Annotated in this window: 40 protein-coding genes, 1 tRNA gene and 1 other RNA gene; 39 read left to right on the top strand and 3 right to left on the bottom strand. The window is 33.9% G+C overall.

The genetic code is table 11. The features are described 5' to 3' along the window. Positions 1-148: 148 nt before the first annotated feature. The 14 genes from M663_RS0110365 to M663_RS0110300 all read left to right on the top strand — a co-directional run bounded on the left by M663_RS0110365 (position 149) and on the right by M663_RS0110300 (position 13,642). On the top strand, positions 149-1,267 hold the full coding sequence (locus M663_RS0110365) for a glycosyltransferase family 4 protein (RefSeq protein WP_029688855.1): 1,119 nt from the start codon (positions 149-151) through the stop codon (positions 1,265-1,267). A gap of 3 nt (positions 1,268-1,270) precedes the next feature. After that, positions 1,271-1,540: a hypothetical protein gene (locus M663_RS0110360; protein ID WP_003868082.1), complete on the top strand. Its 270-nt coding sequence runs from the start codon at positions 1,271-1,273 to the stop codon at positions 1,538-1,540. A gap of 33 nt (positions 1,541-1,573) precedes the next feature. Continuing rightward, a complete protein-coding gene (gene lepA / locus M663_RS0110355; protein WP_029688854.1) occupies positions 1,574-3,385 on the top strand; it encodes a translation elongation factor 4 in 1,812 nt (603 codons plus the stop codon). Beyond that, positions 3,382-4,509, top strand: a complete 1,128-nt coding sequence (gene hemW / locus M663_RS0110350) for a radical SAM family heme chaperone HemW (RefSeq protein ID WP_004405168.1) — start codon at positions 3,382-3,384, stop codon at positions 4,507-4,509. Before lepA ends, hemW begins: the two co-directional genes overlap by 4 nt. 94 nt (positions 4,510-4,603) lie before the next feature. Continuing rightward, positions 4,604-5,635 carry a heat-inducible transcriptional repressor HrcA gene (hrcA, locus tag M663_RS0110345; RefSeq protein WP_029688852.1) on the top strand — a complete coding sequence of 344 codons (1,032 nt, stop codon included), beginning with the start codon at positions 4,604-4,606 and terminating at the stop codon, positions 5,633-5,635. A gap of 13 nt (positions 5,636-5,648) precedes the next feature. Further along, positions 5,649-6,239: a nucleotide exchange factor GrpE gene (grpE, locus tag M663_RS0110340; protein WP_003868078.1), complete on the top strand. Its 591-nt coding sequence runs from the start codon at positions 5,649-5,651 to the stop codon at positions 6,237-6,239. Between the two features lie 17 nt (positions 6,240-6,256). Next, positions 6,257-8,095: a molecular chaperone DnaK gene (dnaK, locus tag M663_RS0110335; protein ID WP_003868077.1), complete on the top strand. Its 1,839-nt coding sequence runs from the start codon at positions 6,257-6,259 to the stop codon at positions 8,093-8,095. A gap of 55 nt (positions 8,096-8,150) precedes the next feature. Next, entirely contained in the window at positions 8,151-9,311 is a 1,161-nt protein-coding gene (gene dnaJ / locus M663_RS0110330; protein WP_029688851.1) for a molecular chaperone DnaJ, read from the top strand. A 27-nt stretch (positions 9,312-9,338) separates the two neighbouring features. Beyond that, on the top strand, positions 9,339-10,265 hold the full coding sequence (gene prmA, locus M663_RS0110325) for a 50S ribosomal protein L11 methyltransferase (RefSeq protein ID WP_029688849.1): 927 nt from the start codon (positions 9,339-9,341) through the stop codon (positions 10,263-10,265). Positions 10,266-10,271: 6 nt separating this feature from the next. Next, positions 10,272-11,009 (top strand): 16S rRNA (uracil(1498)-N(3))-methyltransferase, encoded by a 738-nt coding sequence (locus tag M663_RS0110320; protein ID WP_029688848.1) that lies wholly within the window; start codon positions 10,272-10,274, stop codon positions 11,007-11,009. Positions 11,010-11,138: 129 nt separating this feature from the next. Further along, positions 11,139-12,506, top strand: coding sequence for a tRNA (N(6)-L-threonylcarbamoyladenosine(37)-C(2))-methylthiotransferase MtaB (gene mtaB, locus M663_RS0110315; protein WP_029688847.1), 1,368 nt, complete (start codon positions 11,139-11,141; stop codon positions 12,504-12,506). Between the two features lie 36 nt (positions 12,507-12,542). Next, a complete protein-coding gene (locus tag M663_RS0110310; protein ID WP_029688846.1) occupies positions 12,543-12,887 on the top strand; it encodes a histidine triad nucleotide-binding protein in 345 nt (114 codons plus the stop codon). Positions 12,888-12,998: 111 nt separating this feature from the next. After that, positions 12,999-13,184 carry a 30S ribosomal protein S21 gene (rpsU, locus tag M663_RS0110305; RefSeq protein WP_003867924.1) on the top strand — a complete coding sequence of 62 codons (186 nt, stop codon included), beginning with the start codon at positions 12,999-13,001 and terminating at the stop codon, positions 13,182-13,184. Between the two features lie 14 nt (positions 13,185-13,198). Beyond that, the gene (locus tag M663_RS0110300) at positions 13,199-13,642 is read left to right on the top strand and encodes a GatB/YqeY domain-containing protein (RefSeq protein WP_029688845.1); all 444 of its coding nucleotides are present in this window, start codon (positions 13,199-13,201) and stop codon (positions 13,640-13,642) included. Between the two features lie 320 nt (positions 13,643-13,962). On the opposite strand, the gene M663_RS0110290 is transcribed toward M663_RS0110300, so the two are convergent. Continuing rightward, positions 13,963-14,946 carry an asparaginase gene (locus M663_RS0110290; RefSeq protein WP_029688844.1) on the bottom strand — a complete coding sequence of 328 codons (984 nt, stop codon included), beginning with the start codon at positions 14,944-14,946 and terminating at the stop codon, positions 13,963-13,965. A 167-nt stretch (positions 14,947-15,113) separates the two neighbouring features. Between M663_RS0110290 and yqfC the strand changes: the two genes are divergently transcribed. The 20 genes from yqfC to M663_RS0110175 all read left to right on the top strand — a co-directional run bounded on the left by yqfC (position 15,114) and on the right by M663_RS0110175 (position 36,709). Continuing rightward, positions 15,114-15,383, top strand: a complete 270-nt coding sequence (yqfC, locus tag M663_RS0110285; RefSeq protein WP_029688843.1) for a sporulation protein YqfC — start codon at positions 15,114-15,116, stop codon at positions 15,381-15,383. Between the two features lie 11 nt (positions 15,384-15,394). Further along, entirely contained in the window at positions 15,395-16,582 is a 1,188-nt protein-coding gene (gene yqfD, locus M663_RS0110280; RefSeq protein WP_029688842.1) for a sporulation protein YqfD, read from the top strand. Continuing rightward, on the top strand, positions 16,579-17,565 hold the full coding sequence (locus M663_RS0110275; RefSeq protein ID WP_003867919.1) for a PhoH family protein: 987 nt from the start codon (positions 16,579-16,581) through the stop codon (positions 17,563-17,565). Before yqfD ends, M663_RS0110275 begins: the two co-directional genes overlap by 4 nt. A gap of 13 nt (positions 17,566-17,578) precedes the next feature. Continuing rightward, positions 17,579-19,645, top strand: a complete 2,067-nt coding sequence (locus M663_RS0110270; protein WP_029688841.1) for an HDIG domain-containing metalloprotein — start codon at positions 17,579-17,581, stop codon at positions 19,643-19,645. Beyond that, a complete protein-coding gene (gene ybeY / locus M663_RS0110265; protein ID WP_029688840.1) occupies positions 19,642-20,121 on the top strand; it encodes an rRNA maturation RNase YbeY in 480 nt (159 codons plus the stop codon). Before M663_RS0110270 ends, ybeY begins: the two co-directional genes overlap by 4 nt. 4 nt (positions 20,122-20,125) lie before the next feature. Then, positions 20,126-20,824 (top strand): diacylglycerol kinase, encoded by a 699-nt coding sequence (locus tag M663_RS0110260; protein ID WP_029688839.1) that lies wholly within the window; start codon positions 20,126-20,128, stop codon positions 20,822-20,824. 11 nt (positions 20,825-20,835) lie between these two features. Continuing rightward, the gene (gene era / locus M663_RS0110255) at positions 20,836-21,744 is read left to right on the top strand and encodes a GTPase Era (RefSeq protein WP_029688838.1); all 909 of its coding nucleotides are present in this window, start codon (positions 20,836-20,838) and stop codon (positions 21,742-21,744) included. A gap of 35 nt (positions 21,745-21,779) precedes the next feature. Further along, a complete protein-coding gene (gene deoC, locus M663_RS0110250) occupies positions 21,780-22,451 on the top strand; it encodes a deoxyribose-phosphate aldolase (protein WP_029688837.1) in 672 nt (223 codons plus the stop codon). A 6-nt stretch (positions 22,452-22,457) separates the two neighbouring features. Next, a complete protein-coding gene (gene recO / locus M663_RS0110245) occupies positions 22,458-23,204 on the top strand; it encodes a DNA repair protein RecO (protein ID WP_029688836.1) in 747 nt (248 codons plus the stop codon). Between the two features lie 14 nt (positions 23,205-23,218). Beyond that, entirely contained in the window at positions 23,219-23,629 is a 411-nt protein-coding gene (locus tag M663_RS0110240; RefSeq protein ID WP_003867912.1) for a DUF4342 domain-containing protein, read from the top strand. A 109-nt stretch (positions 23,630-23,738) separates the two neighbouring features. Further along, complete coding sequence (locus M663_RS0110235; protein WP_029688835.1) at positions 23,739-25,127, top strand: glycine--tRNA ligase; 1,389 nt, start codon at positions 23,739-23,741, stop codon at positions 25,125-25,127. Between the two features lie 190 nt (positions 25,128-25,317). Beyond that, positions 25,318-25,959 carry a helix-turn-helix transcriptional regulator gene (locus M663_RS0110230; RefSeq protein ID WP_029688833.1) on the top strand — a complete coding sequence of 214 codons (642 nt, stop codon included), beginning with the start codon at positions 25,318-25,320 and terminating at the stop codon, positions 25,957-25,959. Positions 25,960-25,972: 13 nt separating this feature from the next. Continuing rightward, positions 25,973-26,785, top strand: a complete 813-nt coding sequence (locus M663_RS0110225) for a pyruvate, water dikinase regulatory protein (protein ID WP_029688832.1) — start codon at positions 25,973-25,975, stop codon at positions 26,783-26,785. Beyond that, entirely contained in the window at positions 26,782-29,415 is a 2,634-nt protein-coding gene (gene ppdK / locus M663_RS0110220; protein ID WP_029688831.1) for a pyruvate, phosphate dikinase, read from the top strand. The genes M663_RS0110225 and ppdK overlap by 4 nt, the downstream gene beginning before the upstream one ends. Positions 29,416-29,841: 426 nt before the next feature. Further along, the gene (locus M663_RS0110210; RefSeq protein WP_029688830.1) at positions 29,842-30,393 is read left to right on the top strand and encodes an HD domain-containing protein; all 552 of its coding nucleotides are present in this window, start codon (positions 29,842-29,844) and stop codon (positions 30,391-30,393) included. Between the two features lie 9 nt (positions 30,394-30,402). Further along, entirely contained in the window at positions 30,403-32,589 is a 2,187-nt protein-coding gene (gene rnr, locus M663_RS0110205) for a ribonuclease R (RefSeq protein WP_029688829.1), read from the top strand. Positions 32,590-32,677: 88 nt separating this feature from the next. Continuing rightward, positions 32,678-33,148, top strand: a complete 471-nt coding sequence (gene smpB / locus M663_RS0110200) for an SsrA-binding protein SmpB (protein WP_003867905.1) — start codon at positions 32,678-32,680, stop codon at positions 33,146-33,148. Positions 33,149-33,151: 3 nt separating this feature from the next. After that, positions 33,152-33,503: a transfer-messenger RNA gene (gene ssrA / locus M663_RS15555) on the top strand. A gap of 11 nt (positions 33,504-33,514) precedes the next feature. Next, positions 33,515-33,590, top strand: a tRNA-Ala gene (locus M663_RS0110195). Between the two features lie 1,388 nt (positions 33,591-34,978). Then, positions 34,979-36,709 carry an ABC transporter ATP-binding protein gene (locus M663_RS0110175; RefSeq protein WP_029688826.1) on the top strand — a complete coding sequence of 577 codons (1,731 nt, stop codon included), beginning with the start codon at positions 34,979-34,981 and terminating at the stop codon, positions 36,707-36,709. Between the two features lie 206 nt (positions 36,710-36,915). Here M663_RS0110175 and M663_RS0110170 read toward each other — a convergent pair whose 3' ends face one another. After that, positions 36,916-37,881, bottom strand: coding sequence for a helix-turn-helix transcriptional regulator (locus M663_RS0110170; RefSeq protein ID WP_009052250.1), 966 nt, complete (start codon positions 37,879-37,881; stop codon positions 36,916-36,918). 484 nt (positions 37,882-38,365) lie between these two features. Between M663_RS0110170 and M663_RS0110160 the strand changes: the two genes are divergently transcribed. From M663_RS0110160 to M663_RS0110135, 5 genes are all read left to right on the top strand, one after another. After that, positions 38,366-38,803, top strand: a complete 438-nt coding sequence (locus M663_RS0110160) for a hypothetical protein (protein WP_003867901.1) — start codon at positions 38,366-38,368, stop codon at positions 38,801-38,803. A gap of 131 nt (positions 38,804-38,934) precedes the next feature. Beyond that, positions 38,935-39,999 carry a hypothetical protein gene (locus M663_RS0110155; RefSeq protein WP_003867900.1) on the top strand — a complete coding sequence of 355 codons (1,065 nt, stop codon included), beginning with the start codon at positions 38,935-38,937 and terminating at the stop codon, positions 39,997-39,999. Then, positions 39,983-41,110 (top strand): hypothetical protein, encoded by a 1,128-nt coding sequence (locus M663_RS0110150; protein ID WP_029688825.1) that lies wholly within the window; start codon positions 39,983-39,985, stop codon positions 41,108-41,110. Before M663_RS0110155 ends, M663_RS0110150 begins: the two co-directional genes overlap by 17 nt. 2 nt (positions 41,111-41,112) lie before the next feature. Next, the gene (locus M663_RS0110145; RefSeq protein WP_012269246.1) at positions 41,113-41,790 is read left to right on the top strand and encodes an ABC transporter ATP-binding protein; all 678 of its coding nucleotides are present in this window, start codon (positions 41,113-41,115) and stop codon (positions 41,788-41,790) included. A gap of 225 nt (positions 41,791-42,015) precedes the next feature. Further along, positions 42,016-42,219, top strand: a complete 204-nt coding sequence (locus tag M663_RS0110135; RefSeq protein ID WP_009052252.1) for a hypothetical protein — start codon at positions 42,016-42,018, stop codon at positions 42,217-42,219. 36 nt (positions 42,220-42,255) lie between these two features. Here M663_RS0110135 and M663_RS15550 read toward each other — a convergent pair whose 3' ends face one another. Then, positions 42,256-42,360, bottom strand: a complete 105-nt coding sequence (locus M663_RS15550) for a hypothetical protein (protein ID WP_273702693.1) — start codon at positions 42,358-42,360, stop codon at positions 42,256-42,258. Between the last annotated feature and the right edge of the window lie 57 nt (positions 42,361-42,417).

Genomic DNA, 42,417 nt, shown 5'->3' with positions numbered 1-42,417 from the left:
GAATATGCTTTGTTGCGACGATTATAGGAAGCATTCTTGCATTGGTTTTTAATGATTCAGGAATTGTAGCGGCAGCTACAATGATGGTGTTTGTAGGACCTATGCTAATACATCTTGTTATTGATGAAATCTCTTAAAAGGTGGTTTTATGGTAAAAATGAAGGTATTGCAAATTGTAAGAAAATCAGAAGGAGGAATGAAAAAGCATTTATTATCACTGGTTAGATTGTTAGACAAAGATAAGTATGAAATTGCTGTTTTGTGCTCTTTTGACAAAAAAACTCAAGAATATCTCAAAAAATTAGGGATTGCAGTATATGACATTGACATTGGGGACGGAATTAGTTTAAAAAAAGATTACAGGACAATTAAGTTTATACGAAAGGTAGTAAATGAGTTTAAGCCAGATATTGTTCACATGCATGGGGCAAAAGCTTCATTGGTAGGAAGAGTCGCATGTTTTGCTATGCCTGTAAAAACAGTAGTGACAGTCCACAACTTTGCAAATTACAATAATATGAGTTTTTACAAAAAGAAACTTTTATTGAGTTTAACAAAAATTCTAGACAAAAAAACCCATCAGTTTATTGCTGTCTCTCAAGCATTAAAAGATGATTTAGTTCTAAATCAAAATGTAAAAGAAAATAAAATAAAAGTGGTGTACAATTGTATTGATACCTCTTTCTACGAGGAAACAACTCTTAATTTAAAAGAAGAATTCAATTTGCCACAAGATTCTTTTATTGTAGGAAGTGTAGCAAGGCTTATACCTGCTAAAGGTGTTCAAGATTTAATAAAAGCGGCTTCAATTTTAAAAAATGTAAATGCCTACTTTTTTGTAGCAGGAGATGGCCCTTTTAGAGAAGAATTACAAAAAATGATTGATAGTTTAAATTTAAAGGACAGATTCTTTTTATTGGGGTATAGAAATGACATCCCTTCTTTCTTGAGAAATCTCAATGTATTTGTGCTTCCCTCACATGAAGAAGGATTTGGAATTTCTGTAATTGAAGCTTTAAGTGAAGGAGTCCCTGTCGTAGCTACAAAAGTAGGAGGTATTCCAGAAATTATACAAGATGGCGTTGAAGGAATTTTGGTAGAAAAAGAAAGTCCTGAAGAGTTAGCAAAAGCTATAGAGAAATTTTTGAAAGATGAGGAATTGAGAAAAAATATAAGCTTAAGAGGAAAAGAAAGTGTGGGAAAATATAGTTGCAATAAAATGATTGAAGAAATATACAAGATTTACGATACCTTGAAGGGAAGATAAAAGATGAGGCTTACAAGGACAAGAGAGAGAAAGAAACAGATTCAAAGAAAGAGACTTGTAATCTTTGCTCTTTTATTGTACATTGTTATTATGGTAGTAGGACTTGTAATAGCTGATTCTTCCTTTAATGAAATTACTACTGGAGTGAGGAAAGTAAATATATTTGGTGTATATTCAAATAGCGAAAAGGTGATCGTTAAAATTTTTGGTAAGGAGTCAGTTATTGACATAGGAGGGTTAAGCCAATACTTTAAAGGGCGATTTTGGAAATGAGGTCTAAGTCTTTAATTTTTGAGGAGGTACAAAATGTCAGAGAGGATGCAGTATATTAGAAATTTTTGCATTATTGCTCACATAGACCATGGTAAATCTACTCTTGCAGATAGACTTATTGAGAAAACAGGTTTTCTTTCTGAAAGGGAAACAGATAAGCAAATTTTAGATAATTTAGAATTAGAAAGGGAGAGAGGAATTACTATAAAGTTAAAGCCTGTAAGAATGATTTATAAAGCTAAAGATGGAAATGAATATGAGCTTAATCTCATTGATACCCCTGGACATGTGGATTTTACTTACGAGGTATCCCGAAGTATTGCAGCTTGTGAAGGGGCCCTCCTTGTAGTAGATGCTACACAAGGGATTGAGGCGCAAACCCTTGCTAATGTGTATATGGCTTTAGAACATGATTTAGAGATAGTACCTGTGATAAATAAAATAGACCTTCCTTCAGCAAATCCTGAACTTGTAAAAAAAGAAATTGAAGACGTGATTGGGATTGATGCAGAAGATGCTTTGCTTACCTCTGCTAAAGAAGGCATAGGTATAGAAGAAGTTTTAGAAGCCATTGTAAATAGAATTCCCCCTCCAAAAGGAGATGAAAATAAGCCTTTAAAAGCGCTAATTTTTGACTCTTTTTATGATAACTACAAAGGTGCAATAAGCTTTGTAAGGGTAGTAGATGGAATTGTTAAAGCAGGAATGAGAATAAAAATGTTTTCTACTGGCAAAGTTTTTGAAGTTACAGAAGTGGGTATGTTTAGACCTAACCTTTATCCAGTAGAAGAGCTTAAAGCAGGTGAAGTTGGATATATTGCTGCCAGCATAAAAAATGTAAAAGACACTCGCGTAGGAGATACAATAACAGATGCAGATAATCCAGCCGATTCTCCACTTCCTGGCTATAAAGAAGTAGTGCCAATGGTCTTTTGTGGAATTTATCCTGCGGATGGACAAGATTATGAAAATTTAAAAGAAGCTTTAGAAAAACTTCAGCTAAATGATGCGTCACTTGTATTTGAACCTGACACCTCTGCTGCCTTAGGTTTTGGATTTAGGTGTGGCTTTTTGGGACTTTTGCACATGGAAATAGTTCAAGAAAGGTTGGAAAGAGAGTACAACTTAAATCTTGTCACTACTGCACCAAGTGTAATTTACAAAGTTTACAAAACTAATGGAGAGGTATTGGATTTGGACAATCCTACAAAAATGCCGCCTCCTACGCAAATAGATCATATTGAAGAGCCAATTGTGGAAGCTACTATTATGGTGCCTACTGAATATGTAGGGGCAGTTATGGAGCTTTGCCAGGATAGACGGGGAGCATATTTAGGAATGGAATATTTAGAACAAACTCGCGTACTTTTAAAATATGAAATGCCTTTAAATGAGATAATATATGACTTTTTTGATGCTTTAAAATCACGAACAAGGGGTTACGCCTCTTTCGACTATGAGCTTAAAGGGTATAAAGAATCTAATTTGGTAAAGCTTGATATTTTAATAAATGGCGAATTGGTAGATGCTTTATCCATGATAGTTCATAAAGATAAAGCCTATGAAAAAGCGAGAAAAATTGTAGAAAAGTTAAAAGAAAATATTCCAAGGCATCTTTTTGAGATTCCAATCCAGGCTGCAATAGGCTCTAAGATTATTGCAAGAGAGACTGTAAAAGCTTTGAGAAAAAACGTTCTTGCCAAGTGTTATGGAGGAGACGTAACTCGTAAGAAAAAACTTTTGGAGAAGCAAAAAGAAGGTAAAAAGCGCATGAGACAGGTGGGAAGTGTTGAAATACCTCAAGAGGCTTTTATGTCAATATTGAAGCTAGATGATGAAAAATGAGGGAGATAGGATTATACATTCACATTCCTTTTTGTAAAAGAAAATGCTATTATTGTGATTTTAATTCTTATGCAGGCTATGATTATCTTTTTGACGACTATATTCGGGCACTACTTATGGAAATAGAATCAAATTCTACAAAAGATTATAATGTGGTTTCGGTTTATATAGGAGGAGGTACCCCTAACCTTTTGCCTCCTTCTTATATAGAGAAGATATTGAAGTCTGTATTTAAAAATTATAAAATACTTGATGGTTGCGAAATTACTATTGAAATGAATCCCGGCTTTATAACTGAAGAAAAACTAAAAATTTATAAAGACAACGGGATAAACCGAGTAAGTATTGGACTTCAAGCTTTTCAAAATAGGCTTTTAAAATATATAGGTAGAATTCATACAATAGAAGATTTTTTTGAAAATTATGAGTTAGTGAAAAAGTTCTTTGACAATATAAATATTGACCTGATGTATGCTCTTCCTACTCAAACCTTTAAAGAGTGGCAAGAAACTTTAAAAGAAGTAGTAAAATTACAGCCGACGCATGTTTCTACTTATAGCTTGATTTTAGAACCTAACACCTCCTTTTACAGACTTTATGAAAAGGGTCAGTTGCCTATAGTTGATGAGGAAGAAGAGCTTAAAATGTATCATTGGGGTATAGAGTTTTTAAAAGAAAAAGGTTATCACCATTACGAAATTTCTAATTTTGCATTGCCCACATTTGAATGTCGCCACAATATTTTATACTGGGAGTGCAAAAATTATTTGGGATTTGGTGCAGAAGCCCATTCTTATATGGAGGATGTGAGATATAGTAATATTGAAAATATAAAAGACTATATTAAGAGCATTTTAGAAAGAAAAAGTGCAGTTAAGGAAAAAATAAAGTTGGCAAAAGAAGATAGAATGGCTGAGTTTATGTTTTTAGGAATGAGAATGACAAAAGGAGTGTGTGACAAGGATTTTAAGAAAAGATTTGGTATCAGTTTGTTTGAATTTTACAAAAAAGTAATACAAAAATACTTAAATGAAGGTCTAATTGAGATTGATAATGAGTGTGCAAAACTTACCGAGAGGGGTATTGATGTCTCTAACGTCATTTTTGAAGAATTTCTGCCCTAAATGAGTATTGACAAAAAATTATAAGAGTGGTATTTTAAAAACATGAATTAGCACTCAATCGAGTAGAGTGCTAATAATACATGGGGTGGTGAAAATGCCGTTAGATGATAGGAAGAAAAAAATACTATATGCGGTTATTACTGATTATATTATGACGGCAGAGCCAATAGGGTCGAGAACAATAGCTAAGAAGTACAATATAGGATTAAGTTCTGCTACTATAAGAAACGAAATGGCGGATTTAGAAGAAATGGGATATTTGGAGCAACCTCATACTTCCGCAGGAAGAATACCTTCAGATAAAGGATATAGATTTTATGTAGACAGCATTCTTCGAAATTATATAAACAATGACCCTCCAATTAGCTATAATACTCGCGAGGAAATAATAGCGGAGTTTGATGAAATTGTAAAGAAATATGCAAGAATTTTGGCTAACATAACTCACCATACTACAGTTGCTAAAATGCCAAAGTTGAACCCTGATAGAATAAGGAAAATCCAACTTATACCTGTTGCTTCTAATAAAATGATCTTTTTAGTAGTGACAGACACAGGAATTGTAAAAAATTACTTGCTAAATTTATGCCAAAATGTAGATAGAACTATCTTTGAGTTTTTAAACAATTTGTTAAATGACAAAATTGCTGGCAAAAGCGAAAAAGATATTTTTGAGTTTTTACAAAAAGATTTAAGGCAGATGTTGGGAGAGATGGCTTTTATAGCCGACGAATTGATAAACACTATACTTTTGAGCTTGAAGCAGTTACAGGAAACAGACATTTATGCGGATGGAACTTCCCATATTTTAGATTTTCCTGAATACAAGGATTTAGGCAAAGCAAAAAATTTCTTCAATCTTTTGGACAACAAGTCGTTATTGAACGAAGTTTTAGAGCCTGAAGTAGATTTTATAGATGTGAGAATAGGAAGCGAAAACAAGTTTGAAGAGATGAAGGATTTAAGCGTAATAAAAACTACTTATAAGATTAATGGCCGTGTGGTGGGTACAATAGGAATTATAGGACCTACAAGAATGGATTATAGGAAGTTGATTAGTGAAATCAATGTGATGACAAAAGAGCTTTCAAATCTTTTGTCGAGTATATACAATGATGAAATATAACGAGGTGATATAAGTGGAAGAGATGGAAAAAGAAATTAACAAAGAGGAGGAAAATGATGTAAATAATTTAGAATCAAATGAACAAATGGAAGGGCCTCCTGAAGAGGAAGAACAAACACAGCAAGAGCATCAGCAACAAACGGTTGATGAAATAGAGGAATTAAAGCAAAAACTTCAGCAAAAAGAGGCTGAAGCTCAAGAATATTTAGATATTGCACAAAGATTGAAAGCAGAATTTGAAAATTACAGGAAGAGAACAGAAAAAGAAAAATCAGAAATGGTAGAATATGGTAAAGAAATAGTAATTTTAGAACTTTTGCCTGTTATGGATAATTTTGAAAGAGCTTTGGCGAGCAGTGGAGATTATAATTCTCTAAAAGAAGGGATAGAATTAATTTACAGGCAGTTTAAAAAGATGTTGGATAAATTTGGTGTAAAAGAAATTGAAGCAGAGGGGCAGATTTTTGACCCCTATAAGCACCATGCTGTAATGCAGGAAGAGGTAGAAGGAAAACAACCAAATGAAATTATTGAAGTTTTCCAAAAAGGGTATTATCTAAAAGATAAAGTAATAAGACCAAGTTTGGTTAAAGTAGCAAAATAAAAAGGAGGTTGAAAAATATGGGGAAAGTTATAGGAATTGACTTAGGAACTACTTTTTCTTGTGTTGCTGTTATGGAAGGAGGCCAACCTGTAGTAATACCTAACGCAGAAGGAGCTCGTACTACGCCTTCAGTCGTTGCTTTTACTAAAGAAGGAGAAAGGTTAGTAGGGCAAGTTGCAAAAAGGCAGGCAATTGTAAATCCTGACAGGACTATAATGTCTATAAAAAGACACATGGGAACTGATTACAAAGTAAAAATTGACGATAAAGAATATACACCTCAAGAGATTTCTGCAATGATTTTGCAAAAGCTCAAGGCTGATGCAGAAGCTTACTTGGGTGAAAAAGTTACACAGGCGGTAATTACTGTTCCTGCTTATTTCAATGACAGCCAAAGACAGGCTACAAAAGACGCAGGTAGGATTGCAGGTCTTGAGGTTTTGAGAATAATAAATGAGCCGACAGCTGCTGCTTTGGCATATGGCCTTGACAAAGAAGGAAATCAAAAGATAATGGTTTACGACTTAGGTGGCGGTACTTTTGACGTTTCTATTTTGGAAATAGGAGATGGAGTATTTGAAGTTTTGGCTACAAGTGGCAATAACCACTTGGGTGGGGATGACTTCGACCAAAGGATAATAGATTGGCTTGCTGACAACTTCAAAAAAGAATATGGAATTGACTTAAGAAATGACAGGATGGCATTGCAGAGACTAAAAGATGCTGCGGAAAAAGCAAAAATAGAGCTTTCTTCTGCAACGGTTACTAATATAAACTTGCCATTTATTACTGCTGATGCTACAGGTCCAAAACATATAGATGTAAATCTTACAAGGGCAAAATTTGAAGAGCTAATCTCCGACCTTGTAGAATCAACTGTAGGTCCTGTTAACCAAGCATTAAGCGACGCAGGTTTAAAACCTTCTGATATTGATAAAGTCATTCTCATTGGTGGTTCTACAAGAGTGCCTTTGGTACAGGAGACAGTAAAGAGAATAATGGGTAAAGAACCTCACAAAGGAATTAACCCAGATGAGGCAGTGGCTATAGGTGCAGCTATACAGGCGGCAGTATTGGCCGGAGAAGTGAAAGATATTCTCTTACTGGACGTAACACCTTTGTCTTTGGGTATAGAGACCTTAGGTGGAGTATTTACTAAGATTATAGAGAGAAACACCACAATACCTACAAGAAAGAGCCAGATATTTACCACTGCAGCGGATAATCAGACTTCTGTTGAAATACACGTGTTACAAGGCGAAAGGCCTATGGCAAAAGACAACAAAACTCTCGGAAGGTTTATTTTGTCAGGGATTCCACCAGCTCCAAGAGGAGTACCTCAAATTGAAGTTACTTTTGACATAGATGCCAATGGAATTGTACATGTTTCTGCAAAAGACTTAGGTACTGGTAAATCTCAGGATATAACTATTACTTCTACAACTAATTTGTCAGAAGAAGAGATACAAAGAATGATTAATGAGGCTAAGCAGTATGAAGAACAAGATAGGAAGAAGAAAGAAGAAATCGAAATAAGGAATAAAGCAGATTCTCTCATTTATCAAGCTGAAAAAACAATGAAAGACCTTGGAGATAAGATGACGCAAGCCGAAAAAGATGAAATAAATAGAGAAATAGAAAATGTGAGAAAAGCTCTTGAAGGAAGCGATATAGAAGCGATTAAAAATGCTTCTGAGAAACTTTCACAAGCCTTCTACAAAGTTTCTACAAGAATATACCAACAAGCGGGAGGACAAACGGGAGGAGCTACAAATACAGGTAGTGCTGGACAAGGTACAACACAGGACAATGTTTATGAAGCCAACTATAAAGTGGAGGATGATGATAATAAATAATATAGAACCAGGTTTTACCTGGTTCTAATTTGCGTAATGAAAGGCAGGTGAGAAAGTGGCTAAAAAAGATTTATATGAAATATTAGGAGTAGATAGAAATGCCACAGAAGAAGAAATAAAAAAGGCTTATAGACGGCTTGCTAAGAAATATCATCCTGACTTGAACCCAGGAGATAAGGAAGCAGAGCAAAAATTTAAAGAAATAAACGAAGCTTACGAAATTCTCTCCGACCCTCAAAAAAGAGCCCAATATGACCAATTTGGAGACGCAGCCTTTGAGCAAGGCGGTTTTGGCCAAGGTGGATTTGGTCAAGGAGGTTTTGGAGAGGGCGGTTTTGATTTTGGAGGCTTTGGAGGATTTGGCGATATATTTGGCGATATTTTTAATGATTTCTTTGGTACTGGCAGGAGAAGAGCAGAAACAGGCCCTCAAAAGGGTAATGACATAAGATATGACCTTACTTTAACTTTTGAAGAGGCTGCTTTTGGAACAGAAAAAGAGATAGAGGTTGAGCGATTTGAAGAATGCGATGTGTGTAAAGGAACAGGGGCAAAGCCAGGTAGCAAACCGGAGACTTGTCCTGTATGCCATGGAACTGGTGAAGTGAGAACTGCACAGAATACTCCTTTTGGAAGAATTGTAAATATAAGAACTTGTCATAGGTGCCATGGTGAAGGAAAAATTATTACTGACCCTTGCAACAAATGCGGTGGAACAGGTAGAATTAGAAGGAGGAGAAAAATTAGAGTTACTATACCAGCAGGAATAGACGAAGGACAAATGCTTACCTTAAGAGGGGAAGGAGAGCCAGGCTTAAGAGGAGGTCCAAAAGGGGACTTGTATCTTATAATTCGCGTAAAGCCCCACGAGTTGTTTAAAAGAGAAGGATACAATGTGTATTTGAAAATGCCTATAAGTTTTACTGATGCAGCTTTGGGGGGAGAAATAAAAATTCCTACACTGGATGGACCAGTTAGCTTTACAATACCAGAAGGAACTCAGACAGGGACCAAGTTTAGGTTAAGGGGAAAAGGAATTCCCCACATAAATGGAAGAGGACGCGGAGACCAAATTGTAGAAGTTTATATTGATGTGCCTAAAAAGTTGACAGAAAAGCAAAGAGAATTGCTGAGAGAATTGAGAAAATTAGAGGGTGAGACTTCGACGGAATCAAAATCCTTTTTTCAAAGGATGAAGGATGCTTTTGGCGGATAATAAATTTAAATTAAAGGTGTGAAAAGAATGAAATGGATTGAAGTACAAGTTACAACTATACAAGAAGCAGAAGAGGCTGTGACAAATATCATGCACGAATTAGGTGCTGGCGGTGTAGTTATAAAAAACCCGAATGATGTAAAACTATTGGCGCAAAGTGATAATTGGGATTATATAGAGCCTTCTCTTTTTGAAGAAGAGGGAAATATTAAGGTTTTTGCCTATTTTCCTATTGCTTCAGATACTATAGATAAAATAAATATTTTAAAAGATAGAATTGTAGAACTTAAATCTTTTGGAATTGATATAGGAAATTTTGACTTAAAAGTTTCAGAAGTGGATGAAGAGGACTGGGCAAATAATTGGAAACAGTATTATAAGCCTCTAAAAATAGGAAAGAAAATAGTGATTAAGCCTTCTTGGGAAGAATATGTATCTCAAGGAGAAGAGATAATTATCGAGTTAGACCCCGGAATGGCTTTTGGCACAGGCACCCATGAGACCACAAAGATGTGTTTGGAACTTTTAGAGGAAATTGTGATGCCAGAAAGCATAGTTTTTGATATAGGTTGTGGTTCAGGTATACTTAGTATCGCTAGTAGTAAATTAGGAGCAAAGGAAGTTTATGCGGCGGATATAGACGAAGTTTCTGTGGAAGTAGCAAGGCAGAATGTGAAGCTTAATAATTTACACAACGTAAAAGTTTTTAAAAGTGATTTATTAGAAAGATTTGAGGGAACAGCTGATATTATAGTAGCTAATATTATTGCAGATGCTATAATTAAATTATCTTCTAAAGTACCAGACTACTTAAAAGAAAAAGGCTTATTTTTATTAAGTGGAATAATTAAAGATAGATGTGAAGAAGTTTTGCAAAAAGTTGAAGAATTTTTTGAAATATTGCAAATTAGAGAAGAAGGAGAATGGTGTGCAATATTATCAAGGAAAAAGTGATAGCTTATGAGAAAAATTTTTATTGATCGGCAAAATATTAAAGGAGAATTTGTCTATATAGAAGGAGAAGACTTTCATCATCTGGTAAATGTCTTAAGGCTTAAAAGAGGTAATGAAATTGTTGCATCGGATGGCTTAAAAGAATATGCTGCTCGCATTGAGGAGATAAAAAAAGACAAGCTTATTTTATTTTTAGAAAAAAAATTAGAATCGAATACAGAAAGTCCTTTAGAAATTGCTTTGTTCCAAGGTTTGCCTAAATCAGATAAAATGGAATTGATTATCCAAAAGTGTGCAGAAATTGGAGTTAAAAAATTTATCCCAGTTGTGACTCGTTATACGGTTGTAGACATAACTAAAAGCAATATAAATAAAAAAATTGCTAGGTGGAGAAAAATTAGCGAAGAAGCTTGTAAACAATCGGGCAGAACTGGGGTGCCCGAAATTTGTATGCCTATTTCCTTTGAAGAGGCTATAAATCAGGTTGATAAGTTTGATCTATGCATAATTCCATATGAAAAGGAACAAACTTCAAAATTAAAAGAAGTGCTTAAAAAGGCAAAAGGCGTAAAAAAAATTGGAATTTTTATAGGCCCTGAAGGAGGTTTTTCTCAAGAGGAAATTGAATTAGCCTTAAACAAAAGTATTAAGCCTGTAAGCTTAGGCCCCAGGATTTTGCGAACTGAGACAGCAGCCATCGCAGTTTGTTCAATAGTAATATATGAATTAGGAGATATGGGGTAAATTGTTAATAACCAAAGAACAAAAAGATATTTTTAGTGCCCTTCGGGGCCTGTTTTTTTGCGTGCAATAGCATGTTATAATATGTGATATAATATGAAAAAGAAATTTAACAGGAGGAGCATTTTTAAAGTGGCAAAAGTAGATTTAACTCTTAGTAATGATGAATTTTATGAAAGATATGGTCATAAAAAAACTGTTGCTTTTTATACTTTGGGGTGTAAGGTAAATCAATATGAGACAGAAGTCATGGCTGAGCTTTTTAAAAAAGCTGGTTATGAAGTAGTTGATTTTAATGAAAAAGCGGATGTTTACGTAATAAATACCTGTACTGTAACAAATAGAAGTGATATGAAGTCAAGGCAGGAGATACGAAAAGCTAGAAAGAAAAATCCTGATGCGCTGGTAGTAGCTGTTGGTTGCTATGTGCAAGTAAGTCCAGCGGAAGTTTTTTCTCTTCCGGAAGTGGATATAGCGATCGGCACAAAAGATAAAGACAAAATAGTAGATTTAGTAGAGGAATTTACGCAAAAAAGTCAAAAGTTGAGTGTGGTAAATAATATAATGATTCAAAAAGAATATGAGGAATTTGGAGTAACAGCTTATACAGAAAGGACAAGGGCATATATAAAGATTCAAGACGGCTGCAATCAATACTGTACTTACTGCATAATCCCTTACGCCCGTGGACCGGTGAGAAGCAGAGAGCCTGAAAAAGTAATAGAGGAAGTAAAGAGGTTTGCTGATTCAGAGTATAAAGAAATTGTCCTCACAGGTATACACATAGCTTCCTATGGCAAAGATTTAAAAAATATTGGGCTTTTGGACATTATAAAGATGATTCATGAAATAGATGGCATAAAAAGGATAAGACTTAGTTCTATTGAGCCTACTTTTTTAACTGAAGAGTTTGTGAAAGAAATAGCTAACTTGCCTAAGATGTGCAGGCATTATCATGTATCCCTTCAAAGTGGATGTGATGAAACCTTAAAAAGAATGGGAAGAAGATATACTACAAAGGAGTACAAAAGTGTAATTGATAGGTTAAGAGAATACATCAAGGATGTGGCGATAACTACAGATGTTATGGTGGGATTTCCTGGTGAAACGGAAGAGGAGTTTCTCAAGACTTACAAATTTGTGGAAGAGATTTGTTTTAGCAAAATGCATGTTTTTAAATATTCAAGGAGAAAAGGTACAAGAGCCTACAACTTTCCAAATCAAGTTGCAAATCATGTAAAAGAAGATAGGAGTAAAAAACTCATAGAATTGTCTAATAGGTGTGAACGCAAATTCATGGAGAGTTTTATAGGAAAGACTTTGGAAGTCCTTTTTGAACAAACTGTTAAGAATATGGATAGTTACGTAGAAGGCTTGACTGATAATTATTTAAGTGTAGCTGTCAAAGGGCATATACAGTTACTTAGAAATAAGATTTTTCCAGTGAAAATAAAAGAAATAAAAGATAATTTCTTAATTGGAGAAATTGAAGGAATTTAACCAGATGTGTAGAATATAAAAAGAGGAGGTGAAAGGATGTCAGATTGCATTTTTTGTAAAATTATAAATAAAGAGATACCTTCCAATATAGTATATGAAGATGATTTAGTCGTAGCATTTAGAGACATTAACCCACAAGCACCTGTACATATCCTCATTGTGCCAAAAGAACATATACCGACATTGTTAGATTTAAATGAGGATAACAAACATTTAATATCTTATGCTTATATGGTGGCAAAAGAATTAGCAAAAAAAGAGGGGATTGACGAAAAAGGTTATAGAATTGTATCAAACTGTGGAAATGACGGGGGACAAACGGTATATCACATACATTTTCATCTTTTAGGCGGTAGATTTATGACTTGGCCACCAGGTTAATCATTGACACATTATGGCTTTAGGAGTATAATAAAATGAGAATTTTCAGCAAGACATCGCAGCAGAATACGCAGCTTAGCTTGAGCAGTTTATCTGGAGGGAGGGAGAGTAGTGGCTGAAGTAAGAGTCGGCGAAAATGAATCATTGGACAATGCTCTGAGAAGGTTTAGGCGCCAATGTTCTAAAGCAGGCGTTTTATCAGAGGTTCGCAAAAGAGAGCATTATGAAAGTCCCAGTGTAAAACGTAAGAAAAAATCCGAAGCAGCAAGAAAAAGAAAATATAAATATAATAAATAAAGGAAGTGCTTGCCATGACCCTAAAAGAGCGAATATACAAAGATATGATAGAAGCCATGAAAAACAAAGATAATTTTAAAAAGAATATTTTAAGTATGGTAAGAGCAGCTATTCTCCAAGTTGAAAAAGATACTCAAAAAGAATTAGACGATGAAGGGGTCATTAATGTAATTTCTAAAGAAATAAAGCAAAGAAAAGAAGTGTTGCCGGATTACGAAAAAAGTGGAAGGCAAGACTTAGTGGATAAAGCCAGAAAAGAAATTGAGATTATGCTTTCTTATTTACCGAAGCAGCTATCCGAAGAGGAAATAGAGGAAATAGTAAAAAAAGCTATCGAAGAAACTGGTGCTAAAACTAAAAGCGATATAGGAAAAGTGATGGGAAAGGTAATGCCAATCGTAAAAGGGAGAGCAGATGGCAACCTTGTTAAAGACATGGTAAACAAGTATCTACAGTAAACAAAGGACTTGATGCTATTGGGTATCAAGTCCTCTAATTGTAGACAAACTTTCGTAAAGGAGATATTTTGCAATCGGTGCGACTTGTGACAAAGCGTCAACAAAACTTAACAAGACCGAGGGTGGAGGCAGGGCCGAAGCCATGGATGGCGGAGGCGGGCACCTTAAGGCATGGATGCCGATTGTGCCCGGTACCCTGCCGGAACCCAAGGTCGAGCTTTAGTTTTGTCGCTTTGGAAACATCGGAGCGACGATGCAAATATCTCCTTTAAATATTTTTTAACTTTGTCAACAAACTGAGGACTTGATGCCATTAGGTATCAAGTCTTTTCTTCTTCAAATAATTTTTTGATTTCATTGTAATTATTGGAATAAGCAAGAGCTGCCATGAGTTTTATGCGAGCTTTTTGCCCTGAGAGATTACCTCCAAAGATTACCCCTAAGGACTCAAGATGCTTTCCGCCACCTTTATAACCGTAAGAGGCATCAACTCTTCCCATAGGACATCTTGAAACTAACACTACAATTACTCCCTTTGATATAGCATATTCTATGCCCTCAGCCAATTTTGGAGGTACATTTCCCCTTCCTGTTCCTTCTATTACTATTCCTTTTTCTCCGCTATCAACAAGGAATCTGATAATTTTATCCTCCATACCAAAGGCGACTTTTAGAAGACTTACTCTTGGCTCTAAATGGTCTACTGGTATATAATTTCTTGTCTCAATGTTCCTATAAAAATACGCTTTGTTATTATCTACAACACCTATTGGACCTGTTTCAAGGCTTTTAAAGGTGTCAATACTTGAAGTATGAGTTTTTGTGACATCTCGTGCTGCATGTATTTCGTTATTGAAAACTACTAACACTCCTTTGTTTTTGGCTTTTTCTGAGGAAGCAGTAATTACAGAAGCGATTAAATTGCTGGGACCGTCGTATCCGATTTCAGAAGAATTTTTCATGGCTCCAGTCAAGACTATTGGCTTTTCGGAATTTATTGTTAAGTCTAAAAAATATGCTGTTTCTTCTATGGTGTCTGTACCGTGAGTAATGACGACTCCTTTTACTTGTTGTTTTTTGATTACGTTTTCTACTTCTAGTTTCAAATTTACCAATAGCTCAGGAGTAAAGTGGGGACTTGGAAAATTCCCAAATTGAATTATTTCAATTTGGGAATTTTCTTTTATGTTGGGAACCATTTTTAGTATGTCATTTCCTGATAAAGAGGGTATAGCAGCATTTAAATTAGCGTCATTTTTCATGGATATAGTTCCACCCGTAAAAATTATTACTATTTTCTCCAATGTAAATCCCCCCAAAAAATAATTTACAGCAATAGAATTATTCAATTTTGTTACTTTCATTATAATACATATTTTCTAATTACTCAAAAGGTCTATTGCCTATAAAAAAGCAAGAGAATTTTTTTAATTTTTTCCTCATAAAATTTTAAGAGAAGGGAGGTTACAATATGAAAGATGAGATAAAAAACGAACTTGTAAATGCAATAGATTTTCCAAAAGAGGTATTGCTTAATCTCCCTAAAATAACTTTGATAGGGAAAACCCATGTTACTATTGAAAACCACAAGGGAATTATTGAGTATATTCCTGAAAGGATTAGGATAAATACAACAATAGGTGTTGTTAGAATATTAGGTAAAAATATGATTGTGAATTCTATAATGACAGAGATTATAACGATTAGCGGCGAAATAATGAATATAGAAATGATGGTATAGGAGGAATGTTTTTGGTTGCAATAAAATTATGGAATTTTTTAAAAGGATATGTTATTATTAAGATTGAAGGTTTGTCAATTGAAAAATTTTTAAATCTTATTATGGTAAATGATGTCTATATTTGGGATATTGAGCGTAGGAATTATACTACTATAGTCGCAAAAGTAAGTATAAAGGGGTTTAAAGAAACAGTATTTTTGGCAAAAAAAACTAATTGTCGTGTTTCAGTGATTTCTAAAAGAGGATTGCCTTTTGTAATTTCTCGGTTAAAAAGAAGAAAAGCATTGGTTTTAGGGGCAGCAATTTCTCTTATACTTATTTATGCATTTTCTACTTTTATATGGGAAATTAATATAGAGACCGTCAACAATGTAAATGAAAAAGTAGTTTTAGAAAAGCTTTCATACTTAGGATTAAAGCCAGGAGTTTCTAAATTTGCTATAGATGTTAATAAAATAGAGACAGAATTTTTATTACAAAATAATGATATATCGTGGATAGGAATAAATATAAAGGGTACTAATGCTTTTGTAAAAGTTGTAGGTAAAACAAAACCTCAAGAGGTATTGTCAAAAGATGAACCATGCAATATAATAGCTAAAAAAGATGGTATAATTTATAAGATGACGGTTTTAGAAGGGGAAGCGGTAAAAAAAGTTGGAGATACAGTAAAAGCGGGAGATATAATTGTTACAGGGATAATTGAAAAGCCAGGACTAGGGACAAGATTTGTACATGCTGATGGCCAAATTATTGGGAGGACATGGTATGAAGTTTATGCTGACGCCGAACTCAAAAAAGAAGTCTTTGAGAGGACAAACAACAAAATAACTGTTACAAAAATAATCTTTGGTAACAATACTATAACTATATCCCCTAAAAAAGTAGACTTTAAGAATTTTGAAAAAGAGGAAAAAGAGATAATATCAAAAAACTTTCCAGTTAGAATAATAAAAGAAGTATACTATGAAACCAAACCTAAAACTATTGTTTTATCTAAAGAGGAAGCAAAAAATATTGCTTTTGAAAAAGCACTAAAGGAGTTGGAGAAGGTTTTAGGCTCTCAAAGTAAGATAGTAAATAAAAAAGAAAGTTATGTGATTATACAAGATAAAATATTAAGAGCCAATATTACTGCAGAGGTTTTAGAGGAAATAGGAATGAAAGAAAAAATTTCTTATATAGGAGGGGAACATTGATTAAGGAGTTAGCTATTAATATTGAGGATATGGAGCAAGCTGCCAATTTGTTTGGCAACTTTGATGAAAATATTAAGTTAATAGAAGAGGGATTAGATGTCAAGATAGTGTTAAGAGGAGGAACTATTAAGATAACGGGGGAAGAAAAAAACGTGGAATCTGCTGATAAACTTTTTAACAAATTGATGGGAATGATTGAAAAGGGAGATGTGATTACTACTCAAAATGTTTTGTATACTATGAATATGATTGAGGCAGGAGAAGAAGAAAAACTAAAGTCTTTAATGTCTGATATTGTTTGTATAACAGCTAGAGGCAAACAGATAAGGTGCAAAACTTATGGGCAAATGAGGTATGTAGAAGCTATAAGAAAAAATCAGATTGTATTTGGAATAGGACCTGCCGGTACGGGCAAGACCTATTTGGCTATGGCAATGGCTATTACCGCAATGAAAAATAAGGAAGTAGGTCGTATAATTTTAACAAGGCCGGCTGTTGAAGCAGGAGAAAAGTTAGGTTTTCTGCCAGGAGATTTGCAAGAAAAAGTTGACCCTTATTTAAGACCTTTATATGATGCGCTTTACGACATTTTAGGAGCAGAAGTTTTCCAAAAATACATGGAGAAAGGCTTAATTGAGGTTGCACCACTAGCTTATATGAGAGGTAGAACTTTAGACGATTCTTTTATAATACTCGATGAAGCTCAAAACACCACTCCTGAGCAGATGAAAATGTTTTTAACCCGTATAGGTTTTGGTTCTAAAGCAGTTATAACTGGTGACGTTACTCAAATAGATTTGCCAAGAGGTAAAAAATCCGGGCTAAAAGAGGTTATGGAGATATTAAAAGGAATAGAAGGTATAGAGTTTGTAATGCTTTCTGAAGAAGATGTGATAAGGCATCCTCTTGTAGCTAAAATCATAAAAGCTTATGAAATTTATGAGAAGAACATGGGGGAAAACAAATCAGAAATCCCGGAGTGAGGGGAATAATATTATGAAAAAACTGGACAAACATATAAAAAATATAATTAAAAATGAGCAATTGATAATCATTTTTTTTGTTGTTTTTTATTTTGTTTCTTCCTATGCTTTAGTTTATACTAGTGTAACGCCTCCCAAATTTGACCTTAAGGTAGGGGATGTAGCTACTCAAGATATAAAGGCACCTAAAGACGTAGTGGACACAATAGCTACTCAAAAGAAGATACAAGAAGCAGTAAATGCGGTCAATCCTAAATATGATTATAATGAAAATATTGCAAAAGAATCTTATCTTAAGCTAGTTGATTTTTTTAATAAATTAAGAGAGGTGCGCAAATCCTCAGAAGCAGAAGAAAAGAAATTGAAAGACTTTAAAGCTGTAAGTCCCATAGGTTTAGAAGATAATGACGTGGCTTTGCTTTTAAAAATAGATGATAATACCCTTATAAACATGGAATCGGTGGTATTATCGACAGAAAAAGCAATTATGGCAAGGCAGATTACGGAAGATGCTTTGCCTACTGTTTTAAACGATGCTAAGAGTGTTGTAGAAAGTTCGGATATTTCTGCAGAAGTAAAACCAGTAGCTGTTAAGATTTTATCTTCTGTCATTGTTCCTAATATGATATATAATGCCTATGAGACAAATCTTGCCAAAAAAGAAGCAGAGGAAAAAGTGCAGCCGGTTATGTATAAAAAAGGACAAAATATCGTAGTCAGTGGAGAAGTAGTGACACAACAACAAATTGAAGTTTTGAAATCTTTGGGCCTCTTAAAAAACAGTAGTAAGATTGATTATGGAATGATAATAGGCTTATTTTTGATTTTAGGCTTGTCACTCTTTTTATCAGTGTATTATATTATAAAATTGGACAAAAAGATTACTACCAAAAAAATCTACATTGAATTGTTGTGTTTAACAGGTATTTTTTATCTTTTATTGGCTGTTGCCTTTAAAGGGATTGAGCCTCTTTTAATTCCTTCTGCTACTTTGCCTATGCTAATTTCTGTTTTAATAGATCCTTATATTGCTATTATGATTGACATAATTTATTCTCTTTTAGTAGGCTTAATGGTGGGTTTTAACCAAGAATTTATTTTTATGTCATTGCTGGGAGGATTGATTGGTGCAGTAAAACTTTCTCATTCTAAGCAACGTTTAGATTTTGTAAAAGCGGGTCTTTACGTCAGTGGGGTAAATCTTGTAAGTATTGTAGGAATAGGGCTTTTAAATAGCAATGATATAATTTCTGTATTAAAAAGCAGTTTATGGGGAATTGTCAGTGGAACCTTTAGTATAATTTTGGTTATTGGTACTTTGCCTTTTTGGGAAACAGCTTTTGATATCTTAACTCCTTTAAAACTTTTAGAGCTGTCAAATCCAAATAATCCGCTTCTTAAAAAACTTATAATGGATGCTCCTGGGACTTATCACCACAGCATGGTAGTAGCAAATTTCGCAGAAGCTGCTTCTGATGCTATTGGAGCGAACAGTTTGTTAGTTAGAGTGGGGGCTTATTACCATGATATAGGTAAAATTAAAAGACCTTATTTTTTCAAAGAGAACCAGCTTTCAGGAGAAAATTTGCATGACAAAATTTCTCCTGATTTAAGTACATTAGTAATAATTTCCCATGTAAAAGATGGGGTGGAATTAGCTAAAAAGTATAAACTTCCTCAACAAGTCATTGATTTGATAAAAGAACACCATGGTACTTCCTTAGTGAAATACTTTTATACTAAGGCTTTACAAAATGAAGAGGAATCTTGCGAAGAAGAATCCTTTAGATATCCAGGTCCAAAACCTTCTACCAAAGAGTCTGCCATTTTGATGTTGGCAGATTCTGTAGAAGCAGCTGTGAGGTCTATTCCTGAACCTACTGAGGAAAATATAAAGAATATGATTGAAAAAATCATGGTAGATAGATTAAATGATGGTCAGTTGGAAGATAGCGATTTAACTTTAAAAGATATTAAAACTATAAAAAATTCTTTTTTGACTGCTTTAACTGGTATGTTTCATAAAAGAATTGAGTATCCTGATATTGAACCAAATCAAAATAAAGAGGTGTTAGAATGAACATTTTGATAGATAACAGACAAAATAAAGTTGATGCAGCAAATTTGGAAGAATTAGTTGAAAAAGTCATAAAAACAGTATTAGAAGTAGAAGAGGTTATTGATAATGTTGAAGTAAGTGTGTCCTTTGTGGATAATGAGGAAATTAGAAAATTAAATAAATATTATAGGGGCATAGATAAGCCGACAGATGTTTTGTCATTTCCTTTAGCAGAGTTTGAAGAGACTTATGGGGAAGTTGAGAAAATAGAGGAAGATTCAGAAGGGGTACAGCCAATAGGAGATATAGTTATTTCTTTAGAAAAAGCATTAGAGCAGTCAATAGAATATGGACATTCCTTTGAAAGAGAAGTAGCTTATTTAACAGCTCACAGCATGTTGCATATTTTGGGTTATGACCATGAAACTGAAGAAGAAAGAAAAATTATGAGGGAAAAAGAAGAGGAAGTTATGGCGAGGCTTAATATTGGGCGGTGATTTTGTGAAATCGAGAAATTTAATTGACAGTTTTAATTATGCGATAGAGGGTATTTTACATGCTTTTAAGACCCAAAGAAACATGAAGGTTCACTTTGCCATAGCGATATTGGTATTATTCTTTTGCCTTTTTTTTGACCTTTCAAGAGTAGAATTTGTGGTAATTTTATTTACAATTTCTTTAGTTTTAATTTCTGAAATGATAAATACGGCTATTGAAACCACAATTGACATGATGGTTAAAAATTATAATCCTTTGGCTAAGGTTGCGAAAAATGTAGCTGCAGGAGCAGTCCTTATATCTGCGATAAATGCCGTTCTTGTAGCTTATTTAATATTTTTTGATAGAGTAAATCCTTGGACAAAAATAATTTTATTAAAGCTTAGAGAGTCACCCATTCATATCACAGTTATAAGTCTTTTAGTTGTAGTGTTTTTGACTGTAATTTTAAAGGTACATTTTAAAGAAGGAACTCCTATGAGGGGAGGAATGCCCAGCGCTCATAGTGCTATTGCTTTTGCTACTGCGACAGCTATAACTTTTATGACAGCAAATGCTTTTATTGCCACTTTAGGCTTTTTACTTGCTCTTATGGTGGCTGAAAGCAGAGTAGAAGGTAAAATCCACTCTTTTTCTCAGGTATTTTTGGGAGGTTTATTTGGGATATTGATTACAGTGTTGATTTTTCAAATAATTAAATAAGGAGTGATGATATGGGCCATAAAGCTGGTTTTGTAGCATTAGTTGGTAGAACTAATGTAGGTAAATCTACTCTTTTAAATGCAATTTTACAAGAGAAGATTGCTATTACTTCTCCAAAACCCCAAACTACTCGAAATACCATTCGTGGGATTTTGACAACAGATGAATACCAGGTTATTTTTGTTGACACTCCTGGCATTCATAAACCTAAATCTAAATTAAGCGAATTTATGATTGAGGTAGCTAAAAGAACATTGAAGGAAGTTGACCTTATTTTGTATATGATAGAACCAGATACGGAAGTAGGACCTGGAGATAGATACATAATTGAGCATTTAAAAGAAGTAGATACACCTGTCATACTTGTAGTCAACAAAATAGATTTGGTGCCTGAAGAAAGAGTAGAAGAGACTATAAAAATTTTTAAAGAGCAATATGAGTTTAAAGATGTAGTGGCTATTTCTGCTATTGAAAATAAAAATATAGACTTGTTAAAAGAAAAAATTGTATCACTTTTGCCAGAAGGTCCTAAATATTATTTAGAGGATTATATAACAGATCAGCCCGAAAAATTAATAGTGGCAGAAATAATTCGAGAGAAGATGTTACACTTTTTAGAGGAAGAAGTACCTCACGGTGTTTATGTGGAAGTAGAATCTATTAAAGAGAGGGAAGATAAAGATATAATAGACATTGAAGCATATATTTACTGTGAGAAAGAGTCCCACAAAGGAATTATTATAGGCAAAAATGGGCAAATGCTAAAAAAGATAGGTCAAAGTGCGCGACTTGATTTAGAAGAATTTTATGGAAAACAGGTTTTTCTTGACCTATGGGTAAAGACGAGGAAGGGGTGGAGAGACAATACAACGTTACTTAAAAAATTAGGATATGCCATTGACAAGAAAACTTACGAATAGTAAAGTATTTAGTGAAAACAAAAGGAGGTTATGTCATGAACATAGCAAAAATGATTGACCACACTCTACTGAAGCCAAATGCGACAAAAAGCGAGATAGAAAAGCTTTGTAATGAGGCAAAAGAGTATGGATTTGCTTCTGTCTGCATAAACCCCTGCTTTGTAGACCTTGCCTATAGTATGTTAAAAGATACAGATGTTAAAGTTTGCACAGTGATAGGTTTTCCATTAGGTGCAAATACTATTGAAAGTAAAGTTTTTGAGGCGGTAGATGCAGTAAAAAGAGGTGCTACAGAAGTAGATATGGTGTTGAATGTAAGTATGTTAAAGAGTGGAGATTATGATTATGTGAAAAAAGAAATTGAAGAAGTTGTAAAAGCGGTGAAATCCTATGGAGATATAGTTGTAAAAGTAATTTTAGAAACCTGTTATCTCACTGATGAAGAAAAGGTAAAAGCGTGTCAGCTCACAAGAGAAGCAGGTGCTGATTTTGTTAAAACTTCTACTGGTTTTGGGCCAGGTGGAGCTACTGTAGAGGACGTAAAATTAATGAGGCAGACAGTTGGTGAAAACTTTGGTGTTAAGGCTTCTGGCGGTGTAAGAACTGCTGAAGATGCTAAGGCGATGATTAAAGCAGGAGCTAATCGGATTGGGGCAAGTGCAGGTGTTAAAATTGTGGAGGAATGGAATAAACTGAAAATGAGTTGATAAAAAATGCGCTTGTTAAAAACAGAAGCAATAGTATTAAAAAACAATTTAATAGGAGAAACAGACAAAATTGCCACCCTTTTTACTAAAAGCTATGGTAAACTTCAGGCAGTGGCAAAAGGGGCAAGGCGCTCAAAGAGCCGCTTTGTGAATGCAATAAGGCCTTTTGTTGTTGCCAATTATGTTATTTTTGAGGGGCAAAATTATTACTATATTGACCAATGGGACTTAATCGAAGCTCATAAAAATATAGAAAAAGACTTAGTTAAATTTTCTGTAGCTTCGTATATTGCCGAAACTATAAACAAAATTTTAGAGGAAAATCAAAAAAGCGAGAGGCTGTATCTGTTTTTAAAACATTCTTTAAAGGCAGTTGATGAGCTACAAATAGACCCTTTAATTTTTATTTCTTCTTATAACTTAAAATTAGTTTCTTTATTGGGATATATGCCTCAACTTGATAATTGTGTTGTGTGTGGAAAAGGAGAGAATTTAAAATATTTTTCTAATTCCTGCGGGGGTGCAGTGTGTATAAACTGCAAAAATAAATGTTTTGACGCCAAGCCATTACATGGAGTAACATTAAAAGCTATAAAGTATTTTCTTAAAAGAGATTATGACAAGCTTCAAAATATTAAAGTTTCAGGAGTTATAAAAGAAGAAGTGGATAAAATAATAACAGTCTATATGAAAGAACATCTTGAAATAGAGTTTAAATCAAAAGATTTTATTAACAAGTTACAAAATATGTGAAAGGAGGGTTTAACGTGTTAGATGAAGAATTAGAAAAAATAGATATGATAGTAGAGAGAATGGGAGTAAGTTATAAAGAAGCAAAAGAAGCATTAGAAAAGTCAGGTGGCAGTGTTGTAGACGCATTGATATATATAGAAGAGAATAGAAAAAGTTGGACTGAGACTTTTACAGTCGCAGGTTCAGAAGTTATGGACAAAATAAAAGAATTAATTAAAAAAGGTAATGTTACAAAAATAAGAATAAAAAAAGACGACAAAGTTCTTTTGGAGATTCCTGTAACTGCAGGTGCTATTTCTGCAGTTATCATTCCTCAGTTGACGTTAGTGGGAGCGGCAGTAGCGCTTTTAGCTAATTGCACAATTGAAGTTGAAAAACATGATAAAAGCGTAACCGTATTAAAAGAAGAAAAGAAAAAAGATTGACAGAAACTTGTCTCTTTGGTATTCTTAAATAAGTAACGTCAAAAACCTTTCTTCCCAAAAGGGATGAAGGGTTTTTGTATAATTGCGAGAGAAAAAGGAGTGTTATTAAATGTCACAAGCAGTCACAATGGATAAAATAGTTGCCCTTGCAAAAAACAGAGGATTTGTTTTTCCAGGGTCTGAAATATACGGAGGACTTGCTAATACTTGGGATTATGGACCTCTGGGAGTAGAACTTAAAAACAATATTAAGAGGATGTGGTGGAAAAAATTTATTCAACAAAGTCCCTATAACGTAGGAATTGATACTGCAATTTTGATGAATCCAGAAGTGTGGGTTGCATCAGGTCATGTTAGCAGTTTTAGCGATCCTTTGATGGACTGTAAAGAGTGCAAATCAAGATTTAGAGCTGACCAATTGATTGAAGATTACATTAAAGAAAAGGAATTAAATATTTCTATTGAAGGTTGGACAAATGAACAAATGATGGAATTTATAAAAGAGCATAAAGTGCCCTGTCCAAAATGTGGTGCCCATAATTTTACTGATATTAGGAAGTTTAATCTCATGTTTAAAACCTATCAAGGTGTTACAGAAGATTCTAAATCAGAAGTGTATTTGCGGCCTGAAACCGCACAAGGAATTTTTGTGAACTTTAAAAATGTTCAAAGGACAACTCGTAAGAAAATGCCTTTTGGAATAGGACAAATTGGTAAATCTTTTAGAAATGAAATTACTCCCGGTAATTTCATATTCAGAACAAGAGAATTTGAGCAAATGGAATTGGAATTTTTCTGCAAACCGGGAGAAGATATGGAATGGTTTAGTTACTGGAGAAAATATTGCATGGATTGGCTTTTAGAATTCGGCTTAAAAGAAGAAAATTTAAGATTTAGAGACCATAAAAAAGAAGAATTATCTCACTATAGTACTGCTACCACAGACATAGAATATAATTTTCCCTTTGGATGGGGAGAGTTGTGGGGAATAGCTAATAGAACAGATTTTGATTTAAGGCAACATATGGAACATTCGGAAGTTGACCTGTCTTATATGGACCCTGTAACAGGAGAAAAGTACATACCATATTGCATTGAGCCTTCTGTTGGGGTAGATAGGTTAATGTTGGCATTTTTAATAGATGCGTATGAAGAAGAAGAATTAGAAGATGGAGAAACTAGAGTGGTTTTAAGGATTCATCCTGCTCTTGCTCCCATTAAGGCAGCAGTGCTTCCGTTATCCAAGAAATTATCAGAAAATGCTTATAAGCTCTATGACCAGTTGAGAAATAAATTTGTAGTAGATTACGATGAGACAGGAAGCATAGGTAAAAGGTATAGAAGACAGGATGAGATAGGCACGCCTTTCTGTATTACTTATGACTTTGATTCGGAAAATGACCACTGTGTAACCATAAGAGATAGAGATACTATGCAACAAGTGAGAATAAAAATTGAAGAAGTAGAGAAATATCTTGAAGAAAGGTTAAATTTTTAAGGGAATCAGGCTTTCTAACTGATTTCCTTGATTTTTTATGTTGCAATAATTTGTGATATAATAGAAGGAAACGAAAAAGAAAGTTGGTTATCTTATAAACTTGTGATATAATTATACTAAAGTGATAAACCGATAGAAAACGTTTATGAAACGACAGAGGAAAGTATAAATTGCCAAAAACTTTAAAGGGGTGATAAAGATTCAACTGACAAACCGCCAGCATATAATTATTGACATTGTGAAGAAACATCAACCCATTACAGGGGAACAAATAGCTGAGAAATTAAATGTCACAAGAGCGACTTTAAGACCGGATTTGGCAATTTTAACTATGTCTGGGATTTTAGAGGCGAGGCCAAAAGTGGGATATTTTTATACAGGAAAATCACCCCTCAGTTTAGTAGAAGATTATATAAAGAGCATAAAAGTAAAAGATATCAAGTCTTTACCTGTAGTGGTAGAGGAAAGTACATCAGTGTATGATGCCATTGTAACACTTTTTTTAAAGGACGTCGGGACAATTTTTGTACAGGATGGAGGATTTTTAACCGGCGCTGTTTCAAGAAAAGACTTTTTAAAAATCGCGATAGGCAACACTGATATTTATAAGGTCCCGGTGGGAATAATTATGACCCGTATGCCTAACATAGTTACAACTTATGATGATGAGCCTGTGTATAATGCTGCTGTTAAAATTATAGAGCACGAAGTAGACAGTCTTCCTGTAGTTGAACCTGTAATGGGAAGTGATGGAAAACAAGGATACAAAGTGACAGGAAGAATTTCGAAAACTAATATAACTAAATTGTTTGTAAAGCTTGGGGAAGGTTAGGGGGATTTCTTGAATGGAAGAAGGAGTATCAATTTACTTGGTTTCAGATTCTAATGTAGATACAGCAGAAAACATTGCGAGTATTGCTGCTGCCCACTTTGATACTTTTATAGAAAAAATAAAAAAATATCCGTATGTAGGTGATAAAAATCAAATAGAAGAAATTATTATGGAAGCAGCTAATGATGCAAATAGCATAATAATCCATACTATGGTGGTCCCGGAATTAAAAGATTATCTTCTTAAAAAAGCACAGAAATTTGGCATAAAAATAGTAGATATAATGGGACCAGTGATAAATGCTATTGAAGATAGTACTGGTATATCCCCCCATACCAATTTAGCAAAAAATAATAAAGAAGATTATTTGAAAAAAATCGAAGTAATAGAATTTGCCGTAAAATATGATGATGGTAAAGATGCAATGGGTATACTATTGGCAGATGTAGTTGTTATAGGGGTTTCTAGAACATCCAAAACACCTTTGTGCATGTACCTTGCTCATAAATACATAAAAGCTGCTAATTTACCTTTAGTGCCAGAAATTGAACCACCTCAAGAATTATTTGAAATCAACTCTAAAAAAATATTTGGGTTGACTATAGACCCTGAAGTTTTGGTAAAAATAAGGAAAGAGAGATTAAAATCTCTTGGCCTTGATGCTAATGCTATATACGCTACTGAAGAAAGAGTTAAAAAAGAGATAAAATATGCTGAGGAGGTGATGAAAAGATTAGGGTGTACTGTAATCGATGTTACAAATAAAGCTGTAGAAGAAACAGCTAATGTTATATTAAACGTATTAAAAGGAGGAGAGATTTCATGAGTAAAAAGTATGTGTATTTATTTAGTGAAGGCGATGCTTCAATGAGAGACCTCTTAGGAGGAAAAGGCGCAAATCTTGCTGAAATGACGAAGTTGGGTTTACCTGTTCCCCAAGGATTTACAGTCACCACTGAGGCTTGTACAAGGTACTATCAAGATGGTAAGACTATAGCTCCAGAAATTGTTGAACAAATCTATGAATATATGGCTAAATTAGAAGAAATTACAGGTAAAAAATTTGGAGACCCAACAAATCCTTTATTAGTATCTGTAAGGTCTGGCGCGAGAGTTTCAATGCCAGGTATGATGGATACTATTTTAAACCTTGGTTTAAACGACGAGACAGTAGAAGGCCTTGCTAAAGCTACAAACAATGAAAGATTTGCCTATGACAGCTATAGAAGATTTATTCAAATGTTCTCAGATGTTGTAATGGGAATTGACAAGAATAAATTTGAAGCTATTTTAGATGAAGTAAAAGAGGAAAATGGTGCAAAATTTGATACAGATTTAACAGCTGAAAACCTCAAAGAGGTAGTAAAAAGATTTAAAGAACTTTATAAGAAAGAAATGGGAGTAGACTTCCCACAAGATCCAAAAGAACAACTTCTAGAAGCTGTAAAAGCGGTATTTAGGTCTTGGGATAATCCAAGGGCTATAGTGTACAGAAGACTTAACGACATACCAAGTGATTGGGGTACAGCAGTAAATGTTCAATCAATGGTATTTGGCAACATGGGCAATGATTCAGGTACAGGTGTTGCTTTCACTAGAAATCCTGCAACTGGTGAAAAAGCTTTATTTGGCGAATTCTTGATGAATGCTCAAGGTGAAGATGTTGTTGCAGGTATTAGAACGCCTCAGCCAATTTCAAGTTTGAAGGAGACTATGCCAGAAGTTTATAACCAATTCGTAGAAATTGCTGAGAAATTGGAGAAACACTACAAAGACATGCAGGATATAGAGTTTACTATTGAAAGAGGTAAACTCTACATGCTACAGACAAGAAACGGAAAGAGAACTGCTCAAGCAGCTTTGAAAGTAGCTGTAGACTTAGTGGCTGAAGGCTTAATAGATGAAAAGACAGCAGTCTTAAGAGTAGACCCGAAACAGTTAGACCAGTTATTGCATCCAACCTTTGAGCCAAATGCGTTGAAAGCTGCTAAGCCTGTTGCAAAAGGTTTACCCGCTTCTCCTGGTGCTGCATCAGGAAAAGTATACTTTACTGCTGATGAGGCAATAGAAGCTGCAAAATCAAGGGGAGAAAAAGTAATTCTTGTAAGAACAGAGACATCTCCAGACGACATTGAAGGTATGTCTGTAGCACAAGGAATACTTACAACTCGTGGCGGTATGACATCTCATGCAGCTGTTGTGGCAAGAGGTATGGGTACAGCTTGCGTAGTAGGTTGTGGCGATGCAAAGATAGACGAGCAAGCAAAAGTAATGAGAATTGGCGATATAGAAGTTCATGAGGGAGACTACATATCTATAGATGGTAGCACAGGTAATGTGTACATTGGTGAAATAAAGACTGTTACACCTGAGTTAACTGGAGATTTTGCAACTCTCATGAGCTGGGCAGATAAATATAGAAAATTAAAAGTAAAAACTAATGCAGATATACCAAGAGATGCAAAAGTTGCAGTTCAGTTTGGTGCTGAAGGAATAGGCCTTTGCAGGACAGAGCATATGTTCTTTGACGAAGATAGAATTCCTGCTATGAGAGAAATGATTGTCTCAAAGACAGAAGAACAAAGAAGAAAAGCTTTAGAAAAACTATTGCCTATGCAAAGGTCAGACTTTGAAGGTTTGTTTGAGGTTATGGGTGAATTCCCTGTTACTATACGCCTTTTAGATCCACCATTGCATGAATTCTTACCTCATACAGATGAAGAAATTAAAGAACTTGCAGAAAACATGGGGATAACTTTTGAAGAGTTAAAAGCAACAGTAGAAAGCTTAAAAGAGTTTAACCCAATGTTAGGTCATAGAGGCTGTAGATTAGCTATAACCTATCCAGAAATTGCTGAAATGCAGACAAGAGCTATTATAGAGGCTGCTATAAACGTAAAGAAGAGAACAGGGCATGACGTAAAACCACAGATTATGATACCACTTGTAGGTGAACTTAAAGAGCTTAAATACCTCAAAGACATAATAGTAAAAGTAGCTGACGAAGTTATAAAACAAAACAATGTTGAAATAAAATATCTTGTAGGAACAATGATAGAGGTACCAAGAGCAGCTCTTACAGCTGACCAAATTGCTAAGGAAGCAGAATTCTTCTCCTTTGGTACTAATGACTTGACTCAGATGACTTTCGGTTTCTCAAGGGATGATGCTGGCAAATTCCTTGAAACTTATTATGAAAAGAAGATATATGAATTTGATCCATTTGCTAAGCTTGACCAAGAGGGTGTTGGCAAGTTAGTAGAAATGGGTACTAAGCTTGGAAGGCAGACAAGACCTGACCTTGAAGTAGGTATATGTGGTGAACACGGTGGAGACCCATCTTCTATTGAGTTCTGCCACAAAGTAGGTCTTGATTATGTTTCTGCTTCACCTTACAGAGTACCTATTGCAAGACTGGCTGCTGCTCAGGCGGCAATAAAATACGATAATAAATAATTAATTTCAAAGGCAGCAAATCAAATTTGCTGCCTTTGAACATTTAAGCAGACTGTTGACAAACTTTCGTAAAGTAGATATTTTGCAATCGGTGCGACTTGTGACAAAGCGCTAACAAAACTTAGGGAGACTGAGGGTGGAGGCAGGGCCGAAGCCATGGATGGCGGAGGCGGGCACCTTAAGGCAAGGAGGCCGATTGTGCCCGGTACCCTGCCGGAACCCGAAAGTCGAGTTAGTTTTGTCGCTTTGGAAACATCGGAGCGACGATGCAAATATCTCCTTTGAATATTTTTTAACTTTGTCAACAAACTGAGGCAGCAAATCAAATTTGCTGCCTTTGAGCATTGTTTAAGGTTATTGTTTTTTGACCATTCATGTTATAATATTAAGTAAAATTGGTAACTTTAATAGTAGGAGGAGAGTTAAATGGATAGCAACACGGCCTTAGCGCTTGTCAAAGAATATGTGTCAGATGAGACTTTAATAAATCACATGATAGCGACAGGTGCTATAATGGGAGGGTTAGCTGAAAGATTAGGGCAAGATGTTGAAAGATGGGTAGTTACAGGGATATTACATGACATAGACTACCAAGAAACTAAGGACAATCCAGAGTTGCACAGTATAAGGGGTGGAGAAATTTTAAGAGAACATGGTCTTGATGAGGAAATAGTACATGCAGTTATGGCCCATAATGAAATTCATGGCATTGAGAGGATAACTCTTCTTGACAAAGCCCTTTTTGCAGTAGATCCTTTATCGGGTTTAATTACTGCAACAGCTTATGTGATGCCTTCTAAAAAATTAGAAGAGGTTCAGCTAAAATCATTAAAGAAAAAGTTTAAAGATAAGACTTTTGCTAAAGGAGCAAATCGTGACCAAATCAAAACTTGTGAAGAATTTGGAATTTCTTTAGACGAATTTTTAGAGATTGCCCTTAATGAAATGAAAAAAATCGCACCGAAGATAGGATTGTGAGGAATGGGAATGAATGTGAAGGAAAAACTTTTAGAATTAATGAATGAAGGAGATTATAAGCCTTCCAAAATAGAGGAAATAATGAAAATATTAGGGATAGACTATAGTCAAAAAAGCATTTTAGAAAAAATATTAAAAGAGATGGAAAAAGAAGGCCTTGTTTTTAAAACAAAACGAGGTAAATATGCTCTTCCTGAAAGATTAGATTTGGTCAAAGGCAAGATTGAATTTCATTCAAGAGGCTATGGCTTTTTAATTCCCGAAGATAGCAATATAAAGGACATATTCATACCTGTAAGCGGCATGAACGGTGCAATGCATGATGACACTGTTTTGGTAAGAGTTACAAAAAGGGTGGATGGAAAGAGTGAAGAGGGAGAAGTTGTAAAAATTCTCAAAAGGGCAAATACAACTATTGTTGGAACTTACGAAAAAAGTAAAAATTTTGGCTTTGTAGTGCCAGACAACAAAAAGATCCATCAAGATATATTTATCCCTAAAGGAGAAGATAAAAACGCAAAAACTGGTATGAAAGTTGTAGTTAGAATTACTAAATGGCCTGAAGGAAGGCGAAGCCCTGAAGGGGAGATTATAGAAGTATTAGGGTATAAAGGTGACCCTGGCATAGATGTAATGTCCATTATAAGGGAATATGATATTCCTGAAGTTTTTCCTAAAGAGGTTTTAAAGGAAACAGAAGATATATCTACAGAAATTCCTGAAGAAGAAAAAAAGAGAAGAGTTGATTTGACTAACTTAAACTTTGTCACAATTGATGGAGAAGATGCAAAAGATTTAGACGACGCAGTATGTGTACAAAAACTTTCAGAGGAAAATTACCTTTTATATGTGAGTATTGCAGATGTGAGCCACTACGTAAAAGAAGGTTCTCATTTAGATAAAGAAGCATTAAAGAGAGGATGTAGTGTATATTTCATTGATAGAGTAATACCAATGTTACCTCCTAAGTTATCTAATGGTATTTGCAGTTTAAATCCGCAGGAAGAAAGACTGACTCTCACTGTTAAAATGAAAATAAACTCTCAAGGAGAAGTTGTAGACCATGAAATTTTTGAAAGCATTATAAAGAGCAAAGAGAGAATGACATATACGAATGTTTACAAACTCTTAGAAGAAAATGATGAAGAATTAAAAAAGAGGTATCAGTATCTATTGGAAGATTTTAAACTAATGAAAGAGCTAGCTCTTGTTTTGCTAGAGAAGAGGAAAAGAAGAGGCAGTGTAGATTTTGATTTTCCTGAAGCTAATGTAATAGTAGACGAGAAAGGTAAGCCAATAGATATTGTAAAAGTTGAAAGAAATATAGCTCACAGGATAATTGAAGAATTTATGTTAGCAGCTAATGAAACGGTAGCGGAGCACATGCATTGGGTAAATATACCTTTTGTTTATAGAATTCATGAACATCCGGATATAGAAAAGCTGATTGCTTTTAATAAGTTTATTCACAATTTGGGGTATCATATAAAAGGAATTGAAGGAGGACAAATACATCCGAAGTCTTTGCAAGAATTAATAAGACAAGTGAGAGGAAAGAGTGAGCAAAGAGTTGTAGAAACTTTGCTTTTAAGGTCTTTAAAAAGAGCAAGATACAGTCCAGAAGACATTGGCCATTATGCTTTGGCGACCCAATATTATACTCACTTTACTTCTCCTATAAGGAGATATCCTGACCTTATAATTCACAGGATAATCAAAGAATACATAAATGGAAAATTAACAGAAAAAAGACAACGTCATTACAACAGAATCTTAAATGACATTGCTTTAAAATCTTCTGAGAGAGAAAGAGCAGCAGAAGCTGCAGAGAGAGAAATAGAAGAATTAAAGAAAGTAGAGTACATGGCAGATAGAATAGGGAATGTTTATAAAGGGATAATTTCCAACGTGACAAATTACGGATTTTTTGTAGAGCTTGACAATACTGTGGAAGGGTTAGTAGATGTTGCTTCATTGGAGGATGACTATTACCATTTTGATCCAGAAAGATATGTTTTAATTGGTGAAAAGAGCAAAAAAGTTTACTCTATAGGTAAAGAGGTTTATGTAAAAGTTGTTGATGTAGATGTGGATAGGAGAGAAATAGACTTTGTTTTAGCAGAAGAGGAAAAAGATAACTTAGAGATTGGCTTAGCGGAGCATAAAAGCGCAGAAACATATATTGACACTATTTAAAAATGTGTTATAATATAAAGAGCGATGATGGTGCCCTATTTGTGACACACAAGTAGGGCAATTTTCTCCTAAAGAGGGTGTTAAAAGTTTGGCGAAGGAAGAAATTAAAATAATCGCTCAAAACAAAAAAGCTTACCATGATTACTTCATTGAAGAAACTTATGAAGCAGGAATAGTGCTTAGTGGAACTGAAGTTAAATCTATTAGGATGGGGAAAGTCAATTTAAAAGATAGCTTTGCAAGAGTTGAAAACAACGAAGTTTATCTTTATAATATGCATATAAGTCCTTATGAAAAAGGCAATATATTTAATAAAGACCCCTTAAGGACTAGAAAATTACTTCTCAATAGACATGAGATTAATAAACTAATTGGTTATGTGACAAGGAAGGGTTACACTTTAATTCCTACAAAGCTTTATTTAAAGCGAGGCCTTGTCAAAGTCGAATTAGCTGTAGCGAGAGGTAAAAAACTCTACGATAAGAGAGAAGATATTGCGAGAAGAGATGCAAAAAGAGAATTAGAAAAGCACTTTAAAGAAAAACAATTAGGCATATAACATGGGGGTGTACTGGTTTCGACGGGGGCAGTCGAGGTAAAAGTAGCGAGCCGAGTTGTCCGCCAGCTCGTAAAAATGGTGGAGTAAAAATAAACGCAGACAGAGAATTAGCTTACGCTGCCTAATTTAAGGTAGCCGTCCAACCTGAAATGCCCACGTTTCAGGATTGGGCGTCAAAACAGTGGGGAACTAGTTTTGCTCAGGCTTCGGGGCAAAACCGGAACTTATGAAGCTACCGAGGGGTTATCCTGTCGCTGGGAGAACCGCTAAGGGAAAGTTAAAACAGCGACTGCGCTCGGAGAAGCTTTTACTGTGACGCCTTCGGACCGGGGTTCGACTCCCCGCACCTCCACCAAAAATAAATATGGGGCTGTAGCTCAGTTGGGAGAGCGCCACAATGGCATTGTGGAAGTCGTGGGTTCAAGTCCCATCAGCTCCACCAGAAAAATCAAGGGTTCTAGGTATCCGGCAAGGTACCAGAACCCTTTTTTGGTGCTCAATTGGTGCCCGTATGGAGGTGTCAAGATTATGATAGACCTGGGAAAGGCCAGACTACGTTTTGAAGAACTAGGGCTTCTGAGCGCAGATTCTTTACTTGATTCACTCCTTGAAAGAGTGCAACTTTAGTTGGTGTAATTCCATTTGAAAATCCTCCTGTGTGGATAAGTTAACGGACCTAATATAAGCGATACTCAGCAGATGTTAGTACATGCTGCGATGTATACGAAACTTAACTAGTTACAATTGTGGTGGTAGGTAAAGTAATATGGCTAAAAGTATCAAGGTTGCTAACAGAAATTAATATTTCTGACATAAGCTTTTTCAAAATCTAGGGCCTTAAAACTAAATTTATCTTTCTGATTCAATCCTTAATCTATAGACAGCCTTTTATATCATGTAAAAAATGAACATATTTATATTCACATTCAAATAAAGTTTGAATTTTCAGACAATTTATTTTAAACAGCCCTTTTTCAGTCCTATAATAGTTAATTTTACTGGCCCTGAAACTATTATCCCTTAGTTCATTGCTAAAAGCTTCTAAATCGTAATAAAATCCATCCATTTTTTAACACACCACCCAGAATCAATTCGGGTTGAAATTGTTTAACTTACCATATATTATATAGGTAAGAAAAGGAAAAGTAAAGGGAGGCAAGGGGAGGTATGAGGAGAAAAATTATTAGTTATTTTTTCTATAGTTACTCTTTTAGTATATTCATGGTGTATTAGTGTGCTAGGAAATGATGGAAGTATGGGACCATGTGGAGAAAAGGATGCGATATATTATCATTCTGTAGTTGTAGATAAGTAAAAAAGTAAAGCAAAAATGTATTTCAAAAAGGCTAGAAGCACATCTTAAAACTTTTATGTAAAAAGTTTTGAGATGTGCTCAACATAAAAATTGCTTAGGAGGAGGTGAAAATATGCAGAAGATAACATTTTCTTCTGTTACCCCGATGGGATGGTGCCTTGGATTTTTCGAATGTGGGGTAATAGACAAGTAAACAAAATTACCTCCAAGGGGCTGTTTTGCCCTTTGGAGGAAAAATCCAATTATAATTAGTTAGTAATTATAAACTGTAATAATTTAGTAATTATAAACCGTAATAATGACGATATTAATGAGGATCTAAAAACGTATCTATATCTACTTGTTATTATTTAAATTGCTTTTTGCTTAGCTTCACTTTTTTGTCAATAATATCGTGGTAAATAGCTCAATAAAGTATTTGAGAAAATATTGCAAAAAATTATTCAAAAGACTTTGGTTAATGAGTAATAAAGAATTCACTAAACAATGTTTACTATTCCAAGGAGGTAATATGAATGAAGACGATAAAGAAGTATATCTTAAAGTACAAATTTTTGATTCTAGTAAACGCTGTACTTGTAATTTTTGTATCAGCCCTTAAAGCCTTGCAGGCAATACTTTTTAAAACAATTGTTGATACTTCCGTTGGAAATTTAAGTTACAGCATTTCTACATTAATATGGTATTCGGTGGGGTTTTTGGTAGCTGTATTTACGGCTGAGACCTTATCAAAAGCAGCTTCTGCAGCTTTTAACAAAAAAGTGATGATAGACTACAAACAATCCATTATAGAAAGCTTTATCAATTCCAAGAGAAGGGGAAAAATTACAAGTTCTGAATTAATATCCTTGCTTAGCAATGACGTGAGAATGATAGAGAATAATTATCTCACAAGTTTGATTAGCATTATGGAGGATATTTTGCTATTTGTCGTGTCTTTATATCTATTATTGCGTATAAACGTTTATCTCACTATAATCATTTTTATTTTTGGATGGGTTCCAGTGATTATACCTCAACTTTTCACAAAGATAAATCAAGAGCTAAAAGCAGAGTACCTCAAAAAACTTGAGAGATTCACCAACAGGATAAAAGAGATGGCTCAAGGATTTGAAGTAATAAAAGCCTTCAACATAGAGGGTAAAATACTCGATATGGCATCAAAAGATAACAAAGAAGCAGAAATGGCAGGGTATAAATCTGATGCATTTCAAGGATTTCAAGGGGCATTGTCTATTGTTTCAGGATTTGCAATGTTTTTTGTGAATATTCTTCTAGCGACCTATTTAGTCATAAAAGGTTACATAACAGTAGGTTCTATGATTGCTGCTGTACAGCTTATGAACTATATAGTAAATCCTTTGATTTCCGCATCTGTATATGCAACAAAAATAAAGTCTGTTGAAAAAATAGCAGATAAGATTCAAAAAGAAATAATAGATGCCAGCAAAGAGGAAATTTCACAAGGGGATAAGCAGTTTGAATTCAAAAATTCCATAGAAATTAAAAGCTTAACCTATTCTTATGATGGAAAGAGGAATGCTCTATCAAACATAAATATCAAATTAGATAAAGGGAAAAAGTACACTCTAGTTGGAGAAAGCGGATGTGGGAAAACTACTTTACTAAAAGTCTTATTAAACCACATTACTGATTATGAGGGGCAAGTACTTATTGACGGAGTAGATATAAGGTCCTTTGACCCGGCCTCTTATTACAAAAAAGTTAGTATTATACAGCAAAAGGTTTTTATGTTTAAAGACACATTAAGGAATAATATTTGCCTGTACAGCGACTGTACGGAGGAAGAGCTAAATGAGGCATTAAGACAATCTGGTCTAGTTCAGGTTGTTGAAAAACTTCTAAATGGACTTAATACAGTAATAGGTGAAGGCGAAGTAGAATTATCCGGAGGGGAGATGCAGAGAATAGCTATTGCAAGAGCTCTTATCAAAAAAGCGGAACTATTGCTCATAGATGAGGCTACAGTAGCTTTAGACAAAGTTACCGCGAGTGATATAGAGAGGACGCTTATAAATTTAGATGCGACAGTACTTGCTGTAACCCATAAATTAGACCCGGATATACTGAAAAGGTATGATGAAATATTTGTGATGAAAGATGGAGAAATCATTGAAAGAGGTACATTAGATGAGCTATTAGAAAAGAGAGGATATTTCTATTATATGTATAATTATGGGATTGATGAAAAAGAGGAAATGGAGACCATAGAAGAAGCTGTATGAAATAATCAAGTTGTAGAGATGACTTCTCTTGTCTAAAAGAAAAAAGTCCTCCACAAAAAGGAGGGCTTTTTATCTATTGTCTGTTAAAAAATATTGTTTCACTGTTATCATAAACAGAAGTGTGAAAAGTTTTTGTAATTATAACTATATCTCCTCTTAGGATGCATGGAGATCGAAGAAAAGAAATATTTCTAAATATTCCAATTTCATTCACGACTTTTTATTACAAGCATGTTATTTTCCTTAGAAATTTCTAAATTATAAAATTTCCTGCACGACTCTATAGTTGTTTCTATAAGTTTTTCCTGACCAGTCATTTCAAATAAATGTATAGATTTAACCAGAAAGTCTTTGTATTCTTCTTTGCCAAGATTGTACTCTGCAATTGCTTTTCTAAAGTATAAAAGCCCCAAGCCACTTAAAGTGTTATTTTTTATACAGGTTTCTATGCCTAGATTTGAATAATGTAAAGATTCTTTGTAAAGAGAAAGAATATGGTAATTGTAAGATATGTTGTAATAAATTTTTATTTTTGTTTCCCATTCTTCTGGAGATAAATTTTCTAAGCAGAATAAAAGCATTTCAAGGCTTTTTTGCACATTCTCTGTTTTTTTGATAATTAAAGACATATTCATTAAAATTCTAATTTCCATGTCACTGTAGACAAAATCGGTATAATTAGAAAGAGAAAAATTAGGAATAGTAACTTCCATTGCTTTTTGAAGTTTTTCCATGGCTTTTTCATGATCTTTGTTAATTGTTTTTTCAAAAACAGATTCAGCAAGGAGTAAAAGTTGATTTAATAATTTAGAGTAATATAAACTCATATTGCCTTTTTCAAGTAGTTTCTTTAACCTATCAACATCTTCTTTCAAGCTCTCAAAATTTCCGCTTTCAAGCTTATTTTCAAGAGAGCATTTTATGTCAAAGAAAGTAGGAAAATCTTTTAATCTGTATTTCAAGAGCAACTCATTTAAATCTTTTTTATAAAGGTGTGATAATAATTCTAAAGTTTCCTGTTTGGGTAGAACCTTACCGTTTTCAATTTTTCTAAGAGTATCTCTATTAATAAAGCCATGCTTAGAAACATCGATTTGAGAAAGACCTAGAGATTTGCGGATATTTTTAAGTTCCTCACCAAAAGCTTCTAAATCATAATAAAACCCATCCATTTTTTAACACCCCATGCCGATTCAAATCGGCTTGAAATTATGTTGGTTATTATCTATTATATAGTTAAAAGAAGGAAATGTAAAGGGCAGGTGAAGATGGAATGAAGAAGAAATTGCTGGTTATTTTCTTTATTGTTAATATCTTATTTACATCTTGTTTCTTGAGTTCCTTAGGAGATAGAGGGGTAGTACCATTAGGAGAAGAGGATGCAATAGACTTACATTATATAGTTTTTCATAATACAGTATAACTCCATGAAATACGAATTTCAAAAAAATTAGATGTTAATCTGTGAATCTGACAATTTTTAAAATTTTACACAATTTTGTTCAATATATACACAAAAAAGGAAGAGGACTATCAAAAGGTATAGACCAAATAAAAAATTGTGATAAATGTGTATAACTCATAATTTAAATTCGTGATTAGTTCATTAAAAGCCCCCCCTGAATTTTATAATATTTCAGAAGGAGATGAATGGTGATGAACAAGAAAATAACATGCCTGTTTGTAATTCTTTTGATAGTTACTTTTACTACTTCTGCATATGCGGCAATTACTACGATTGTATATCAGTCAGGTCCAAATCTAGTTAAGTCTACGGAGTACTATCAATACAAATACGTTGGTTACATTCAATTGACCTCAGCTTATAATGATAATGGTTGGAGTAGATTACGAGGCTATATAAGGTATTATATTCCTAATACAGATAAAGATACTGGTAGATGTTATACTGACTGGTCACTAAATGGAGAACTCGTCAGTAGAGAGATTACTTTTTATGATACCTTAAATCCCTTTGCTGAAAAAGTACGGTTTGAATATGGATTTGACTCTGTACCATATGGTAGCGGAATTTTACCATTTACTATATCTACACCAATGGTGGAAGTTTTTGAAATAAAAATTGGTAAATAAGACAAACCACTTGTTTATTACACTTGGCAGATAAGAGTGTTTTAAAAGGGGGGCTTTTTATAGGGCTTTCCGGTTCGGAGAAGACAACATTGTATATGTTGTAGTTCATATAATGAGAGGAGAATTAAAAAATGAAAAACAAATTTATACTTTTCACACTGACTTTTATTTTTTCTGTAGCATTTATCATTTTTTCTTTGTTTACATATTTCAGAGCAGATACGATTTTAAAAAATCCTTTGGGGCTTAGTGAGAATTTTGTCGAACTTCAAATTTCTCCTCCTTTTGACCCTCAACTGGCCTTAGACGTTGAAATAGCCCATAAAGTCAAAGAGGAAATGTATAAAATTGTTAAAAATAAAAATATCGTAATGGTATATTGGGACATAGAGGATGTTGGACTTGGTTTATATGATCCAATAAACTTTTATAAGTCAAACTTATTGAAAGAAGGGGACATGTTTTCTGCTGTGTCTGTTAAAGACATAATCATAAAGGAAGATTCTTATTCTTATGATTACAATGTAAAAAGATTAGGTAGAAATTATATTGAAGACATGATAGAAGGCAAAAAACTAAACATATTAGGAGTATACGACTCAAGACATCCCCTGTATGACAAAACTCATGAGTATATATACAACTATTTTAGCAAGGCTAATAATATTTTTGGCTTTTATTATTTTGATTCTAATTCAAAAGAAGAAGTAAATCAAATTGTTAGTGATATTCAAAAAATGCTGCAAAAATACGGGTATTTATATGACATTACTGATGAAGGGTTTTACAGGGGCAATCTTAAAAATATTATCTCTTCAATGCTGCTTTCTAAAATTTATTTGCCTGTGTTTATAGCCTTTATTTTCGTATGCGTAAATTTGTATTTTTTCTATTATATACTTTTACGTAATCAGAAAAAAGTTATGATTATACATTCAATATTTGGAGCAACAAATGTAAAGCTTTTGGTAAGGTATACAAGAGAAATATTGAAGTACTTATTTTTAAGCTCTGTGCTAGTCACAATTTTTTACAAACTATTTTTTGCCAGTACTGTTTATGATGTTTCGATCAAAACACTATCAATTGTCGTATTGGCAAATGTCTTGTTGGGATATGCAATATGGTTTTTGGCTTTTTTAACTGTTGACTACAGGTTAAACCGAAAGGATGGAGTATATGATTACGCAATTTAAATTGGCTTTTAAAGATATTAGGAAAAATAAGTGGAAAATTCTTTTATTTATTTTCCAAATGACAATTTTTTTGTTTTTTACAATTATAATTTTAGAGCAGTCTGTACAGTTAAGTCACTACAGCAAGATGCTAAAGATTATAAAAAATAACAATATAATCTTTTTTAAAGATTACTTAAACAACTGGGAACCTCCTTTTATTGACAAGGAGATATATTATTTTTTTGAAAATCTTTTTGATAGGAGTGGTAATGCGTACTCCGTAATGGAAAATGCAGGTACTGTAGAATTTTCACAAGAACATCCCGATGCAAAAATAGTTATAGGGGTGGGGAATTTTGATAAAATTTTTGGAATTGATAAATACAAAGATACAGAAAAACCCTCATACGTTTTTATAGGTTCTGATGTAAAAAGCATCAGGATTGGAGATGAAATTAAATTGGGAATTTTTAATAGGCAAACGTACAAGGTTGATGGCAGATTAGAAAAGGGAGAGGGTTATATAAATAAAGGCAGATATAGAAGTTTAGACGACAAAGTGCTTGTTTTGACTTCATCAAGAGAAGTAGCAACATTGTACCAAGTAGGAGGGTTTCTTGAGTTAATACAAAATATTCATATTACAAAATCGGAGGAAGGCGAGATTGATAAAATTGTAGAAATGGCAAATAAGACCAAAAAAATTACTTTAATTCCTGAAAAATTGAATTTAAGAAATATAGTTGAAAAGGGCTATAATGAGGATTTCATAAATTTTATATTTTTTTCAAGCTTTCTTATAAGCATGGGGATATTCATAATAGTTGGATTGGTTTCTTTCCTTTATATAATGATAAATCGCAACTTTACAGAATATGTTGTTCATCAAATATACGGGGCTACTAAAAAAGATTTATATTTGCGCATAACTATTTTTGTGGTTTTAGTTGTCATTTTGCCATTAGCTATATTTTTAGCTATACCTAATATGCTTTTATTGCCAAGCACCAAGTGGGTATGGTGGTTTGTCTTTACGTTTTATTTTATAACAATATTATTTGTATCCATTTTGTCTGTTGGGAGATTGAACAAAAAAGACTTAACAGCATTTTTAAGGAGGGATAATTAAGCATGCTCATAAAAACAGAAAATGTAAAAAAAGAATACATGAGTGGAAAGAAGAAGAATCTGGTTTTAAAGGGAGTAAACTTAGAAATAAATGCGGGAGAAAAGATTGCTATAGTAGGACCTTCAGGCTCTGGCAAAACAACACTTCTTAATATAATAGGATTATTACTTCCCGCAACAGAAGGGGAGGTTTACTTAGCTGGGAAAAGAGCATCAACTTTAAAGGAAAAAGAAAGGGCAAAACTCAGAAATAAATTTTTTGGTTATGTATTCCAGGAATTTCTTTTGGTAGAAGAAGACACGGTATTTCAAAATATAGAAATACCTCTTTTGTACTCTTTGACAAAGAAAACAAAATCGGAGAAAAGAAAAATGGTTGAAGAAGTTTTGGAAAAAGTGGGTTTGGAAGTTAAAATAAACGAAAAGGTCAGGAACTTATCAGGAGGAGAAAGGCAAAGGGTGGCAATAGCAAGAGCTATAATAAATGACCCTGAGGTAATCCTTGCAGATGAACCGACAGGTTCGTTAGATGCAGAAAACGGGGAAAAAATCATGGACATTCTGGAAAGTTTGGTAGACAAGGGTAAAACTTTATTGATTGTAACACATAATGAAGCTATTGCAAAAAGATGTGACAGGATATTCAGAATAAAGGATGGATATGTGGAGATAGAAGAGTAACACAGTTTTGGTTATTTTTAATACCCATGCCAATTCAAATCGGCTTGTAATTGTTTCCTTTACCATGTATTATATAGATAAGGAAAGGAAAAGTAAAGCTACTTTTATATTCATATTTTCGGATGTTTCTTTTTTATCAATAGATAAAAATGGTTTAAGAGAAAAAACAGTTTTATTATTTAAAGGGTATCGAAGTTAGATTCAATAAGAGGAAGATTTAAATAAATGCAAAATTTAAAGGGTAATATACAATTTTTCTTGGCAGTACCATTATTTTCAAATCTTTTTACCTCTTTAATGGCGCCTTTTTGGGTAGTATATTTTAACAGAATTAATTTGGATTTTGCACAAATTTCACTGCTCATAATTATAAATCATGTAGCGGTTACATTATTTGAAATACCAACTGGTGCTCTTGCTGATACATAATCAAACAGGAGGGACGGTTCCTTCTGTCTGATTTTTTCAGATAAAAGGAACCGTCCCCCTTGTTTGACTGTGGGAAGAAGATGCAATTGACTTGCACTCATAGAGATGGGACAAAAGATCTAAAGTTTCCTGTTTGGGTATGACTTTACCGTTTTCAAATTTTCTAAGTGTATCCCTGCTGATGAAAACTTGTTCAGT

It is taken from the genome of Thermoanaerobacter sp. A7A (assembly GCF_000445185.1).
Lineage (GTDB): Bacteria > Bacillota > Thermoanaerobacteria > Thermoanaerobacterales > Thermoanaerobacteraceae > Thermoanaerobacter.
The sequence above is the reverse complement of the archived record's forward strand: the minus strand, read 5'-3'. Positions and strand labels throughout refer to the sequence as shown.

Coding starts and splice junctions, on each gene's coding strand:
- deoC (WP_029688837.1), top strand. CDS start 21,780: ATGAACATAGCAAAAATGATTGACCACACTCTACTGAAGCCAAATGCG.
- M663_RS0110225 (WP_029688832.1), top strand. CDS start 25,973: ATGGAAGAAGGAGTATCAATTTACTTGGTTTCAGATTCTAATGTAGAT.
- hrcA (WP_029688852.1), top strand. CDS start 4,604: ATGCCGTTAGATGATAGGAAGAAAAAAATACTATATGCGGTTATTACT.
- M663_RS0110365 (WP_029688855.1), top strand. CDS start 149: ATGGTAAAAATGAAGGTATTGCAAATTGTAAGAAAATCAGAAGGAGGA.
- ybeY (WP_029688840.1), top strand. CDS start 19,642: ATGAACATTTTGATAGATAACAGACAAAATAAAGTTGATGCAGCAAAT.
- M663_RS0110310 (WP_029688846.1), top strand. CDS start 12,543: ATGTCAGATTGCATTTTTTGTAAAATTATAAATAAAGAGATACCTTCC.
- rnr (WP_029688829.1), top strand. CDS start 30,403: ATGAATGTGAAGGAAAAACTTTTAGAATTAATGAATGAAGGAGATTAT.
- M663_RS0110150 (WP_029688825.1), top strand. CDS start 39,983: ATGATTACGCAATTTAAATTGGCTTTTAAAGATATTAGGAAAAATAAG.
- M663_RS0110360 (WP_003868082.1), top strand. CDS start 1,271: ATGAGGCTTACAAGGACAAGAGAGAGAAAGAAACAGATTCAAAGAAAG.
- M663_RS0110270 (WP_029688841.1), top strand. CDS start 17,579: ATGAAAAAACTGGACAAACATATAAAAAATATAATTAAAAATGAGCAA.
- era (WP_029688838.1), top strand. CDS start 20,836: ATGGGCCATAAAGCTGGTTTTGTAGCATTAGTTGGTAGAACTAATGTA.
- M663_RS0110170 (WP_009052250.1), bottom strand. CDS start 37,881: ATGGATGGGTTTTATTATGATTTAGAAGCTTTTGGTGAGGAACTTAAA.
- M663_RS0110300 (WP_029688845.1), top strand. CDS start 13,199: ATGACCCTAAAAGAGCGAATATACAAAGATATGATAGAAGCCATGAAA.
- M663_RS0110210 (WP_029688830.1), top strand. CDS start 29,842: ATGGATAGCAACACGGCCTTAGCGCTTGTCAAAGAATATGTGTCAGAT.
- M663_RS0110235 (WP_029688835.1), top strand. CDS start 23,739: ATGTCACAAGCAGTCACAATGGATAAAATAGTTGCCCTTGCAAAAAAC.
- dnaK (WP_003868077.1), top strand. CDS start 6,257: ATGGGGAAAGTTATAGGAATTGACTTAGGAACTACTTTTTCTTGTGTT.
- ppdK (WP_029688831.1), top strand. CDS start 26,782: ATGAGTAAAAAGTATGTGTATTTATTTAGTGAAGGCGATGCTTCAATG.
- lepA (WP_029688854.1), top strand. CDS start 1,574: ATGTCAGAGAGGATGCAGTATATTAGAAATTTTTGCATTATTGCTCAC.
- recO (WP_029688836.1), top strand. CDS start 22,458: ATGCGCTTGTTAAAAACAGAAGCAATAGTATTAAAAAACAATTTAATA.
- prmA (WP_029688849.1), top strand. CDS start 9,339: ATGAAATGGATTGAAGTACAAGTTACAACTATACAAGAAGCAGAAGAG.
- M663_RS0110135 (WP_009052252.1), top strand. CDS start 42,016: ATGCAAAATTTAAAGGGTAATATACAATTTTTCTTGGCAGTACCATTA.
- M663_RS0110160 (WP_003867901.1), top strand. CDS start 38,366: ATGAACAAGAAAATAACATGCCTGTTTGTAATTCTTTTGATAGTTACT.
- hemW (WP_004405168.1), top strand. CDS start 3,382: ATGAGGGAGATAGGATTATACATTCACATTCCTTTTTGTAAAAGAAAA.
- M663_RS0110155 (WP_003867900.1), top strand. CDS start 38,935: ATGAAAAACAAATTTATACTTTTCACACTGACTTTTATTTTTTCTGTA.
- M663_RS0110175 (WP_029688826.1), top strand. CDS start 34,979: ATGAAGACGATAAAGAAGTATATCTTAAAGTACAAATTTTTGATTCTA.
- yqfC (WP_029688843.1), top strand. CDS start 15,114: ATGAAAGATGAGATAAAAAACGAACTTGTAAATGCAATAGATTTTCCA.
- M663_RS0110145 (WP_012269246.1), top strand. CDS start 41,113: ATGCTCATAAAAACAGAAAATGTAAAAAAAGAATACATGAGTGGAAAG.
- M663_RS0110320 (WP_029688848.1), top strand. CDS start 10,272: ATGAGAAAAATTTTTATTGATCGGCAAAATATTAAAGGAGAATTTGTC.